Genomic DNA, 42,482 nt, shown 5'->3' on the forward strand with positions numbered 1-42,482 from the left:
CGTTGTGGCCGATGCTCTTGTTGCGGTCATTGCCCACCGAATGGCTTTCATCCACCTCGACCACAATGTCCTGGTTGCGCTCGGCATGGATGTACAACTGCTCGGCGCCCTTTTTGTCTTCCATGCGGATTTCGTTGAAATTCGCTGGCGTGCCGCCCTTGCTCGAACGGCTCTTCATGCCGCTCTGGGTTGCATTGGCGGGCAAGTCGTAGGGTACGGTCTGTTCGGCGTTGTAGACGCGACCGGTGATGATCGGGCGGTCGGGGTCGCCCTCCAGGAAGCTGACGATCACTTCCTGACCGATGCGCGGGATCTGCATCGAGCCCCAGTTTTTCCCGGCCCAGGCCTGCGACACGCGAATCCAGCACGAGCTGTTCTCGTTGGACTGGTCGTGACGGTCCCAATAAAAATGCACCTTCACCCGGCCATACTGATCGGTCCAGATTTCCTCGCCCTTGGGACCGACCACCAACGCGGTTTGCGGCCCTTTGACGACGGGGCGTTGGGTGATGGGCAGCGGGCGATAGCTTTGCTGGGCGTCGATGCAGGTCAGGCTGCTTTCGAACTGGGCCGAAGGAGCGCCGACACCGGTTTCGCCGCTTTCCTGGGAGAGGTAGTAGCGAGCGCCAACGATCAGGTATTCGCGATTCTGGTCCTGGCGGCTGAAGCCGGTCAGGCTGAACAGATGCCCCGACCCGAGGCCCCGGGCGTTGCCGGCCAGCTCGACCCGTTCATGCTGGGTCTGCAAGGCTTCGATACGGGTACGGGCGTAGTGCTCGCCGTCTGCGCTTTGCACGTAGGTGCCGGGATAGTCGTACAGCGGGTAGTCGCCGGCGGCGTGCGGGCGCGGCATGGCCGAGCGCACATCGATGCGGGCACTGGGGCGTTGGAAGTCATAGTCGTTGAGCTCCAGGGAGCCGGGCTGGACTTCCTGGGCCAGGTGCCAACCGTGAATGTGATCGCGTTCGCGATGCTGGTCATTCTTCGGGTAGTAGGGCACCGATTCGTAGCCGGGCGCCTTGGCGTGGGCGCCGTAGGCGTCCGCCAGCACCAGCACATGACGACCCTGTTCGTGGCGGAAAAAGTAATAGATCCCTTCCTGTTCCATCAGGCGGCTGACGAAATCGAAGCTGGTCTCGCGATACTGCACGCAGTATTCCCACTCGCGATAGGGACGGCTCAGGGCGTCCTCGAAATCCGAGAAGCCCAGGTCGCGGAACACCTGCTTGATGATCTGCGGAATGGTCAGGTTCTGGAAAATCCGGCAATCGGAGGTGCGAGTCAGCAGCCACAGCCAGGGCCGCAGAGTGGCCTGGTAGCTGGCGAACTGGCCCTGGTCGACGTTCTGGCTGAAGCGGGCCACGATACCGTGGAAATACCGCTCGCCACCGCCGTCCAGTTGCAGACTCACGCACATGGGCTTGCCGAGCACCTGGTTGAGGTCGATGGCATTGTCCAGCGAGTGCATCTGCAGCTCATAGTTGAACAGCCTTCCTAACTCTTCAGCGCCGCCCATGTCCTTGAGCAGCAGCACCTCGGGCCCCAGGGGGCTGGTGATTTTGGCCAGGCGTGTGGCTTGGTTGAATAACATCGAGTGTCTCGTGCTAGTTGTAGGAGCTGAAACTACACAATCCACTGTGGGAGCGGGCTTGCTCGCGAATGCAATCTGTCAGTGACATGGATGTTGACTGACATACCGCTTTCGCGAGCAAGCCCGCTCCCACAGGGTTATCGGTGTGCCTCAGGCCGCGTCGCTGAAGTTGTACTGCAATTCGTTGTCCACCGCGCGGATCCGTACCCCCGCCAGCGCCTTGCCTTCAAGCATGCGCGTCAGGAACTCGCGGCTCATGTCCGGCAGCAGGCTGTTGGTCAGGATGGCGTCGATCATGCGGCCGCCGCTTTCGGTCTCGGTGCAACGGGAGACGATCAGGTCGATCACCGCGTCGTCGTAGTCGAACGCCACTTTGTGGGTGTTCTCCACGCGCTTCTTGATGCGGTTGAGCTGCAGGCGGGTGATGGCCTTGAGCATCTCGTCGCTGAGCGGATAGTACGGAATCGTCACCAGGCGACCCAACAGCGCCGGCGGGAAAATTTCCAGCAGCGGCTGGCGCAGGGCCTTGGCGATTTCTTCCGGCTCAGGCACGTTTTGCGGGTCTTTGCAGACGTCGGCGATCAACTCGGTGCCGGCGTTGGTGGTCAGCAGGATCAAGGTGTTCTTGAAATCGATCACCCGACCTTCGCCGTCCTCCATCACGCCTTTGTCAAACACCTGGAAGAAGATTTCGTGCACGTCCGGGTGGGCTTTTTCCACTTCGTCCAGCAACACCACGCTATAGGGTTTGCGCCGCACCGCTTCGGTCAGCACGCCGCCTTCGCCGTAGCCAATGTAGCCCGGTGGCGCCCCCTTGAGGGTGGACACGGTGTGGGCTTCCTGGAATTCGCTCATGTTGATGGTGATGACGTTCTGCTCGCCGCCGTACATGGCTTCGGCCAGGGCCAGGGCGGTTTCGGTCTTGCCCACGCCGGAGGTACCGGCGAGCATGAACACGCCAATCGGCTTGCTCGGGTTGTCGAGGCCGGCGCGAGAGGTCTGGATGCGCTTGGCAATCATCTGCAAGGCATGGTCCTGGCCGATGATGCGTTTTTTCAGGTGCTGGTCGAGGTTGAGCACGGTCTCCAGTTCGTTGCGGGCCATGCGGCCCACCGGGATACCGGTCCAATCGGCGACCACCGAGGCCACGGCCTGGTAGTCCACGGTCGGCAGGATCAGCGGGTTCTCGCCTTGCAGGGCGGTCAGGCGCTGTTGCAGGTCCACCAGTTGCTCGCGCAGGGCATGGCTTTCGTTGTCGCGATCTTCGCTGGCGACTTCGGTGTCTACCACGCCGACGCGCTCGCGCAAGGTGGCGCGGGTGGCGAGCAGTTCGTCCACCAGGGCTTTCTCTTCGGCCCAGCGGCTTTCCAGTTCGGCCAGACGCTCGCGCTCAGCGCTGAGCAGGCTTTCAGTCTGGGTCTGGCGGGCGCCGATGACCACGCCGATGGCATGCTCGCGCGCGATGATCTGCAGTTCGGTTTCCAGCGCTTCGATGCGCCGACGGCTGTCATCCACTTCGGCCGGCACGGCGTGCAGGCTGATGGCGACGCGGGCGCAGGCGGTGTCCAGCAGGCTCACGGATTTGTCCGGCAACTGGCGCGCCGGAATGTAGCGATGGGACAGCTTGACCGAGGCTTCCAGGGCTTCGTCGAGGATCTGCACCTGGTGGTGCTGTTCCATGGTCGAGGCCACGCCGCGCATCATCAGCAGCGCCTTGTCTTCCGACGGCTCGGCGACTTGCACCACCTGGAAGCGGCGGGTCAGTGCCGGGTCTTTTTCGATGTGCTTCTTGTACTCGGCCCAGGTGGTCGCGGCCACGGTGCGCAGGGTGCCACGGGCCAGGGCCGGCTTGAGCAGGTTGGCCGCGTCACCGGTGCCGGCGGCGCCACCGGCACCCACCAGGGTGTGGGCTTCGTCGATAAACAGGATGATCGGTTTCGGCGAAGCCTGGACGTCTTCGATGACCTGGCGCAGGCGCTGTTCGAACTCGCCTTTCATGCTCGCGCCGGCCTGCAACAGGCCGACGTCGAGGCTGCGCAGTTCCACGTCCTTGAGGGACGGCGGCACGTCACCGGCGACGATGCGCAGGGCGAAGCCTTCGACCACGGCAGTCTTGCCCACGCCGGCTTCGCCGGTAAGGATCGGGTTGTTCTGCCGGCGGCGCATGAGGATGTCCACCAACTGGCGGATCTCTTCGTCACGGCCGACGATTGGGTCGAGCTTGCCGCTGCGGGCCTGTTCGGTCAGGTCGACGGTGAAGCGCTTGAGGGCTTCCTGCTTGCCCATGGCGCTGGGGGCCATGGCACCGCTGGCTTCGCCGGGCACACTGCCGGCGTTGAAACCGTCGCTGGCGGTCAGGGCGTTTTCCGGCGAGTCGCCGATGTACTCGTCGAAACGCTCGCTCAGAGTCTCGACCTTGACCTTGTCGAACTCCGACGACAGGCCCAGCAGCGCGTGGCGCAGGCTCGGGGTCTTGAGGATACCGATCACCAGGTAACCGGTGCGCACCTGGCTTTCACCGAACATCAGGCTGCCGTAGACCCAGCCGCGTTCCACGGCTTCTTCCACGTGGGACGACAGGTCGGTGATCGACGTCGAGCCGCGAGGCAGGCGGTCCAGGGCATCGGTCAGGTCGCGGGCCAGGCGTGCCGGCTCGAGGTTGAACTGGCGAATGATGCGGTGCAGGTCCGAGTCCTGCAGCTGCAGCAACTGGTGAAACCAATGGGCCAGTTCCACGTAGGGATTTCCGCGCAACTTGCAGAACACAGTGGCGGCTTCGATGGCTTTGTAGGCCACGCTGTTGAGTTTGCCGAACAACGCGGCGCGACTGATTTCACCCATGCTCATGGCTCCTTGAGGTCTGTGAGGTGTTGGCCTGTTCGGCGTAATGCCGGGCCAGTATTAAATCGTTGGCATCGGTTTCGGGCCGGCCCAGCCAGGTATTGAACCCCAGGCGGAAGCGACCGTTGAGTTGCAGCGCCGGGACCTCGGGCTGTTCCAGGACCAGGTTCAGGTCCCAGTCCAGTTCGTGCCCCAGGTATTCGGCGACCCAGGCCACCAGCTCGTTGAACGGCTGCTGGCCGGGGAGCATGCCCATGTAGTCGACGAGCTTGAGCGGCCCCAGGCGAATGCGGAATTTGTGCTGGCGATCCCACACGTAGCGGCCGAGGCAGAAGTCCGTGCCCAATTGGTTGGCGCTCACGCCCACGCGGCTGCGCTCGGGCAGTTCCAGCCATTGGCCGACGTATTCCTCGATCTCCACCGGCAGGCCGAAGTACTCGCTGAGAATGGCCTTCAAACCGTCCGGGTAGCGGGTCTGTGCCGACAGGTGGCCGCTGTAGTGCAGTTTTGCCGTGTCCGGAATCAGGCCTTGATTGAGCAGGCTCGGCATGCCGCGGCCACTGAGGGCGGCCAGGCGCGCCGACCAGTAATCATCATCCGGTCGGTCGTGGCTGACGGTCGGTCGCGCTTCGGCCCAGGCCCGGTAAAACAGGCTGAGCAGGCGATGATGGAACACGTCGAGAAAACGCTTGCTGGTGCTGTCGGCGTGGTTGCGCTGGCGTTCGCGCACGTATTCGGTGATGTGCAACGGCATCGGGCCGTTGGGGCCACCGAGGCCGAAGAAGAACTGCTCCAGGCGCGCCGACGTGCCGTCGGCCCCCGGTTGTACCGACGCGAGGGTGGCCGGGGCGAAGGTGCATTCGGGCTGCTGCCCCAGGCGCAGCGGGTCATCGGCCAGGCGTACGGAATGGCCCAGGCGCGGCAGCTCGGGAGATTCGCATTCGATACGCCGCAAGGCCTGGAAGAAGTCATATTCCCAGGGCTCCTGGCGCATGGCGTCCAGGGTACTCACAGGGTCGGACGACGTCCGGGCTTGGCTTTCCATCGCATGATCTCGCCGCGTTCGGTGGTACGGATCACCGTCTCGGTAAAACTGTTGATCGACACGTAGCGTGCCAGGAAGCGTTCGAACACGGCGCCGAGCAGGAACACGCCGGTGCCGCGAAACGCGTTTTCATCGAATTCCAGGGTGATCTCAAGGCCGCGACCGAACACGATCGGGCCGGGCATCGGCAGGCGTCGGGTGCAGGCCTTGCTGCTGACTTCCCGCAGACCTTCGATCTGCAACTGCAGCGCCGCGTCGTTGTTGTCGCCATACAGGCGCAGCAGTTCGCGCAGCGCCGCGGCGCCCTGGCCTTGCTCGCTCAGGGACAGGTAGTTCAAGGACAACTGACTGATCAGCCGCCAGGCCTTGGCATCGTGAGCGTGACTGGCCCGTGGGCGGCTCGGGCCGGCCACGCAGCGCACGGCCCCGACCGGCGCGCTGTCGGCCAGGGTGAAGTCGGTCTTGCCGTTGCCCACGCTCATGAACAGCGGCAGGTCGCGGTTGGTGCACAGCGCCGTCACGCCCAGTTGGCGCAGGTCGTGGCGGTAGGGAGCCTGGTGGCTGTCCACCAGGCTGACGAAGGTTTCGCTGCCGACGTAGGTCGAACGCGGACCGTTGCGTCGCTGATCGCTGGACAATACCCGCGGCTCTCGGCGCACGCTGTAATACGCCAGGTCGCGGCCATAACGGGACGGGTCGCGTACCGCGTAGAACGGCAGGAACGGTTGCTCCGGCCCGGTGCCGTGGCCGGTAACGGCGGTCAGCGAGTGCACCTCGAAATCCATCGGCCGGGTGCGGTCGGCGATCACGTGGTGTTCGTTGACCCGTTCCGACAGGTGGATACGATCCAGGCGCTTGGGAAACAGGTTGATGGCCGGGGTGCAGAACGGCAGGAACTGCGAAACGCCGACGCTGCCTTCCAGGCTCGGATCGTGGCGATCGAACAGCACGATCAATTCCAGCTCCTGACCGTCGCAGCGCTTGACCGCTCGGCTGAGCTGGGTGAAGTCGACAAACAGAAAGCGCTGGGGCAGGGCAAAGTACTCCTGCAGCAGGCGATAACCCTGGAAGGCCCGTGGCACCACCGGTAGCGCCGCATCCGCATCGTCGAAGCCGCGGGACCGCAACGCGTCCTGGGGCAGGCGCTCTACCCAGTTGCCGCCGGGTTGGCGGGCGAACACCGCGCAGGCGTTGCCCAGCAATTGTTCATACAGGCGGAAAGGCTGTTCGTCCGCACCGCTGAGGTACAGCGGCAGGTTGTCCAGGGCCAGGCTGTTGAACGGCAATTCGGCGCCGGTGCGCAGGGTCAGGCGCAGGCCGGCCTTGGCTTTCGGCTCGCTGGCGGCCAGGCGCCCGAGCACGGTGGACGGGTTGCCGAAATACTCGGCCTGGCTGACCTGCAACGGCCACAACGTCACCGCGTGGGCGGTGCGGTACTCGCAGCAGGTCTGGGTTTCCCTTCCCAGGGCCGCCCGCAGCACGCTGTCGCGAGGCAGCTCGAAGCCGCTGCTCAGCGAACCTTCATCCGGATCGGCCTGCATCTGCACCACGGTCATCGACGGCGTGGGCGCCAGATAGTGCGGGTAGGCGATTTCCAGCAAGTTGTGGGTAAAAGTCGGGTATTCGGCATCGAGCTTGAGCTGGACCCGCGCGGTCAGGTAGGCGAAGCCTTCCAGCAGGCGTTCGACGTAAGGGTCGGCGCAGTCCATGCCCGCCAGCGTCAGCCGACTGGCGATCTTGGGGTATTCCTTGGCGAACTCCGCCGCGCTTTCGCGCACGTGGTGCAGTTCCTGGTTGTACAGCTCCAGCAGGCGCGGATTCATGAGCGTCTCCGCTGGTCGGCGTTGACCACCCGCACATGGCCGGTTTCCAGGTCCAGGTCGGTTTGCAGCATCAGGCGCAGGGGCACCGGTTGGGCCCACAGGTCGCCTTCGATTTCGAAGCTCAGGGCGTTGTGGTTCATTTCCGCCGTCGCCCTGGCCCGCACCCGCAGGGTGTGACGCAGGATCCGCGGTTCGTACGTGGCGATGGCCTGGTGGATCAGCGCTTCGAGGGCCGGGACGTCAACGTTCGACGCGCTGTTGCCGGCCAGCGCCGGCAGACCGAAATTCACCACCGACGTCCCCGCCGGGGTATGCAACGTGGCGTCGTGGCCGAGCAAGCAGGTGGTGTTGAGCAGCCACGCCAGGTCACGCAGCACCGAGGCTTTCAGTTGGGTGAGCGACAGCACACGCTTGTCGGCACTTTCCTTGGGATTGGTCGGATCGTCGTCGGTCAGCCGGTCCAGCAGGGACGGTTGCAGGCGATCGCGGGTGGCGATTTCGGTTACCAAGTGAACAGGCCTGTGTAGTCCTTCTGGTCACCTGCGCCGCTCATGCAACTGGCGCTCCTGGCGATGATTGAAGGCTCAAGTTGCCCATTGATCAGGCGGATGGCGCGGTACGCGGAACGACATTCGCGGGTCTCGGCGTCTGCCATCATATGCATAACGATGACAATGGGAACTTCGCCGAAGGTCTCGACGTGCGGTTTTCCTTGTCGGTCAACCGTGAACTGGCAAGGCCATGACAAGTCGAGTGGCAGGGTTTGGTCCGATTTGCGTAACACGCAGCGCTGTTGATCATTCTCCAGCGTCACCTGTTGTCCGCTCATCAAGACGGCTTGTTGTCCCCCCGTTGCCGGTGGCATTGCCGACTGCTGAGCACAGGCAGTCAAGCTTGATAACAAGCCTGCTACCAATATTGCGAAGTGAGCCTTGATCATAAAAGCTCCCAGAACCAGATTGCCCTTGAGCGATAGGAAGGGTCGTCATATCGGCTAGCGGTAAGGCCACGGTTCCAAAGGTCTATATGATCGCCAGTGCGGCTATCTGATGACTCGCCCAGTTGTTGGAAACAATCCTTGAAGAAAATGAGCCCCCTTTTGTCCATCAGTTTGCGGCGCTCTTCTGCGCTGCCGCCGAGAATCATTGGGCGCCCCAAATGATGCTTCCACAACCAGTTCGCCAGCGATTCGGCGCCTCTGGCGTGTCCGTGTGCGCACTTGGGTTCGGTATACGTCGATTTGTTGACCTTGATGGTCAACTCGGTATTGAGCGTTATGCTCATGCGAATAGCGCATTGGTTTGGCCACGGCCCATCGCACGGTTTCGCGTCGGGGTAGGTCACCAGCAGATCGGAATACGCTTTCCACAAATTGATAAACGAAGGCTTGGCCATGACTCAGATACCGCGCTGTAGAGGATTGGATTCGAGCAAGTACCAAACACCCCCGGCGCGTCGCGCCGGGGGTGTCTTCGATTACACCTTGGTGTTGGTGCGGATGTTCCAGCCGAACTTGACCGGACCGCCTTCCTTGGTACCGTCGGCTTTCTGCGGCTGGTAGTCCACCAGCACCTTGGCGAAGTTCAGGGTGACGTTTTCGGTCAGGCGATCATCGCTGCCCGAACCGCCGGTGCTCATGGAGGTGATGATCACTTCTTCCAGGTTGATGATCATGTACTCGACCTGGCTTTCACCGCCGGCCTTGCGCACGGTCAGCTTGACCTTGTCGATGTGCTTGCCGCTGGCGCAGTGCATCATCAGGTTCGGGGTGGACTTGTCGACCCACTTGGTCAGCGACAGGTCCTGGATATTCACCTTGCCCGCGCCACCGCCGGTGCCGGAGTGCATGTTGCCGGACTGGGACATGCCCCAGCTCCAGTTCAGGACGTCGATCTCGTCCTTGTGGGCCTTGTCCATGGACTCGCCCTTGATGTCGCCGATCTTGATGAAAATATCAACAGCCATGTTTTCTCCCTGTGTGGTTTCTAACCACATTGTTTGGTTGACGCTGACCTTGCGAATTCTGTAGAGCAGGGGATCTGCAACTCGATGAAGATCCCCTGTGGGAGCGAGCCTGCTCGCGATGACGGCGTATCAGACACACCGACGGCTCGCTCCCACATGGTTACCGCGTATCGCTCAGGCGGGTTTACGCACCCTTGGCCGAAGGCAGTTTCGATACCAGGCGCAGCGAAACGGTCAGCCCCTCGAGCTGGTAGTGCGGGCGCAGATAGAACTTGGAGTTGTAGTACCCCGGGTTGCCTTCGACTTCTTCGACGATCACTTCCGCCGCTGCCAATGGGTGCTGGGCCTTGGTGGTTTCGGTGGAGTGCGCCGGATCACCATCGACGTAGTTGAGGATCCAGTCCTGCAGCCAGCGCTGCATCTCGTCCTTCTCTTTGAAGGAGCCGATCTTGTCGCGCACGATGCACTTCAAGTAGTGAGCGAAGCGGCAAGTGGCGAACAGGTACGGCAGACGCGCGGCCAGGTTGGCGTTGGCGGTGGCGTCCGGATCGTCGTATTCGGCCGGTTTCTGCAGCGACTGGGCGCCGATGAACGCGGCGAAGTCGGTGTTCTTTTTGTGCAGCAGCGGCATGAAGCCGTTCTTCGCCAGTTCCGCTTCACGGCGGTCCGAAATGGCGATCTCGGTCGGGCACTTCATGTCCACGCCACCGTCATCGGTAGGGAACGTGTGGGCCGGCAGGTTCTCCACTTCGCCACCCGATTCCACGCCACGGATGCGCGAGCACCAGCCGTAGTGCTTGAAGGAACGGTTAATGTTCACGGCCATCGCGTAGGCGGCGTTGGCCCAGGTGTATTTCGAGCTGTCGGCGCCGTCGGTGTTTTCTTCGAAGGCGAAGGCTTCCACCGGGTCGGTCTTGGCGCCGTATGGCAGGCGCGCCAGGAAGCGCGGCATGGTCAGGCCGATGTAGCGCGAGTCTTCCGATTCACGCAGCGAACGCCAGCCGGCGTACTCCGGCGTGGTGAAGATCTTGGTCAGGTCGCGCGGGTTCGACAGTTCCTGCCACGAGCCCATGCCCATCACGGTCGGCGATGCCGCGGAGATGAACGGAGCGTGCATGGCGGCGCAGACTTTCGACAGCTCGCCCAGCAGTTCCACGTCCGGTGGCGACTGGTCGAAGTAGTAGTCGCCCACCAGGCAGCCATAAGGTTCGCCGCCGAACTGGCCGTATTCTTCTTCGTACATCTTCTTGAAGATCGGGCTCTGGTCCCACGCGGTGCCCTTGAACTTCTTCAGGGTCTTGTGCAGGTCGGTCTTGGAGATGTTGAGCACGCGGATCTTGAGCTGCTCATCGGTCTCGGTGTTGTTGACCAGGTAATGCAGGCCACGCCAGGCGCTTTCCAATTGCTGAAAGTCCGGGTGGTGGATGATCTGGTTGACCTGGGCGGTGAGCTTGGCGTCGATGGCCGCGATGATCGATTCGATCGACTTGATGGCGTCGTTGGACACCAGGTCGGTCTGCGCCAGGGCCTGTTCGGCCAGGGTGCGCACGGCGGTTTCCACCGCTTCGCGGGCGCGCTCGGTCTTGGGCTTGAATTCTTGCAGCAGCAGGGACGCGAACTCGCTGGTCTCTTGTGTCGCGCCCAGGTTCTGGGCGCCTTCGCGGGCTGTATTGTCAGTCATGTCATTGATCCTGTGCTGGCTTCGGCGCGCTCGCCAGGGCCTGCAACAGCGCTGGGTCCTTGATCGCCTTCATGATGATTTCTTCGGCACCGGTCTTGCCGTCCATGTAGGTCAGCAGGTTGGCCAGTTGGGTGCGCGCTTCGAGCAATTTGTTCAGCGAGTCGACCTTGCGGGCCACGGCCGCCGGGCTGAAGTCGTCCATGCTTTCGAAAGTCAGGTCCAGGCTCAGGTTGCCTTCGCCGGTCAATTCGTTGGGTACATGGAAGGCTACGCGCGGTTGCATGGCCTTGAGGCGCGAGTCGAAATTGTCGACATCGATCTCGAGGAACTTGCGATCGGCCACGGGTGCCAGAGGCTCGGCGGGCTTGCCGGCGAGGTCAGCCATAACCCCCATGACGAAGGGCAACTGGACCTTTTTCTCGGCGCCGTAGAGCTCGACGTCGTACTCGATCTGCACTCGAGGCGCGCGGTTGCGCGCGATGAACTTCTGAGAACTTTGCTTCGCCACGTTGCTGCTCCTGGTCGCTTGAGCGACGGTGTTGGCGTCATCCGGCGATACCGGTGACGTGACTGCGTGATCCGCTCGCTTTTATTCGCTGTCTGGGCCGCGCAGGTTTTCAAATTGACTCATGCCGTCGGGAATCAGGTTACGCACGATGGTCGCGAAGTCGGCGTTAACCAGAAGCTTGGCCCGCTTCAACAGCACCGGCAGGGGGCTGGAGGGCTCATGACGGGTGTAGTAAGCGAGTATCCGGTCCAGGCTGCGCAACACGTCGTCGCGGTTGTTGATTTCACCGCTGACAGTGCTTGTGCCGGTGTTGCGCGGCGCGCTCGGCACATCGGCGTGTTGGGTCGACGGGGAGCTGTCGCTGGAGACAGCATCGGAAAGGGCGCTGTCGCCGCTCTGCTGGCCGGCCTGACCGAGAATCTGCAAGGCCATCTTCAGCGGTTGTTTCAGCGGGCCAAGGTCCACGCCCTGGGCGGAACCGACCTGATCGCTGACCTGCTGCTCGATGGCTTCGGCGGCGCTGCGGGCCTCCTGCAGGGCCGCTCGGGTGTTTTCCAGTTGCTCGGGATCGCTGTCGAGCAGCGCTCCGGCGAGTTGTTCGGAGCCGAGGCTTTCGTCGGCGAAACTCTGCAGGCCGCTGGCGTTGGCGGCGGCGCGCAGGGTAATCGTACCGAAGGCGCGCGAACGGACGAGGATACTCTCGCGCAACAGTCGGATAGTGACGTCGGACGTCAGGCCGGCCAGGGCATTGATGCGCACCGTGGGGTCATTGTCGTCATCGGCGTCCAGGCGCGGATGCAGATCGGCCCAGTATTGCTTGAGCAGTTCGCTGATCAGCACCAGTACGCGCGCCAGCCCCGGAATGCCTTCCAGGGCCAGGGAACTCTGTAACAGGAAATGGGTGATGCGCAGGTCTTTGCTGCGCTGCAACAAGTCCAGGCTCTGCTGCTGGATGCTGCGCCATTCTGGGGGCTCGGCAGGGAGGATCGAGTCGCCCATGCTGCGTTCGGGCTGACCCCGGGATTCACGCTCCAGGCGCAAAAAGTCCGCGTCATATTCCAGGTCTTCACCGCAAGGTGAGGTCGCGGAAACGGCGGCGAGCAACAAAGGCACATCCACTTGGATCGATCTCCCTATCGCCCGCTGAATGACAGTCGGGCCGTGCATACGCAAGTTCCGGGTGGAGTCGCGCATCAAACTTTGCATATTCCTGAGGGTAATGGCCGTTTAGATGTTGGATGATCTTAAAGTGCCATCACTCATATTCAAGAAGTTGTGCATTTTTGGTGTAGTACTTATCGCTTGTCAAGGTAAGCTATTTCCGGTCTGTTACAGTTGTGAGGCGCTTAACAACCCGTACGACTGGCGGGTCGAGAAGGGTGCCGGAACAGGCTTTTTGTCATGCAGGCCGGTTAATATCAGCCATCATGCTGGCAAAACGCCGTTTCATGGCTGTTTCCCAGGGTTTGGACGGCGATCGTCGGGACGAAGTGCCCTCGATTCGCCCGAGCGCGACGACGTATAAAGAAGTGTTCAGCAAGGAGGCGAGATGCCGCTGTGTTTGACTATCACTAGTTATCACAAGATTACCCCCGGTCAGTGTTCTGAGAAGACACTGCATCAAGGGGTGATGGCAATTGGCCGCAATTCCGACAATGACTGGGTATTACCAGACCCTGAGCGCCTGGTGTCCGGTAAACATTGCGTCATTCAATACAGAGACGGGCGATATTACTTAACCGATAACAGCACTAATGGCGTGGAATTGGTCAAGGCCGGTGTTCGCCTGCGTAAAGGCAACAGCGAGCTGCTGCAGGATGGCGAAATTATCCGTATCGGTGATTACGAGATCCAGGCGCGCGTCGATTTCAACCTGCCGGTCACTGACAGCAACCCCTTTGCAGAAGCACCGAGCAGCTTCGAAGCGTTGATGGGGCGCCAGAGTGCCGCCGTGAATACGCCCCAGTCGATCCCCGCCGTATCGCCAGCGCAATTCCAGGGCGTGTCGGCCATGGACACGATGCCCGACCTGTTCGACTTCCTCACGCCGCCGAGTGTTCCTCCGGCCACTCAGCCTGATCACGTACCGGCTCAACAGCACGATTTCCGCCCGCCGACGCCGATGCCGCGTCCCAGCCCACCGCCCGTGGCCGAACCTGTGGCGATGACGGCTGCCCCGGTGATTCCGGAAGATTGGGACCTGTTCAGTGACAAGCCGGCGCCCGTCGCACCGCCTCCTGTCACGTCAATGCCCGTGGTCGAGCCCGTCTCGATCCCGGTACCGTCAATACCGGTCGCTGAAATCCCCGTACCCGAAATCGCGGTGCCTGATTTCAATGCACATGAGATCAGAGTGCTGGAACCCAGCCTGCCGGTTGAACCCGCGCCGCCTCGTGAGCGGCCGGTCTCCCGGGTCGAGCCGCCCGTCGCGCCTGCCCGGCCGGTCGATGCCAGCCAGCCCGACCTGCTGCAAGCTTTCCTGCGCGGCGCCGGGCTGGATCAGTTGCGCCTGGACACGGCCCAGGCCGAGGCGCAGATGGAAAGCATCGGCCGCAGTTACCGGCTGATGGTCGAGGGCCTGATCGATGTCCTGCGCGCCCGCAGCAGCCTCAAGGGTGAGTTCCGCATTCAGCAAACGATGATCCAGCCAGTGGAAAACAATCCGCTGAAATTCGCCCCCAACGTCGACGAAGCGCTGTTGTTGCTGTTGCGTCATGGCAATCAGGCGTTCATGGCGCCGGACGCCGCCGTGCGCGACAGCTTCGACGACCTGCGCGCCCACCAACTGGCCGTCATGGCCGGCGTGGAGGCGGCAATCAAACATCTGCTGGCGCGCTTCGAACCGACGCAACTGGAAGAGCGCATGGGCAAGCCCGGCGGGTTGTCGACTCTATTCAGCGGTTCGCGTCAGGCCCAGTACTGGCAACAGTTCACCGAGCTCTACAGCAATATTTCCCGGGAAGCCCAGGAGGATTTCCAGGACCTGTTCGGTCGAGAATTCAGCCGTGCCTACGAAGAGCACAGCACACGACAGCGGCGTCGCTGAACGTCGCCCATAAACCCATCAATCAAACAACGGATAGCTCAAACGTCATTGAGGACGCAGGATGATTCCCAGGTTTTTCTTCGCAGTCGCCACCGCGCTTCTGTTGACCGCGTGCGCCAAGGACACGGCCCAAACCCAGCCCGAAGAGGCTGAGGCCGATACCGCCGCCGTCGAGTTGCATTTTCATTCCATTGCCGGCCTCAACCCCGGCGCCACCGGCCAGCCGGCTCCGGTCCGGGTGCGTATTTTCGAACTGAAGAACGCCGCCACCTTCGGCCGTGCCGATTACTTCGCCCTGGCCGAACGGGCCCAGGCGACCTTGGGCGCCGACCTGATCGACCAGGACGAAGTGCTGGTCCACCCCGATCAGCAACTGAGCCTGCAACGCGATCTCGACCCATCGACCCGGTTCATCGGCATCCTGGTGGGCTATCGCGAGCTGGACCGGTCGCAGTGGCGTACGCTGTTGAATGTCCCGGCGCGCCAATACACCGAATACCAGATCAGCCTCGACGTGCGCGCCGTGCGCAGCGACGTCGTCGTTCCCCCATCCAGCCCTGCCCAATAAGCAATCGGAGCCCCCATGTCCTGGAACAATCGTGTGGTCTGGTCGGAAGGCATGTTCATTGGAACGCAGCACTTCCAGCAGCATGACCGTTACCTGGAAAACCTCATCGACGCCCGCAGCCGCCCTTTGTCGGCCGGCGCCTGGGGTTTCTCCGAATTGCTGATCGACCAGGGCCTGCTGGCCCAAGGCAAACTGGCGATCATTTCGGCGCGGGGCCTGTTGCCGGACGGCACGCCCTTCAACATTCCCCAGGACGACGTGGCGCCGACGCCGTTGAACGTCGACGACGACCTGCGCGATGGCCTGGTGTACCTGGCGCTGCCGCTCAAGCGCGCCGGTGCCCGTGACACCGTCGATGAAGGCGAGGAACTCGGCGCGGCCCGCTACGTGAGCCAGGTGTGCGAAGTGCGCGACGACAACGCACCCTTCGAGAACCGGGCGCCGGTGGCCTTGGGGTCAAGAGCCTTGCGCCTGCTGACGGCCCAGGATGGCATCGGCGACTACGCTGCCGTCGGTGTGGTGCGTATCAAGGAAAAACGCGCCGACCGCGCCCTGGTGCTCGACGACAGCTACATCCCGCCCGTGCTGGATGTGGCCGCTTCCAAACCGCTGGCCGCGTTCCGCAGTGAACTGCTGGGCCTGCTGCACCAGCGCGGCGAAGCCCTCGCAGGACGCGTAGTGGCTTCCGGTGCCGGCGGTGCTTCGGAAATCGCCGACTTCATGCTGCTGCAACTGGTCAACCGCGCCCAGCCGCTGGTCCAGCACCTGAGCCAGTTGAGCCCGCTGCACCCCGAGCGGTTCTACAGCGAGCTGGTGGCGCTGGCCGGGGAATTCTCCACCTTCACGGCGTCCGGACGACGACCGCAGGAATACCCGCAGTACCAGCACGATGACCTGGTCCTGAGCTTCACGCCGGTGATGCAGGCCTTGCGTGAAGCCCTGTCGATGCTGATCGACAGCAAGGCGACGCCGATCCCGATTGTCGAGAAAGCCTACGGCATCCACGTGGCGATGCTGGCCGACAAGACCCTGCTCGACAGCGCCAGCTTCATCCTCGTGGTGCGCGCCGATGTGCCTGCCGAAACCCTGCGCGGCCGCTTCGGTCAGCAGAGCAAGGTCGGTTCGGTGGAGCACATCCGGGATTTGGTCAATCTGCAGTTGCCGGGCATCGGTCTGCTGCCGTTGCCGGTGGCGCCACGGCAGTTGCCGTACCACGCCGGCTCCACCTACTACGAACTCGACCGGGGCAGCGATCACTGGAAACAGCTGAGCAACTCCGGCGGTTTTGCGTTCCACATCGCCGGCCAGTTCCCTGGGCTGAACCTGGCCTTTTGGGCGATCCGAGGATAATTCGCCATGAGCAACGATGATCGTACCCAGTTCATGCCGACGCCCGGTGGCCGTGGCGCCGATCCCTTCCGTCCGGATGCCGGGCGTCCGGCGCCTGCGCCGGCGTCCGCGCCGCTGTCGATGCCGGCCGCGCCGGTCCTGACCGGCAAGGCCCAAGGGCTAAATCCACTGGAGAGCGCCGCCGGCCCGTTGCTGGCGTTGCTGACGCGCCTGCGCAACACCATCGCCCACCCGGCGCCGGCCAGCCTGCGGGCGCAATTGCTGGCTTACCTGCGCCAGTTCGAAGAGCGCGCCGAAGCCGCCGGTGTGGTACGCAATGACGTACTGCTGGCCCGCTACGCCTTGTGCACCGCCCTGGACGAAGCGGTGTTGAGCACCCCGTGGGGCGGCACCAGCGATTGGGGCAAGCAGAGCCTGTTGATCACCGTGCACAACGAAGCCTGGGGCGGCGAGAAGGTTTTCCAGCTGCTGGAGCATTGCCTGCAAAGCCCGCGGGAACGCCTGTACCTGCTGGAACTGCTGTACCTGTGCATGTGCCTGGGCTTCGAAGGGCGCTACCGAGTGATGAACGACGGTCGCAGCCAACTGGAAGCCTTGCGCGAGCGCACCAGTGCGGTGATCCGCAGCGCCCGTGGCGACTACGAGCGCGAGCTGTCGCCCCATTGGCGTGGCGTCACCGTGGCCCGTGACCGGCTGGCGCAATTCATGCCGCCCTGGATCGCCGTGGCCATCGGCGCCGCGCTGCTGTTGGCGCTGTTGTTCGGCCTGCGCATGAAGCTGGCCTCCGATGCGGAGCCGGTGTTCAAGAACATCCATGCCCTGGGGGAAATCCCGGTGCAGGCCATCGACCGCCCCGTGGTGCAGCCGAAAGTGATCGAGCGGCCGCGACTGGCCGGTTTCCTGGCCGATGAAATCAGGGCCGGGCGGATCGCGGTGGAAGATGCCGTCGACCGTTCCGTGGTGACCATCCGTGGCGATGAACTGTTCGCCTCCGGCAGCGCCAGCATCAAGGACGATTTCCAGCCGCTGATGCTGCGCATCGCCGATGCGGTGCGCAAGGTCAAGGGCCAGGTGCTGGTCACCGGCCACAGCGACAACCGTCCGATCGCCACGCTGCGGTTCCCGTCCAACTGGGCGCTGTCCGAGGCGCGAGCCCAGTCGGTGTTGCAGATTCTGGCGGCCAAGACCGGCCAGCCCGAGCGCTTCAGCGCCGAAGGCCGCAGCGACACCGAACCACTGGCTTCCAATGCCACCACGGAAGGCCGCGCGCGCAATCGCCGGGTTGAAATCACAGTATTGGCGGAGGGGGTCGAGTGAAAGCGTTTTTCAGTTTTATGATCCGCTGGGTCATCCCGTTGCTGGGGCTGATCGCCCTGAGCCTGATCATCTGGTTCGTTGGCCCGCTGTTGGACTGGCTGGTGCCGGAAGGCCGGCGCTGGGCGTTGATCATCCTGGTGTTCGCGGTGTGGATCGCCTACCGGGTGTTCCGCATCATCCAGGCCCGCCGGCAAGCCGCCGAGGTCATGCGCAGCCTGGCCGAGCAAACCCCGCCGGACCCCTCCAGCATTGCCACCGCCGAAGAGTTGGAAACCCTGCGCCAGCGCATGGACGAAGCCCTGGCGCTGCTCAAGAAAGCCAAGCTCGGGGGTGACGAGCGGCGCAACCTCTACGAACTGCCGTGGTACGTGATCATCGGCCCGCCAGGCTCGGGCAAGACCACTGCGCTGGTCAACTCCGGGCTGCACTTTCCGCTGGCAGCCCAGTTGGGCGCCGGTGCGGTGCGTGGCGTGGGGGGGACGCGCAACTGCGACTGGTGGTTTACCGATCAGGCCGTGTTGCTCGACACCGCTGGCCGCTACACCACCCAGGACAGCGACGCGACCGTCGACAAGGCGGCGTGGCTGGGCTTCCTGGGGCTGTTGAAGAAACAGCGCGCCCGGCGCCCCATCGACGGTGCGTTCATCGCCATCAGCCTGTCCGACCTGCTGCTGGGCAGCGACGCCGAGCGCGCCGCCCATGCCGCCGCGATCCGGCTGCGGATCCAGGAGCTGTACACCCAACTGGGCGTGCGCTTCCCGGTTTACCTGATGCTCACCAAGCTCGACCTGGTGCCGGGGTTCATGGAGTTTTTCGACACTCTGAGCAAGGAAGAGCGCGCCCAAGTCTGGGGCATGACCTTCGCCCTCGACGACGGCAAGAGCAACGACAGCCCGCTGGCGCACCTGCAAAGCGAATTCGCCGGCCTGGAACAGCGTCTCAACGACCGTCTGGTGGAGCGCCTGCAACAGGAACGCGACCCGGCGCGGCGCGACTTGATTTATGGCTTCCCACAGCAGTTCGGTGCCTTGAAGGACTGCCTGCAAAGCTTCCTCGAAGGCGTGTTCAAACCCAACGCCTTCGAAGAGCGCGTGTTGCTGCGTGGCGTGTATTTCACCAGCGGCACCCAGGAGGGCAGCCCGATCGACCGCTTGATCGGCGCCATGGCCCAGAGCATGAACCTGGACCGCCAGCACCTGGCGCGCCAGACCGGCACCGGGCGCAGCTACTTCATCGAAAAACTGTTCACCGCCGTGGCATTTGCCGAACGCGGGCTGGTAGGCGTCGACCCCAAGGTCGAGCGTCGGCGCAAGTGGATCGCCCGGGGCGTGTTGGCCTCCACCGTGGTCCTGGTGCTGGTGGTTGGCTCGTTGTGGTGGGTCAGTTACCGCGCCAATCAGGCGTACATCGCTCAGGTCGACCAGAAGGTCGCGCCGCTGGGCCAGACCGTACAGAACCTCAGCCCGGCACAGCGCGACGTGCTCGCGGTGTTGCCACTGCTCAACGCCGTGAAACACCTGGCCGACGATGCGCCGAGTTGGGCAGAAGGCCTGGGTCTGTACCAGGGCGACATGCTCGAAGCCGAGTCCGGCAGCGTCTATCGCAAGCTGCTGATCGCCGTGTTCGCTCCCCGTCTGCTGACGCGCATCGAAGAGCAACTGCACAGCGGCGGCAATTCGGACTTCCTCTACGAAGGCTTGAAGGCCTACCTGATGCTCGCCGACACCGAGCATTACGACGCCGACTTCATCAAGGCCTGGATTGCCCTGGACTGGGACCGCAGCCTGCCCCGTGATCTGCCGGCCGAACAGCGTCTGGCCCTGACCGAGCACCTGCAATCACTGTTCGAGCGTCGTCCGCCCACCGCACGGCTGGACCCTCGGCTGATCGAAGACCTGCGCCGACAACTGCAACAACTGCCCGTGGCCCAGCGTGTCTATGACCGCATCAAGCGTCAGAAACTGCCCGAAGGCATCCCGGACTTCCGCATCAACGAAGCCGCCGGGCGAGACGCGGCGCTGGTGTTCAGCCGCAAGAGTGGCAAGCCGCTGGGCGAGCCGTTGAGCGGGTTCTTCACCGTCAAGGGTTACCGCCAGGGCTTTCTGCTCGCCAGCCTGAGCCAGACCGGCACCCTGGCCGAGGAGCAATGGGTGCTGGGCCATGAACAGGCCGACCAGCAGAACGTCGCCAGCCTGGCCGCCGATGTGCGCCGCCTGTACTTCCAGGACTACCAGCGCCAATGGGACGCCTTGCTCGCCGACATCGACTTCGTGCCCATCACCAGCGTGGCCCAGGCCGCCGATGTGCTGCGGGTGATTTCCGGGCCGACCTCGCCGTTGAAAAAACTGCTGGTGGCGGTGGCGAAGGAGACCGACCTGCAACAGGACGAACGCCTGCTGGCCGCCCAAGGCGCGCCGGCAGAAGGCGGGGTGGATAAGCTCAAGGAGCGCCTGGGCAGCCTGCTCGGCCAGGAACAGGCGACGCAAAACGCGCCTGCCCAGAGCGACGATCCGATCACCGCGCACTTCGCCGAGCTCAACAGCATCGTCAACAAGAACGAAGGCGAACCGGCGGCCATCGATGGCCTGTTGGCCGACATGAACGCGCTGTACGTGCAGGTCAGCGCCATGGTCGGCGCCAGTGGCGATGCCTTGCTCGGCGAGGCCAAGAACCAGGCGGCCGCCGCTGCCACCCGGGTCAGCCTCAACGCCGAGCGTCAGCCGCCGTTGGTTCAGGGGCTGGTCAAGTCGGTGGTCAACTCCACCACCAACACCATGATGGGCGGGGTGCGCAATCAACTGAACGCCGCCTGGACCAGCGAGGTGGTGAACATTTATCGCCAGTCCCTGGCCGGGCGTTATCCGATGTCGCCGGGCAGTGCACGGGATGCGACCCTCGATGACTTCGGCCAGTTCTTCGGTGTCGGCGGGGTGATGGACAACTACTTCCGCAAATATCTGCAACCCTACGTCGATACCTCGACGCCAACCTGGCGTTGGCAGCCGGGCGCTGCGCAGAAGCTGGGCATTTCTCCCGGCGTGCTGCAAACCTTCCAGCGCGCCGCCGCCATTCGCGATGCGTTCTTCCGTTCCGGCGGCACCCAGCCGATGGTGCGCTTCGAGCTCAAACCGGTGGCCATGGACTCGACCATCACCCAGTTCCTGCTCGATCTGGACGGCCAGCAACTGAGCTACGACCACGGCCCGAGTCGCCCGACCGCCATGCAGTGGCCCAACCCCGGCAGCATCGGCGTGGTGCGTATCTCGATCATGCCGCCGTCGTCCAGTGGCCGTTCCGGCATCACCCTGGATGGCCCGTGGGCCTGGTTCCGGCTGCTGGAGCAATCGGACCTGACCGCCGGCAACTCGCCGGACCGCTTCAACCTGCGGCTGCGGGTCGATAACGCCAGTGCCTCGTACGAACTGCGGGCTAACAGCGCCTTCAACCCGTTCAAGAGCCGGGTACTCAGTGGCTTCAGCCTGCCGGAGCGGCTATGAGTACAGCGGGCTTCTATGGAAAGTTGGCCAGCCGCGGGGACTTCGTCAGCCGTGGCTTGCCCCAGAGCTTTATCGCGCCGTGGGATTCCTGGCTGGCGGCGGGTCTGCTCGCCAGCCAGACCAGCCTTGGCGAGCGTTGGCTGGATGCGTATCTGGTCAGCCCGCTGTGGCGCTTTTTGGTCGCCCCCGGTGTCTGTGGTCCGGACGCCGCCGTGGGCGTGGTAATGCCGAGCATCGACCGGGTCGGCCGCTATTTCCCGCTGACGGTGGCGGTGCTGCTGGAGCCCGACGCGGACCCCGCATCCGTGGTGGGCGGCGCGGACGAGTGGTTCGAGCGGGTGGAGAACCTGCTCCTGAGTACCCTGAACGTGGAGGCCAGTTTCGAGGCCTTCGGCGCGGAACTGGAAAATCTGGGTAGCCCGTTGTATCGGTCGCGCACCCCCAGCAGCCGCTTCGCCAGCCTGCATCGCTTCGACGCCACTGACCCGCAGACGCGCATGAGCGCGCTCGCCGAGTCGTCCTGCGAAGGGGCGAGCCTGTGGTGGGGCCAGGGATCGGAGCGCATCGCGCCCGGTTTGATGCGGTGCCAGGGTTTGCCGGCTGCCGCTGATTTTGCGCAATTTTTGCTCGGCCAAGAAGGTGTTGTGTAGATGCGTCCAAGTGCTGGGAAAGCATTCAAGTCTGCAAGCAAGAGCCATGTCGGCATGGTCCGCCAGGTCAACGAAGACGCTTGCCTGGACCTGCCGGAAAACGGTTTATGGGTGGTCGCCGATGGCATGGGCGGGCACGCGGCGGGCGACTACGTCAGCAGCCTGATCGTCGATAGCTTGCGCGGCATTGCCTTGGGTCGCTCGCTGGACGAATACGTCGCGGCGCTGCAAACCGACCTGCTGCGGGTCAACGCCGCCGTGCGCGAGGAAACCGCCAACCGTGGCGTGACCATGATGGGCAGCACCGTCGTGGTGCTCGCCACCCGCGATCTGCGCGGCATGTGCCTGTGGGCCGGCGACAGTCGTTTGTACCGGCTGCGCGACGGGGTGTTGGACAGCATCTCCCGCGACCACAGCTACGTTCAGGACCTGCAGGACAGTGGTCTGCTCAGCGAAGCCGAGGCTCGGGTGCATCCACGGGCCAATATCGTCACCCGGGCCATTGGGGTCGAGGCGCAGTTGAAGCTGGCGATGGTCGAGTTGTTGCTGGTGCCCGGCGACAGCTACCTGTTGTGCAGCGACGGGCTGACCAAGACCGTCGAAGACGATGAAATCCGCGAAGTGCTCAACCACGACGAACCCGGCGAAATCGCCAGCAGCCTGGTATCCCTGGGCCTGATGCGCGGCGCGCCGGACAACATCACCGTAGTGGTCGTGAAGGTGCCGGCATGAACTCTGTCATGAACATCCAGATCCCCGGCTACGACATCGAAGGGGAGATCGGCGAAGGCGCGATGGCGAGCGTCTACCTGGCGACCCAGCGGTCCCTGGAGCGCAAGGTCGCGCTGAAAGTCATGGCCGCCGCGCTGGCCGCCGACCCGACGTTCTGCGAGCGCTTCCTGCGCGAGGGCAAGACCCTGGCGCGCCTGTCGCATCCGCACACGGTCACCATCCATGACATCGGCAACGTCGGTGAGCTGTATTACATGGCGATGGAGTACCTGCCCAACGGTACGCTCAAGGAGCGCATCGCCGCCGGCCTGTCGCCGGAGCAGGGCCTGATCTACATCCGCCAGATCGCTTCGGCCCTGGGTTACGCCCATGGCCTGGGCCTGGTGCACCGCGACGTGAAACCGGCCAACATCCTGTTCCGCGCCGATGGCACGGCGGTGCTCTCGGACTTCGGCATCGCCAAGTCCCTGGACGACCGCACCCAGTTCACCCAGGCCGGTTTTGCCGTCGGCACCCCCAGTTACATGAGCCCTGAACAAGCACGCGGCCAGGACATCGACGGTCGCGCCGACCTGTATGCCCTGGGTGTGGTGCTCTACGAAATCCTCGTCGGCAAACTGCCCTATACCGGCAACGACGCACTGTCCACGGCCCTGGCCCACCTGACCGAACCACTGCCGGAGTTGCCGGTGCACCACGGCCGCTACCAGGACGTGCTGCGCAAGTTGCTGGCGAAGGACCCGGCGGAGCGCTTCCCGGATGCGGCGGCGTTGTTGCGGGCGCTGGATAACCTGCCCCAGGACTCCGAAGCGACGCTGATCCGGCCCATGCCGCTTCCCGTCCCGCCCATTGCGAAGGCCGATGACCTGGCGGGCCTGACGCCGATGTCCATCGACATCCCGAGCGGTCCGGCGCAGCCGCAATCGCAACCCCGGCCAACCCCGCCACCGGTGAACCCACCTCCGCGGCCGGTCGTTGCGCCATCGCGCAAGCCCCCGGTATTCGCCCTCGCCGCCGTTGCGGTGGCCGTGGCGCTGGCGTTGGGTGGGGCGGGTTATTGGTGGCTGTCCGGCGACTCCGGCAAAAAGGACACGAAGACGCCGATAGCATCGACCTCATCGACCAAGCCACCGGTGAAGACACCTGACGCGCCGCCGGTGAAAACCCCCGACACCACGCCGGCCCAGCCGCCCGTGGCGCCGCCGGTGAATCCGCCCGTGGCGACCCAGGCCGATGGCGGCCAGCGTCCGCTGTTGATGGCCGGCAAGAAAACCCTGTTCCAGCGGGTGCTCAGCAAACCGGGGGCGACGCTCGTCGACGAACCGGGTGCCGCGCCCGGCAAGGCCCTGCCGGCGTTTTCCGTGCTCTACGTGTACCAACGCAAAGACGTCAACGGCAGCCCGTGGGTACGCGTCGGCGCCGCCACCGACGGGCGCAGCGACGGCTGGTTGCCGGCCGCTCAGGTCAGCGACTGGAAGCAGAGCCTGGTGCTCAAGTTCACCGAACGCTCGGGCCGGGCGCCGGTGATGTTCCTGCGCCAGCCCGGTGAAGTGGAAAAGCTGCTGGTTAATCCTTCCAACGCCAAAAACGTGCTGCTCAAGGCCCAGCAGAACCCGACGGACAACCAGCAGGTGCTGGCCCTGGAACCGGCGGCCAGCGCCGTGCCGCAGAACCAGTTCTACCTGTTGCCGATCTTCGATTCGCGCGAGAGCTTCGACGAGAACGGCCAGCCGGTGCAGTTGTTGAACGTGGCCTCCATCGACCCCGGCAGCCCGCCTCGGACCGCGTCCAACAACACGCCGATCCTGACCGCCAACGCCGATGCGTTCCGTACCGCCGTGGTGCTGGTGGTGGACACCACCGTGTCCATGCAGCCCTACATCGATCAGGTGCGCGACGTGGTCCACGAACTGCAGACCCGCATCGCCGAGCGTGGCGAACTGGACAGCGTCAGCTTCGGCCTGGTGGGTTTCCGCAGCAGCGTCAAGAAAACCCCGGGCCTGGAATACGTCGCCAAGACCCTGATCACCCTGGAACAGGGGCGCGACCCGCAACGCTTCCTGGACCTCGCACGGCAGGTCAAGGCCTCCACCGTGTCGAGCCATTCGTTCAACGAGGACGCGTTTGCCGGCGTGATGGAAGCGGTGGAGGGCATGGACTGGTCCGGCTATGGCGGGCGCCTGATCCTGCTGATCACCGACGCCGGCGCCCTGCGCAAGAATGACCCGTTTGCCGCGACACAGATGAACGAAGCGGAAGTGCGTCAAGCGGCCCTGGGCAAGCAGATCAAGATCTACGCCTTGCATCTGCTCAGCGACGCCGGCAAGAAAACCCACGCTGGCGCCCAAAGCCAATACCGCACCCTGACCGCCGACGCCAACCCACAGATCGGTGACCTGTACATTCCAGTGCCGGGCGCCGATGTGCGCAAGCTCGGCGAGCGGGTGGACGAGATCGGCTCGGTGTTCGCGGATCTGGTGCATCAGGTGCGCAGCAATAAGCCGCAAAGCGTTCCGGCGCTGGGAGCCGCGCCGAGCCTGGCCGACAAGTCGGCGGCCGTGGGCTACGCGATGCACATGGATTTCCTCGGTCGCAAGACCGCCAGCCAGGCGCCGCAACTGGTCAGCGCCTGGACTGCCGACCGCGACCTGACCAACCCGGCGCTGCCGGCGTTCCAGGTGTGCGTGATGCTGACCAAGCTGCAACTCAACGACCTGCAGCAATCGTTGAAGCTGATCGTCGACGCGGCCCGCAAGACCCAAAGCTCGCCCAAGGATTTCTTCCAGGAAATCGCCAGCGCCAGTGCCTACATGAGCCGCGACCCATCGGCCCTGCGCAAGGGCGGCAACCTCGCCGATGGCGGGATCCTCGGCGAATACCTGGAAGGGCTGCCGTACCGCAGCAAGTCGCTGAACATGACTCAGGACCTGTGGCTGTCCTTGAGCGTGGCCGAGCAGGAAGACTTCATCGATGAGCTGGAGTCGAAAATCCGCCTCTATGAAACCTTCCACAACGACCTCGCCAACTGGGTGCGCTTCGGCGACGCCGAGCCGGGCGATGCCCTGTACCGCGTTCCACTGTCGACGTTGCCATGATGCTGACGATGAACGCGGTGCACAAAAGCCGGGGCGCCGGCAGCCAGCGCTACAGCCTGGTGGTTCCACGGCTGCACCTGCGTGCCGGTGAACAACTGGCGCTGGTCGGTCCCAGCGGCTGCGGCAAGAGCACGCTGCTGGACATGCTGGCGCTGGTGTTGGCGCCGGATCAGGCCGGGCAGTTCGACTTTGCGCCGGGCAACACGTCGCTGGACATCGCCAAATTGTGGCGTGGGTCGCAACAGGACACCTTGGCCGAGCTGCGCAGCCGCCACCTGGGGTATGTTCTGCAAACCGGGGGGCTGCTGGGCTTCCTGGACGTACGCGGCAACATCGAGTTGTCGCGCAAACTGCTGGGCTTGAAGGATGACGGCAGCGTGATGCGCCTGGCCGGACAATTGGACATTGCCGATCAACTGGACAAGAAACCGGCGGACCTCTCTGTGGGCCAGCGCCAACGGGTCAGTTGCGCCCGCGCCCTGGCCCATGGCCCGCGTCTGCTGCTGGCCGATGAACCGACCGCTGCCCTCGATCCGCTAAACGCCGAGCGGGTCATGCACTTGCTGGTGGCCCAGGCCCGCGACAGCGGCGTGTGCTGCGTCGTCGCCACCCACGATGAAGCCTTGGCCCGGGCCAGTGGTTTGCAAGTGCGGCGCATCAGTTGCCGCCGCGACGCCGACGGCGGCGTCACCGCGACCCTCGGGGAGGCTTGCTGATGCGCGGCGCGCTGGTGGCTTCCCTGGCCTGGCAGGATTACCGCAACGATGCGTGGCTGTCGGCTTGCTCGGTGTTGGCGCTGGTGGCCGTGGTGGCGCCCTTGCTGGTGTTGTTCGGGCTGAAATTCGGCCTGGTCACCAGCCTGACCGAACGCCTGCAGAACGACCCGGCCACTCGGGAAATCATCCCCCTGGGCGGTGGTCGGTTCAACGCGCAATTCATCGAGCAACTGGCCCGGCGCGGCGACGTGGCTTTCGCCTTGCCGCGCACTCGGCAGATCGCCGCGACGGCGGACTTGAGCAACGCCGCGTCGGCGCTCACCGTCGAGATGATCCCGACGGCCGCCGGCGATCCCCTGCTTGAACGCCTGCCATTGCCCCAAGGGCTGGATCAGGTGGTGATCAGCCAGACCGCCGCCGAGAAGCTTGGCGTCAAGGCGGGCGATTGGTTGCAGGCCAGTTTCGGCCGGCAGGTGGCCGGTCGCAGCGAGGCCCAGCGCACGCGGGTCCAGGTGCTGCACGTACTGCCGCTGGAAGCCTTTGCCCGGGACGGTCTGTTCGCGCCGCTGGCTTTGCTGGAGGCCGCCGAGGATTACCGCGACGGTCGCGCCGTGCCGGCGTTCGGCTGGCCCGGCGATGGGGTGGGCGTGGCTGGGCAACGGGTCTATCCAGCGTTTCGTTTGTATGCGCGCAGCCTCGGTGATGTAGAGCCGTTGCGGCAGTATTTCGCGGGGCAAAATCTGCTGGTATCCACCCAGGCCCAGACCATCGCACAGGTGCAATCGCTGAGCCGCAATCTGTCGATCGTGTTCTGGATCATCGCCGGGTTGGCCCTGGCCGGTGCTTTCGCGGCGATCTTTGCCGGCGCGCTGGCGGCGGTCGAGCGCAAGCGCCGGGAACTGTCGGTGTTGCGCCTGTTGGGGGTATCCACCGCCGCGCTGTTGCTGTTCGTGGTATTGCAGGCACTCTACAGCGCCACGCTGGCGGCCGTGCTCAGTGCCGGCCTGTATGGCCTGGCGCAGTCGGGTCTCAATTATTTATTTGCGCAGATGCCAGGCGAATACGCCAGCCATCTGCTGGTGCGTCACTACACCCTGGCCCTGGTGGCCGTGCTCGGCGTCAGCGCCCTGGCAGCGGCTTGTGGCGGCTGGCGGGTGGCGCGTATCCAGGCGTCTGAAGGAATTCGCGATGTATAAGTTATTGGGCGCCGCCGTGGCGCTGAGCCTGGCCAGCCTTGTGTATGCCGATGAAGGCACCGACAAGCTGGACAACCCCAAGCCGTTGCCGGACGACGTCAGCCTGCCGCTGCCCTGTGAGGGGCAAATGGTGTTTCGTTACGTCTACATCCTTGCCCAGGGTACCCTGGACGACCGCGAGATCAGCCTCGGCTATCCGTTCAGCGAAGGTGAGGCCGGCTACCAGCAGTCATTCATTTCCGGTTACCGGCGCGACTTCATCAACGGCCAGTTCACCCTCAAGGATCTGCCCAAGGATTGGAGCAAGACCATCACCCCGTTGATGCCCAAGACCGACGCCCAGACGCCGCTCAAGCCGATGCTGTACTTCATCGGCAAGTACGAAGTCACCGCCCGCCAGTATGCCCAGGTCATGGCCCAGGCGCAGTCCCTCGCCAGCGGCGAACCGGCACCGGCCTGCGAAGCCCTGCTGGCCGAGTTGCCCCAGGGCATGGCCGGGCGTCTGCCCAAGGTGAAACTGTCCAAGTTCGAGGCGGAGCGTTTCTCGGCGGTGTACAGCGCCTGGCTGATGAAGTACCACAAGGACCTGCTGCCGGTGAGTGGTCGCGGCACCTCTGCCGAAGACGGCGGCCTGGGCTTCGTGCGCCTGCCTACCGAAGTGGAGTGGGAGTTCGCCGCCCGTGGCGGACAGGCCGTCAGCCGCCAGGACCTGGAAGGGCGGCTGTTTCCCCGGCGCGTCGAAGGCAGCGAAAGCGACGGGCCGCTGGGTGATTGGGCCGTCTTCAACCAAGTGGCCGGCGGCACCGGCCAGGCAGCGCGGCTGATGCCCATTGGCACCAAGTTGCCGAACCCCATCGGCCTGTTCGACGTGATCGGCAACGCCGCCGAAATGGTCCAGGAGTCGTTCCAGTTGGTGCATTCCGGACGCCGCCAGGGCGCCTACGGCGGCTTCGTGGTCAAGGGCGGCAATTACCTGGAAGGCGAGGGCACGCTGTTCACCGGCATGCGCCGCGAGTACCCGCTGTTCGCGGCTGACGGTACCGAGCAAAGCAATGAAACCACCGGGTTCCGCGTGGCGGTCGGTGCGCTGTCGGCGCCGCGCTCGCGCTACAAGGAACTGTTCGCCCAGTGGCAGAAAGAAGGTCGCCTCGCATCCCTGACCGACGCCATCGACGACGCCCAGGACCCCACCAAACGCCTGGACAGCATCATCGCCGCCAGCGTCGATCCGCGCCTGCAAGCCGAACTGGGACTGGTCAACGAAGAGCTCAAGCGCAACGTCTCGCTCATCGCCCAGCAGCGCGAGGAAGCGGCGGGCAACCTGATCCAGTCGGCGGCCCTGGTGGCCGAGACCGTCAACAACTACAACATCCGCCTGACCAATTTGCAGCGCAGCCATCAGGCGGCGGTGGATGCCAAGGACGACGCCAGCGCCCAGCTGTTCGCCACGGCCATCGACAACGGCCGCAGTGCGCTGGACGGCGCGGTAGCGATTTATATCGACAACCTGGCAACCGGCACGCGCTACACCGATGCCGTGATTCAGGCGCAGTTTCAACGCATCAAGGAGGAGATGGAACGCAAGCCGGTACTGGGCAAGAGCCTGGTGGCACGCGCCACGTTATTCGTTCGCCATGTCGGGGATTATCGTCAGCAAAAACGAGCCGACCCGGCGGCGATATTGAAGGAATTGCTTGCAACGAGCGCCCAGCGGTCTTGAGCGTTCATTGCCGGCAAGCTTGGAGGGAACTCAGGCGGCGTCGGGCCGTACTGAGCTGGTCAAAACTTAAAAGAGAACACAACTATGCTTTTCTCCCGTAAACCTTTTGCTTCGGTTTCCAAGCGTCACTTGCTGCTGGTCGCGGTCGGCTTCAGCACCGTCCTGACCGGTTGCGCCACGTCGCCGACTTCCAAGGTCGCGTCGAGCACCAAGGTCGAGTACTACCCCAACTGCTACGAGCCGGTGCAGCACCTGCGTGCCACTGAGGGGAACATGACCAAGTCGGTCATCACCGGTGCCGCTGTCGGTGCCGTCGGTGGTGCGCTGCTGGGCGCACTGACCGCCGACAAGGAAGACCGTGGCCGCAACGCCGCCATCGGAGCTGCGGGCGGTGCCCTGGCGGGCGGCGCCGCCGGTTACTACACCGAGCGTCAGAAGCAGATTGCTGATGACAACCAGCGCATCGCGTCCTACGCCGCCGACGTCAACAAAAGTGTTTCCGACATCGACCGCAGCACCGCGTACGCCAAGGCTTCGCAGCAGTGCTATCAGAGCGCGTTCACCAAACTGGTTGCCGACCGCAAGGCCAAGACCGTCAACGACACCGAAGGCCGCAAGCGCCTGGCGGAAATCGTCGCCGGCCTGAAAGAGTCCAACGACCTGATCGTCGCGGTGAACGGCAAAGCGTCCGAAGACCTGAACAACTACACCCAGGCGTACGAGAAAGACCTGCAACAAGTGGGCGTGCAGCGCACCGACGTGGTGACCGTGGCGACCGCCGACACCACCCCGGTCGTGGCACCGACCACCAAGACCAAGAAGCCTGTGAAGCCTGCGAAAAAGCCGGTGCTGCCAACCGTGCCGAAAGAAGCGGTGACCACCGAGAAAACCCTGCAGACCGCCAAGGCCAAGCAGGATGAAAGCAAACAAGTCGCCAGCGCCGGTACCAGCCAGGTCAACAGCATGTGCAAAAACCCGGACCTGGGCGACTGGGCACCGGTTCCTTGCCCGAATGTTTGATTGAGTGGTTGTGAGTGATCACGTCTTTTTCCTGCGTGATCACTGCATGAAAAATCTGTGGGAGCGGGCTTGCTCGCGAACGCGTCGGTTCAGTTGGCATCTGTGTTGCCTGACCCACCGCTTTCGCGAGCAAGCCCGCTCCCACAGTTGTTTTGTGCTGGTCGCAGTATCCGCGTTATCCCCGATTCCCTTGTGGGAGCGGGCTTGCTCGCGATGGCTGCCTTGCGGTTGGCCGGGGCTTTTGGTCGAGTACATATCCATTGCTGCGGTAACGGCCACTTAGGGTTTCGCCCTTACGGCGACTCACTTTTTTTCAGACGCCAAAAAAAGTAAGCAAAAAAGGCTTCGCCCCACCACTGGGCACCTCGCTTACGCTCGGTGTTCCCTCACTCCGGCATTGCTCCGTGGGCCCGCCGCGAAGGGCCATCCATGGCCCAGCGCGGCTATCCCGGCATCCATGCCGGGATGCCCACTCCACAATGCCTGCGTTCGGCCCTTGTGGTTAATGGGGCGCCTAAGATCAAAAGCCAAAGCCAAAGCCAAAGCCAAAGCCAAAGCCAAAGCCAAAGCCAAAGCCAAAGCCAAAGCCAAAGCCAAAGCCAAAGCCAAAGCCAAAGCCAAAGCCAAAGCCAAAGCCACAGCCAAAGCGAGGCAACCTGCAAGCTGATCTGTTTCTTTCAGCCGTACCCGGATTATCTGTGCAAGCAAATTTTGCGCGTCAGGCGGCCTGACAGCCGGCCTATTTCTCTTGGGCATACCCTGATCCAATTGTGGGAGCGAGCCTGCTCGCGATGGCGTCGCCTTGGTTTGCCTCCAGATAGAGAAAACGTGACTTGGCAGTCATCATGCAGGAAATACTGTTCATCTTCCGCTAAAGCGTTCCGATGATGGCGTTCCGCCAAAGAATCGCTAAACTGCCCCGGCCATTCATCTTTCTTACGAGGCCGTGCCGATGAAATTTCGTTTCCTGCTGTGGATGCTGGGCTTGCTGATGGGCAGGGCCAGCCGGACCAACCCGGCGTTCCAGCAGCAACTGGGCGACAAGGACCTGGTGTTCCAGCTGCAAACCCTGGACGCAAAAGTCGCCCGGCACTTCATCGTGAAAGACCAGCGCATCACCAGCCAGTCCGGCACCCACCCAACCCCGGCCTTCGCCATCGCTTTCAAGGACGCCGCCTACGGCTTCGCCACGATGCAGGCCAAGAACAAGCAACTGGCGTTCATGAGCGGCATCCAGGACAAGTCGATCCAGATCAAGGGCAACCCGGCGCTGGTGATCTGGTTTCAGGGGTTGACCAAATATCTGAAGCCCAAGAAACCAAAAGCCTAGCGCTTACTCTGTGGCGAGGGGATTTATCCCCGTTGGACTGCGTAGCAGGCCAAAAAGGCTGACAGGTGTTGGACCGATATGAGCGGGGAAGCAGGTTTTAGGGCTGCTTTGCAGCCCAGCGGGGATGAATCCCCTCGCCACAGGAGCTTCATCCACCTGCAATGGCCTATTCAGCCATGGAACTGCGAAGCCAGTTCCCGCAGCAGCACCTCGGCTTCCAGTACCTTGTGCACCACATCGTTGGCTTTCTCCCGCGTCAGCCCCACGCGTTCGAGCAGCGCATCCGGGATTTCTTCGTCGGGACCGGAGCCGATGCCCCGGGCGCGCAGCAGGCGCACGGCCAGGCACACCAGGTTCGGGTAGGCGGCATATTCGCCGTCGTAGTGCGGGTCGTGCTGGAAGCGCAGTGCGGTGGCCAACTCATCGGGCATGTCCCAATAGCGCATCAGCCATGAGCCGATCTGCTCGCGGCTGATGCCCAGCAGGTGTTGTTCCACGTAGCTGTGGCACAGGTGCGGGTTGACTTCCAGGTGGCGGCACATCAGCGAGAAATGCGGCGGGAAGACGTGGGCCAGCAGCAGGTAGCCGAAGTTGTGCAGCAGGCCGGACAGGTACGTCAGGCCGCCTTCCGGGCGCTGGGCACGGGGCATGGCGCGGGTCAGGCCTTCGATGACGGCGGCGGTGTAGATCGACTGTTGCCAGTACGGCGTGGTGTGTTGCGGATGGTCTTTGGGCAGGCTCAGGGTCTTGCCCAGGGCCAGGCCCAGCGCCAGGTTGATCACCAGGTCGAAACCCAGGACACGGACAATGGCATCTTCCACCGAACGGATCTTGCCCGGCGAGGCGTAGTAGGGCGAGGCGGCCCAGCTCACCACTTGCGCGGCCAGGGCCGGATCGGTTTCGACGACGCCGGTGATGTCGTCGATGGTGGCGTCCGGATCGACCCGCAGTTTGATGATTTTTTGAGCCGTTTCGGCCAGCGGCGGAATTTCAATGGTTTCTTCCAGCCGTTGCTGGATGCGCCGCGCCGTGAAGGCTTGCACCGCCTGGGTGATTTCCGCGCGGTCGTCGTGCGGGCGGTCCAGGTTGGGCGTGATGTTAGTCAGGGCTTCGCCGAAGGTGGCGGCGCTGGCCTTGGTGAGCATGGTCTTGAAGGCTTCGCTGGTGACTTCCAGCAGCACCCCTGATTCGCCCGAATTGATCAGCAGCTTGGGCTCGCGCAGCAGGCTTTCTTCATACAGGCATGGGGAGCTGGTGAGTGCGGGCAGGCCTGGCAGCATGGTCAGGCTGTGTTTGCCAAGCATGCGTTCCAGCTTCTCGGTCGACACCGCCGTGAGCTTGCGGCCGGTAAGTTCGGCCAGGCGGTTGAGGTCCAGCAGCTGGTTTTGCGGAAACAGCACCATGAGCGCACCGACGGCATCGTGCACCAGAACGGCCTGCACCTTGCGGGCTGGGTTCAGGCCCGGTCGGTCGAGCACTTCGTCAAAGGCGATGCCGGATTTCTCGAGCAACTGCCGAATAACAGACGGAGCGTGCGGGATTTCGGGGGCGAGGGCAGCTTCAGTCATGGTCTGTATCCGTTTTCCTACAAGTTGAGCAGTATAACCAGCTTGCCGGACGGGTGGGCCCTGAAACTGAGAGAGTGCTCACACTTGGCCGTATTGCTGCCCATGGCGCAGCCAGCGATCCAGTAACGGGCTGACGTGGTCGGGCCAGCGTTCCAGCAGAGCCTGGGCAGCGTCGCGTACCGCAGGCAGCAGATCAGCGTCGCGCATCAGGTCGGCTACCTTGAATTGAAGCAGACCGGTCTGGCGCGTGCCGAGCATTTCGCCGGGGCCGCGCAATTCGAGGTCTTTCTCGGCGATGACGAAGCCGTCGTTGGTTTCGCGCATGATGCCCAGGCGCTGACGACCGATCTGCGACAGTGGCGGGTGATACAACAGCACGCAATGGCTGGCCGCGCTGCCCCGACCGACCCGGCCGCGCAGCTGATGCAGCTGCGCCAGGCCCAGGCGCTCGGGGTTCTCGATGATCATCAAGCTGGCGTTGGGCACGTCGACACCGACCTCAATCACCGTGGTGGCAACCAGCAACTGCAGGACCCCGGCCTTGAACTCGGCCATGACGGCGGCTTTCTCGGCGGGTTTCATGCGGCCGTGGATCAGCCCGACCTTCAACTCACCGAGGGCAGCGCTGAGGTCTTCATAGGTGGTCTGCGCCGCCTGGCAGGTCAATTCTTCCGATTCTTCGATCAGCGTGCACACCCAATAGGCCTGTCGCCCCTCGGCGCAGGCGCTGCGCACCCGTTCGATCACTTCCATCCGGCGGGTGTCGGTGACCAGCACGGTATTGACCGGCGTACGGCCGGGGGGCAGTTCGTCGAGGATCGAGGTGTCGAGGTCGGCGTAGGCGCTCATCGCCAGGGTCCGTGGGATCGGCGTGGCGGTCATGATCAACTGGTGCGGGCACATCCGCCCGCCCACGCCTTTTTGCCGCAGGGCCAGGCGTTGTTGCACGCCGAAGCGGTGCTGTTCGTCGATGATCACCAGCGCCAGGTTCTTGAACTGCACTTCATCCTGGAACAGCGCATGGGTGCCCACCACCATCGGCGCACCTTCGGCGATCTGCGTCAGGGCGGCGGTGCGGTTCTTGCCCTTGAGCTTGCCGGCCAGCCAGGCGACCTCGATGCCCAGTGGTTCGAGCCAGCGCTGGAAGGTGATGAAATGCTGTTCGGCCAGAATCTCGGTCGGGGCCATCAACGCCACCTGATAACCCGCTTCCAGCGCCTGGAGCGCGGCGAGGGCGGCGACCACGGTCTTGCCGGCCCCCACGTCACCCTGAATCAGCCGCAGCATCGGCTCGGGCTGGCTCAGGTCGTAGGCGATTTCGTTGCCCACCCGTTGTTGAGCCCCCGTTGGCTTGAAGCCCAGGTTCGCCAGGTAGCGGACGGGCAGGTCCCGGGCCTTGGGCATGGCCGGGGCGCGCAGTGAGCGCAGGCTTTCGCGCAGGCGTTGCTGGGACAGTTGATGGGTCAGCAGTTCTTCGAAGGCCAACCGGTGCTGGGCCCAGTGATGACCCAGAGCCAGTTCTTCGACATCGGCATCGGCAGGCGGATGGTGCAGATAGCGGATCGCATCGGCCAGCGGGGCCAATTGGTAGTCCCGCGCCAGTTCGGTGGGTAGCCAGTCAGGCAGGCTGCTGGGGCCCAGCAGGGTCAGAGCTTGTTGGCAGAGCTGGCGCAGGCGCTGCTGGGTCAAGCCTTCGGTAAGGGGGTAGACCGGGGTCAGGGTTTCGTCCACCGGCGGCGGTTCGTCACCCGTGATGGCGCGGTATTCCGGGTGATAGATCTCCAACCCCGACGCACCGGGCCGCGCCTCGCCATAGCAACGCACACGGGTGCCGCGCTTGAGGCCTTCCTTCTGGGCATTGCTGAAATGATAGAAACGCAGGCTGAGCCCACCCGTGCCGTCCTGCAGGCGCACCACCAGGCTGCGGCGGCGGCCCATGACCACATCGGCGCCGCTGACGGTGCCTTCGATCACCGCGTCCTGCCCCGGGCGCAAATGGCCGATGGGCACCACGCGGGTGCGGTCCTGGTAGCGCAGGGGCAGGTGGAACAGCACGTCCTGGAGGTTTTCCAGGCCGACCCTGGCCAGTTTCTCGGCCATGGCCTCGCCCACGCCCTTGAGCGTCGTGACCGGTACCTTGGACAGCTCCGTCATGGCAGCGGCTTACTTGGTGGCGGGCGGCTTGGCCACGGAGCACAGGCGGATCGAGTCAGCGAGGATCTCGATGGCCTTGGGTCGCGGGAAGCTGGCGCGCCAGGCAATGGCGACGGTGCGGAACGGCACGGGGGCCGACATCGGGCGGACTTCGATCACGCCAGGGGCATAGTGGTGGCTGTCCACCGCCGACAACGGCAGGATCGAAATGCCCAGGCCCGAGGCGACCATATGGCGGATGGTTTCCAGGGAACTGGATTCCACCGTGGTGTGCTTGGCGCCTTCGCCGCCCTTGGTCAGGGTCGGGCAGGCTTCGAGCACCTGGTCGCGGAAGCAGTGGCCTTCGCCCAGCAGCAACAGGCTCTTGTCGTTGAGCAGGCCCGCGTCGATGGATTTCTTCTGGGTCCAAGGGTGCTGGGCCGGCATCAATACGTAGAACGGCTCGTCGTAAAGCGGCAGCGTCAGCACATCGGCTTCGTTGAAGGGCAGGGCGATGATGATCGCGTCCAACTCGCCGTTGCGCAGCTTGTCGCGCAGCACGTGGGTAAAGTTTTCTTCGATGTACAACGGCATTTGCGGGGCGACCCGGTGCAGTTGCGGAATCAGGTGGGGAAACAGGTACGGGCCGACGGTGTAGATGGCACCGACCTTGAGCGGGGCAGTCAGCTGGTTCTTGCCAGCCTGGGCCAGTTCGCGGATGCCCTGAGCCTGCTCCAGCACCTTCTGCGCCTGGGCCACGATGCCTTCACCCACCGGGGTCAGGCGCACAGCGCTCTTGCTGCGTTCGAAAATCAGCACACCGAGTTCGTCTTCGAGCTTTTTCACACCCACCGACAACGTCGGCTGGCTGACATGGCAACGCTCGGCCGCATGGCCGAAGTGCTGCTCTTGGGCGAGGGTGACGATGTAGCGTAATTCTGTGAGAGTCATGGCGAGCGTCCGTGAAGTTGCGAGCCAAGCATACCGGCTGCAATCGATAGACGCACGTTATCAGACTGCGGGGGCGGTGGGACACCGTGCAATATGGGACGGTGGCGAAAGAAACAACCTGTGGCGAGGGGATTTATCCCCGCTGGGGCGCACAGCGGCCCCAAAATCAGCTGACACATCTCCCCCAGACTGCCGAAATCATGGGGCCGCTACGCACCCCAGCGGGGATAAATCCCCTCGCCACAAAGTCACAAGCCCCTGTTACAGGGGCTTGCAATATCAGCGGCTGCGCTTATCGATGGAATACACAAACGGCGCAACAATTTCGATGGAGCCGTTGGTCAGCATGTCGGCCGGTGGCTTGGGCAGTGGTTGGGCCTTGCGGATCATCTCCAACGTGGCCCGATCCAGATCGGCATTGCCGGACTTGCCCACCAGCTCGAACGACAACACATTGCCTTCGGCGTCCACCACGAACCGCAGGCGGTTCAAGCCTTCCTTACCCCGCGCTCGGGCACTGGCCGGGTAATTCTTGTACTTGCCCAGGTGCGCCAGCAGCGTGCCTTGCCAACTGGCCTTGGCGGCCAACTGCGCAGGCGATGGGCCAGGGGCCGGCTGCGCGGATTTTTCCGTCGGGGCCTGGGTCGGCTGGCTGTCGCTCGGCTTTTGCTCCGAAGGCTGTTCCTTTGGCGGCTCCGGCTTCTTCTCTTCCACCGGCTTGGGCTTGGGCGGTTGAGGCTTGGGCTTGGGCTTGACCGGCTTGGGTATGGCAATTTCCGGCTTGGGCGCTTCGGCGAGTTTGGGCAGAGGCAGCTCTTCGACCGGCTCCGGTGGTTTCGGCGGCGTGACGACTTTCGGCGGCGCCGGCGGTGGCGGGGCGGGAACCGGTGCCAGTTCGACCATCATCGCCTGCGGTGGCAGTTCGATGGGCGGCCGTGTCGTCCAGTTCAGCGCCAGCGCAATGGCGAGCGCATGCACGCCCAGCACCACGGCCAGGCTACCGCTGTAACGCGTCAGCTTTTGGCGCGTCGTGATCATTTCTTCGGCGCCGTCTCGAGTCCGACCAGACCGACCTTCAGGTAGCCGGCGCTGCGCAGAGCATCCATCACGCTCATCAGGTCGCCATAGTCCACGCCCTTGTCGGCCTGGAAGAAGATCGTCGTGTCCTTCTTGCCCTGGGTCTTGGCGTCTAAGGCCGCGCCGAGGCTTTCGGCCTTGACCTCTTCTTCGCCCAGGAACAGGCGCTGGTCGGCCTTGACGCTAAGGAACATCGGTTTCTCCGGCCGGGGCGAAGGCTTGGCCGTCGACGCCGGGAGGTCAACCTTGATGTCCACGGTGGCGAGCGGGGCGGCCACCATGAAGATGATCAACAGCACCAGCATCACGTCGATGAACGGCGTGACGTTGATCTCGTGGTTCTCGGCCAGATCGTCGTCTGCGCCTTCTTTCAAATGCAGGCCCATGGCCGATTACCCCACTTTCACCATGTGCGGTTGCGAGCCACGCTCGGACGGCAGGTGGTCGAGGTCGCGGCTGACCAGCAGCAGGACTTCGGCCGAGGCGTCGGACACCTGGGCCTTGTAGCCGGCAATGGAGCGGGCGAACACGTTGTAGATGACCACCGCCGGGATCGCGGCGACCAGGCCCAGCGCGGTCGCCAACAAGGCTTCGGCGATGCCGGGGGCGACGACGGCGAGGTTGGTGGTCTGGGTCTTGGCGATGCCGATGAAGCTGTTCATGATGCCCCACACGGTGCCGAACAGGCCCACGAACGGCGCGGTGGAACCGATGGTGGCGAGCACGCCGGTGCCGCTGCTCATGTTGCGACCGCAGGCCGCTACCAGGCGTTCGAGGCGGAAGCTCACACGTTCCTTGATGCCTTCCTTCTCACGGCTGTTGGCCGACAGGCGCATTTCTTCGAGCGCGTCGTGCACCAGCAGGTTGGCGAGGGTGCCTTCCTTCGCCGCGGAGGCACTGGCTTCCTTGAGAGTGGCGGCTTTTTTCAGGGCGGCGATTTCACCGCGCAGGCGACGCTTGGCCCCCAGCAGCTCAAAGCCCTTGGCGATCCAGATGGTCCAGGTGATGATCGAGGCGATGGCCAGGCCGATCATCACGGCTTTGACGATGACATCGGCGTTCTGGTACATGCCCCACGGGGACAGGTCGTGGGCCATGCCCAACGTGTTGTCGGCCTCGAGCACCTGCGGAGCGTCGGCGGCAGTGGCTTCGACAGCCTGGGCCGGGTCGGCGGCGACCGGCGTTGCAACCGGGGCGGTCGCTTCGGCAGGCGACTGGGTGGCCGCCGGCGCGGTGGCCGGGGTGGTGGCAGGCGTCTGTGCATCGGCGAACACGGCGACAGGTGCCAGCAGCAGGCTGAACAACAGCGCTGCCACGGCGCTCCAGGCGCGAGGTCGGTTGGTTGGCGAAGCGGAGGATAGAGAGTGTTTCATGCTGGCCGGACCTGAGAGGAAAAGACGGTTGATGTTCTTCCAGGCCTCGTGGGGCCGAGAACAAAAGTGGCGTGCATTATTGCAAGTAATTCTTGTTAACAGAAGTAATAGAGTATCTTTTTTTCCAGCATTGCTAGCCGCTCGTCCCCAACGAGGGCTAGTCTGCGGCTTTACCCGAGGAGTTTTCGATGTCCGCGCCTTCTGTTTTGATCGCCGGTTGCGGTGATATCGGCGGCCGACTGGCCAGCCAGTTGGTGGCAGAGCAATGGCAGGTGTATGGCTTGCGCCGTACGGTTTCCAGCCTGCCGGCCGGTGTCGTGGGGGTTGCGGGTGACCTGTTCAGCGAGCAATGCCCGGCCGATTGGCCCACCGGGCCGCTGGATTATCTGGTGTACAGCGCCGCCGCCACCGAACACGACGAAGCGGGTTACCGCGCGGCTTATGTAGAAGGGTTACAACATGTGTTGGGCTGGCTGAAGCAGCACGGTCAGCAGCCCAAGCGGTTACTGTTTGTCTCCAGCAGCAGCGTCTATGGGCAAAAGGCGGGGGAGTGGGTCGACGAAACCTCGCCCACCGTGGCCGGCGGCTACTCCGGCCGGCTGATGCTCGAAGCCGAGCAAGTGGCCCTCGACAGCGGCATCCCGGCCAGCCGTGTGCGCCTGACCGGCATCTACGGCCCCGGCCGCGAATGGCTGCTCAGCCAAGTGCGCCAAGGCTACAGCGTCGTGGAAGACCCGCCCCTGTATGCCAACCGCATCCACGCCGACGACGCCGCCGGCCTGCTGGCGCACCTGCTCAAGGCCGATCGACAGGGCAAGTCCCTGGACGACTGCTACATCGGCGTCGACGACGCCCCCGCCGCCCTTGCCGACGTGGTGGCCTGGCTGCGCGAATACATGGGCGTCACCCAATGGGCCGAAAACGCCAGCGTACGCCGCGCCGGCAGCAAACGCTGCAGCAACGCTCGCGCCAAGGCCCTGGGCTGGTCGCCGCGTTATCCGAGTTTTCGCGAGGGGTATGCGGCGATTCTGCAAGGGCGCTGCTGACCTGTGGGAGCGGGCTTGCTCGCGAAGAACGCCCTTCAAAAAACCGACGGCGGCAGAAAACGTCCCCACGCCGAAATGCGTTCCGCCGTCACGGCGCCCATCATGATCAGCGAGAGAAACCCCAGGCAGAGCACCACGAGGGGAAGCTTGGTAAACGCGAACCGGATGCCGCCCAAGGGGCCGGGGTATTGTTTCAAATAGGCTTTCGCGACCCGCCGGTAGCTATCCCCCGACAGATAACCCCACAGGAAAAACAGCGCGGTGACGATCATCGCGAAGGGCCGCGGATCGGGGAATTGCAGACAGGTAAAGCCAGCGCTGATGCCAAACAAGGCGCCAATGTCCTGGGAGGAGCGGAAGTAGCGCTCGGCGATCAGTTCGTCGTCGGTTTTGAACAGCATGGTTTCTCTTCCTGAGGGAGGTGTCGGGGCGCGCCGCTGCCAGGCGGGCGACGTCATCCGATAAACATAAAACAAAGTGCTGTCGTGATGCAGCGCATACGAGGCGATTCGGGGTTCGCCATATCCTTACCGCCACGCCTCCACACAGCCACGTCTCCTTGCGCCTTTGCCTACAACTACGCCAGAATCCGCCGGCTTGTGCGCCTTGTCCCTGGATTCTATTGTCTTCCTGCCACTGCTTATCAGTGGTCGGGTTTAGTAGCCCGGAGAGTTACCAACGGTTGCATGAGTCTTCCAGTCAGGCATACGCCTGCACGTGATGGTGGCTGTGTGCATGGCGTCTTCGGGCGCGCCGGGTTTGGTGACTTCTCCGGTCTACTAACTTGCACACAGCTGCCTCCATTTCGTTTAGTAGCGAGACGGTTGCGGCCCTACTAGAGGAAGTCCCAATGTTCAAAATAACTCCGAACCCGCCGAAAGCCGATCCGTCTTCCCCTTACGCCGACGGCATCAACGCCAAGAAGCTCGACGACGCCGCCAAGCGTGCCCTGGATTTCTATCTGGCACCCAAAGAGAAGAAGAAAGCTGGAGGCGACCCATCGGGCAAGCTGTTCACCGTCGTGGAAGATGTCGATAACGAGTGCCTACTCGCCAACCTCAGCGAAACCCTGGCTTCGGCGGATGCCATGGTCAGTGATTTGGCTTTCGAACTGGATGGCTCCCGGCGCCATGTTGCGCTTGGGATTCAGCAGTTGATTGAGCTGGGTACGTTGCTGGCGAATCGGGCGTTGGATAATGTCGAGGCGCGGTAGCTGACAAGTAATGCTCAATAGAAAACCCGATGTGTTGCATCGGGTTTTTCATGTCCGTCCAAATAGCCTACGTGCACGGCTTCACAGCTAATTTTGTCGAATCGCATAGTGCCTCGTGGACGGTACATTAATGACTGGAGGCTCCGTCATGCTTAAAAATCTGACCCTCAAAGGTATTAATCCAGCAGACAGCCTCTGCATCGATTTCAAACCGCGCCTGAATTTCCTGACCGGTGATAATGGCCTGGGTAAAAGCTTCGTATTGGACATCGCCTGGTGGTCGCTGACACGTACTTGGCCCAGAGATGGCATTGCCACTCCGCGTAAAGACGCCAAGCAATCGAGTATTGCTTATTGCTATGAAGGTAGCTCGGGCGACTTTTCATACAGAAGCAACTTCGATCATGAGTCTCAGCAATGGTCGGTAAAGCAGAGCCGCCCGGCGATTCCAAGCGTGGTGATCTACGCAGGTGTTGATGGCAGCTTCTCCGTTTGGGACCCGGCTCGTAATTACTGGAAGGGCGACAAGGGGGAGGCCGCAGCACCGAACCGTCCACGTAGCTTCGACTTTTCACCTGATGCGGTCTGTAATGGCCTGGTTTCCAGCGATGGCAAAACCCAGCTGTGCAACGGCCTGATGAATGACTGGGTCTTGTGGCAGGAGGGTGGTAAGCCGGCATTCGACGATCTCGTCAAAGTACTGGACGCTCTGTCACCTTCTGGAGTCGAAAAGATGAAGCCAGGGGAACCTATGCGCGTGGGTGATAGTGTCAGGGATATTCCCTCTCTGCGCATGCCTTACGGGCAAGATGTGCCGCTGACCCAAGCTTCCGCAGGCATGCGCCGAATAGCAGCATTAGCCTACCTGCTTGTATGGACTTGGCGAGAGCATCAGCTGGCTTATGAGCGTTACCGGGTCCCACCGGCCAGGGAGATCATCTTTCTCATTGATGAAATCGAGTGCCATCTGCATCCGCAATGGCAACGCCGTATCGTTCCAGCTTTGCTCAATGTCATGAATGCACTGACCGGTAGTCGTGAGGTACCCGTACAGTTACTGGCAGCAACTCATTCGCCGCTGGTACTGGCTTCGGTCGAGCCTGATTTTGATAGTTCATGTGACTGCATTTGGGATTTTGATCTGATTGGTAGTGAAGTGCGGGCATCGCTCTATCCCTATTCGCGGAAGGGGGATGTGAATGCCTGGCTCTCTTCCGAGGTTTTCAATCTGAAGGAGCCCAGCTCTGTGGCTGCTGAAGAGGCGCTGGGGCGTGCCCGAGCATTCTTGCGACAAGTCAGCTTGCAGAAGGCTCCTTTGAGATCGTGTCCCGGGAAGTGGTGTAACTCATCATGGCTCTGGCCACTGAGTTTGCCGTTTAGTTGATCACGGCCGACAGCTTGGCCTGTGGATTATCGCTGACTGCTTCAAA

The 42,482-nt window shown here is 63.4% G+C and carries 35 protein-coding genes (1 of these 35 cut by a window edge); 16 read left to right on the forward strand and 19 right to left on the reverse strand.

The genetic code is table 11. The features are described from left to right. From EGM97_RS10275 to tssA, 11 genes are all read right to left on the reverse strand, one after another. On the reverse strand, nucleotides 1-1,591 hold the 5' portion of the coding sequence (locus tag EGM97_RS10275; protein WP_238964829.1) for a type VI secretion system Vgr family protein. Its footprint begins 347 nt before the window's first position; 1,591 of the gene's 1,938 nt are visible here — the first part of the coding sequence; it begins with the start codon at nucleotides 1,589-1,591; the stop codon falls past the left edge of the window. A 150-nt stretch (nucleotides 1,592-1,741) separates the two neighbouring features. Beyond that, on the reverse strand, nucleotides 1,742-4,432 hold the full coding sequence (gene tssH / locus EGM97_RS10280) for a type VI secretion system ATPase TssH (protein ID WP_238964828.1): 2,691 nt from the start codon (nucleotides 4,430-4,432) through the stop codon (nucleotides 1,742-1,744). Next, a complete protein-coding gene (gene tssG / locus EGM97_RS10285) occupies nucleotides 4,425-5,477 on the reverse strand; it encodes a type VI secretion system baseplate subunit TssG (protein ID WP_238964827.1) in 1,053 nt (350 codons plus the stop codon). Before tssG ends, tssH begins: the two co-directional genes overlap by 8 nt. Then, a complete protein-coding gene (gene tssF / locus EGM97_RS10290; protein WP_238964826.1) occupies nucleotides 5,441-7,300 on the reverse strand; it encodes a type VI secretion system baseplate subunit TssF in 1,860 nt (619 codons plus the stop codon). Before tssF ends, tssG begins: the two co-directional genes overlap by 37 nt. Further along, the gene (gene tssE / locus EGM97_RS10295; protein ID WP_053148829.1) at nucleotides 7,297-7,809 is read right to left on the reverse strand and encodes a type VI secretion system baseplate subunit TssE; all 513 of its coding nucleotides are present in this window, start codon (nucleotides 7,807-7,809) and stop codon (nucleotides 7,297-7,299) included. Before tssE ends, tssF begins: the two co-directional genes overlap by 4 nt. Further along, the gene (locus tag EGM97_RS10300) at nucleotides 7,803-8,240 is read right to left on the reverse strand and encodes a hypothetical protein (protein WP_238964825.1); all 438 of its coding nucleotides are present in this window, start codon (nucleotides 8,238-8,240) and stop codon (nucleotides 7,803-7,805) included. Before EGM97_RS10300 ends, tssE begins: the two co-directional genes overlap by 7 nt. Then, the gene (locus EGM97_RS10305; protein WP_238964824.1) at nucleotides 8,237-8,695 is read right to left on the reverse strand and encodes a T6SS effector amidase Tae4 family protein; all 459 of its coding nucleotides are present in this window, start codon (nucleotides 8,693-8,695) and stop codon (nucleotides 8,237-8,239) included. Before EGM97_RS10305 ends, EGM97_RS10300 begins: the two co-directional genes overlap by 4 nt. A gap of 81 nt (nucleotides 8,696-8,776) precedes the next feature. Next, nucleotides 8,777-9,265 (reverse strand): Hcp family type VI secretion system effector, encoded by a 489-nt coding sequence (locus tag EGM97_RS10310; protein WP_238964823.1) that lies wholly within the window; start codon nucleotides 9,263-9,265, stop codon nucleotides 8,777-8,779. A 184-nt stretch (nucleotides 9,266-9,449) separates the two neighbouring features. After that, nucleotides 9,450-10,946 (reverse strand): type VI secretion system contractile sheath large subunit, encoded by a 1,497-nt coding sequence (gene tssC / locus EGM97_RS10315; RefSeq protein ID WP_238964822.1) that lies wholly within the window; start codon nucleotides 10,944-10,946, stop codon nucleotides 9,450-9,452. Between the two features lies 1 nt (nucleotide 10,947). Next, entirely contained in the window at nucleotides 10,948-11,454 is a 507-nt protein-coding gene (gene tssB / locus EGM97_RS10320) for a type VI secretion system contractile sheath small subunit (RefSeq protein ID WP_003177230.1), read from the reverse strand. Nucleotides 11,455-11,535: 81 nt separating this feature from the next. Continuing rightward, nucleotides 11,536-12,573, reverse strand: coding sequence for a type VI secretion system protein TssA (gene tssA, locus EGM97_RS10325; RefSeq protein ID WP_238964821.1), 1,038 nt, complete (start codon nucleotides 12,571-12,573; stop codon nucleotides 11,536-11,538). A 430-nt stretch (nucleotides 12,574-13,003) separates the two neighbouring features. Here tssA and tagH point away from each other — a divergent pair, with 430 nt between their 5' ends. The 12 genes from tagH (at nucleotide 13,004) to tagQ (ending at nucleotide 30,361) form a co-directional block, all read left to right on the forward strand. Next, a complete protein-coding gene (tagH, locus tag EGM97_RS10330; protein ID WP_238964820.1) occupies nucleotides 13,004-14,500 on the forward strand; it encodes a type VI secretion system-associated FHA domain protein TagH in 1,497 nt (498 codons plus the stop codon). Between the two features lie 61 nt (nucleotides 14,501-14,561). Beyond that, nucleotides 14,562-15,068 (forward strand): type VI secretion system lipoprotein TssJ, encoded by a 507-nt coding sequence (gene tssJ, locus EGM97_RS10335; RefSeq protein ID WP_238964819.1) that lies wholly within the window; start codon nucleotides 14,562-14,564, stop codon nucleotides 15,066-15,068. 15 nt (nucleotides 15,069-15,083) lie between these two features. Continuing rightward, a complete protein-coding gene (tssK, locus tag EGM97_RS10340; protein WP_238964818.1) occupies nucleotides 15,084-16,418 on the forward strand; it encodes a type VI secretion system baseplate subunit TssK in 1,335 nt (444 codons plus the stop codon). Nucleotides 16,419-16,424: 6 nt separating this feature from the next. Next, on the forward strand, nucleotides 16,425-17,735 hold the full coding sequence (locus EGM97_RS10345; RefSeq protein ID WP_053148797.1) for a DotU family type VI secretion system protein: 1,311 nt from the start codon (nucleotides 16,425-16,427) through the stop codon (nucleotides 17,733-17,735). Then, nucleotides 17,732-21,232: a type VI secretion system membrane subunit TssM gene (tssM, locus tag EGM97_RS10350; protein ID WP_238964817.1), complete on the forward strand. Its 3,501-nt coding sequence runs from the start codon at nucleotides 17,732-17,734 to the stop codon at nucleotides 21,230-21,232. The genes EGM97_RS10345 and tssM overlap by 4 nt, the downstream gene beginning before the upstream one ends. Next, complete coding sequence (gene tagF, locus EGM97_RS10355; protein WP_238964816.1) at nucleotides 21,229-21,882, forward strand: type VI secretion system-associated protein TagF; 654 nt, start codon at nucleotides 21,229-21,231, stop codon at nucleotides 21,880-21,882. The genes tssM and tagF overlap by 4 nt, the downstream gene beginning before the upstream one ends. Beyond that, a complete protein-coding gene (locus EGM97_RS10360; protein ID WP_238964815.1) occupies nucleotides 21,883-22,614 on the forward strand; it encodes a PP2C family protein-serine/threonine phosphatase in 732 nt (243 codons plus the stop codon). It begins immediately after the preceding gene. Next, nucleotides 22,611-25,709 (forward strand): serine/threonine-protein kinase, encoded by a 3,099-nt coding sequence (locus EGM97_RS10365; protein WP_275300751.1) that lies wholly within the window; start codon nucleotides 22,611-22,613, stop codon nucleotides 25,707-25,709. Before EGM97_RS10360 ends, EGM97_RS10365 begins: the two co-directional genes overlap by 4 nt. Continuing rightward, entirely contained in the window at nucleotides 25,709-26,425 is a 717-nt protein-coding gene (locus tag EGM97_RS10370; RefSeq protein WP_275300762.1) for an ABC transporter ATP-binding protein, read from the forward strand. Before EGM97_RS10365 ends, EGM97_RS10370 begins: the two co-directional genes overlap by 1 nt. Then, the gene (locus tag EGM97_RS10375; protein WP_238964813.1) at nucleotides 26,425-27,621 is read left to right on the forward strand and encodes an ABC transporter permease; all 1,197 of its coding nucleotides are present in this window, start codon (nucleotides 26,425-26,427) and stop codon (nucleotides 27,619-27,621) included. Before EGM97_RS10370 ends, EGM97_RS10375 begins: the two co-directional genes overlap by 1 nt. Next, on the forward strand, nucleotides 27,614-29,341 hold the full coding sequence (locus tag EGM97_RS10380) for a formylglycine-generating enzyme family protein (protein WP_477788797.1): 1,728 nt from the start codon (nucleotides 27,614-27,616) through the stop codon (nucleotides 29,339-29,341). Before EGM97_RS10375 ends, EGM97_RS10380 begins: the two co-directional genes overlap by 8 nt. Before the next feature lie 84 nt (nucleotides 29,342-29,425). Continuing rightward, nucleotides 29,426-30,361 carry a type VI secretion system-associated lipoprotein TagQ gene (gene tagQ, locus EGM97_RS10385; protein ID WP_238964812.1) on the forward strand — a complete coding sequence of 312 codons (936 nt, stop codon included), beginning with the start codon at nucleotides 29,426-29,428 and terminating at the stop codon, nucleotides 30,359-30,361. A gap of 369 nt (nucleotides 30,362-30,730) precedes the next feature. Here the strand turns inward: tagQ and EGM97_RS10390 are convergent, their stop codons facing one another. Continuing rightward, complete coding sequence (locus EGM97_RS10390) at nucleotides 30,731-31,117, reverse strand: hypothetical protein (RefSeq protein ID WP_477788799.1); 387 nt, start codon at nucleotides 31,115-31,117, stop codon at nucleotides 30,731-30,733. Nucleotides 31,118-31,313: 196 nt separating this feature from the next. On the opposite strand from EGM97_RS10390, the gene EGM97_RS10395 reads away from it, so the two are divergent. Then, nucleotides 31,314-31,691: a helicase gene (locus tag EGM97_RS10395; protein ID WP_238964958.1), complete on the forward strand. Its 378-nt coding sequence runs from the start codon at nucleotides 31,314-31,316 to the stop codon at nucleotides 31,689-31,691. A 170-nt stretch (nucleotides 31,692-31,861) separates the two neighbouring features. Here the strand turns inward: EGM97_RS10395 and EGM97_RS10400 are convergent, their stop codons facing one another. The 6 genes from EGM97_RS10400 to exbB all read right to left on the reverse strand — a co-directional run bounded on the left by EGM97_RS10400 (nucleotide 31,862) and on the right by exbB (nucleotide 38,793). Then, the gene (locus EGM97_RS10400; protein WP_238964959.1) at nucleotides 31,862-33,259 is read right to left on the reverse strand and encodes an aminoacyl-tRNA deacylase and HDOD domain-containing protein; all 1,398 of its coding nucleotides are present in this window, start codon (nucleotides 33,257-33,259) and stop codon (nucleotides 31,862-31,864) included. Between the two features lie 78 nt (nucleotides 33,260-33,337). Next, the gene (gene recG, locus EGM97_RS10405; RefSeq protein ID WP_238964960.1) at nucleotides 33,338-35,413 is read right to left on the reverse strand and encodes an ATP-dependent DNA helicase RecG; all 2,076 of its coding nucleotides are present in this window, start codon (nucleotides 35,411-35,413) and stop codon (nucleotides 33,338-33,340) included. A 9-nt stretch (nucleotides 35,414-35,422) separates the two neighbouring features. Next, a complete protein-coding gene (locus tag EGM97_RS10410) occupies nucleotides 35,423-36,343 on the reverse strand; it encodes a hydrogen peroxide-inducible genes activator (protein ID WP_238964961.1) in 921 nt (306 codons plus the stop codon). Nucleotides 36,344-36,622: 279 nt separating this feature from the next. After that, complete coding sequence (locus tag EGM97_RS10415; RefSeq protein WP_238964962.1) at nucleotides 36,623-37,381, reverse strand: energy transducer TonB family protein; 759 nt, start codon at nucleotides 37,379-37,381, stop codon at nucleotides 36,623-36,625. After that, nucleotides 37,378-37,806: a TonB system transport protein ExbD gene (exbD, locus tag EGM97_RS10420; RefSeq protein ID WP_053148751.1), complete on the reverse strand. Its 429-nt coding sequence runs from the start codon at nucleotides 37,804-37,806 to the stop codon at nucleotides 37,378-37,380. The genes EGM97_RS10415 and exbD overlap by 4 nt, the downstream gene beginning before the upstream one ends. A 6-nt stretch (nucleotides 37,807-37,812) precedes the next feature. Next, a complete protein-coding gene (exbB, locus tag EGM97_RS10425; RefSeq protein WP_238964963.1) occupies nucleotides 37,813-38,793 on the reverse strand; it encodes a tonB-system energizer ExbB in 981 nt (326 codons plus the stop codon). 188 nt (nucleotides 38,794-38,981) lie between these two features. Here exbB and EGM97_RS10430 point away from each other — a divergent pair, with 188 nt between their 5' ends. Next, nucleotides 38,982-39,839: an NAD-dependent epimerase/dehydratase family protein gene (locus EGM97_RS10430; RefSeq protein WP_238964964.1), complete on the forward strand. Its 858-nt coding sequence runs from the start codon at nucleotides 38,982-38,984 to the stop codon at nucleotides 39,837-39,839. Nucleotides 39,840-39,874: 35 nt separating this feature from the next. Here the strand turns inward: EGM97_RS10430 and EGM97_RS10435 are convergent, their stop codons facing one another. Then, nucleotides 39,875-40,240 (reverse strand): hypothetical protein, encoded by a 366-nt coding sequence (locus tag EGM97_RS10435; protein WP_238964965.1) that lies wholly within the window; start codon nucleotides 40,238-40,240, stop codon nucleotides 39,875-39,877. A gap of 449 nt (nucleotides 40,241-40,689) precedes the next feature. Between EGM97_RS10435 and EGM97_RS10440 the strand changes: the two genes are divergently transcribed. Both EGM97_RS10440 and EGM97_RS10445 read left to right on the forward strand, forming a co-directional pair. After that, nucleotides 40,690-41,052: a DUF6124 family protein gene (locus EGM97_RS10440; RefSeq protein WP_238964966.1), complete on the forward strand. Its 363-nt coding sequence runs from the start codon at nucleotides 40,690-40,692 to the stop codon at nucleotides 41,050-41,052. 148 nt (nucleotides 41,053-41,200) lie between these two features. Continuing rightward, nucleotides 41,201-42,436 carry an AAA family ATPase gene (locus EGM97_RS10445; RefSeq protein ID WP_238964967.1) on the forward strand — a complete coding sequence of 412 codons (1,236 nt, stop codon included), beginning with the start codon at nucleotides 41,201-41,203 and terminating at the stop codon, nucleotides 42,434-42,436. The last annotated feature ends 46 nt before the right edge of the window (nucleotides 42,437-42,482 follow it).

It is taken from the genome of Pseudomonas sp. AF32 (assembly GCF_022342325.2).
Lineage (GTDB): Bacteria > Pseudomonadota > Gammaproteobacteria > Pseudomonadales > Pseudomonadaceae > Aquipseudomonas > Aquipseudomonas uvaldensis.

What these genes read in the sequence shown, in the direction of transcription:
- tssH (WP_238964828.1), bottom strand. Translation starts at nt 4,432, where the DNA reads ATGGGTGAAATCAGTCGCGCCGCGTTGTTCGGCAAACTCAACAGCGTG.
- tssG (WP_238964827.1), bottom strand. Translation starts at nt 5,477, where the DNA reads ATGGAAAGCCAAGCCCGGACGTCGTCCGACCCTGTGAGTACCCTGGAC.
- tssF (WP_238964826.1), bottom strand. Translation starts at nt 7,300, where the DNA reads ATGAATCCGCGCCTGCTGGAGCTGTACAACCAGGAACTGCACCACGTG.
- EGM97_RS10300 (WP_238964825.1), bottom strand. Translation starts at nt 8,240, where the DNA reads ATGATCAAGGCTCACTTCGCAATATTGGTAGCAGGCTTGTTATCAAGC.
- EGM97_RS10305 (WP_238964824.1), bottom strand. Translation starts at nt 8,695, where the DNA reads ATGGCCAAGCCTTCGTTTATCAATTTGTGGAAAGCGTATTCCGATCTG.
- EGM97_RS10310 (WP_238964823.1), bottom strand. Translation starts at nt 9,265, where the DNA reads ATGGCTGTTGATATTTTCATCAAGATCGGCGACATCAAGGGCGAGTCC.
- tssC (WP_238964822.1), bottom strand. Translation starts at nt 10,946, where the DNA reads ATGACTGACAATACAGCCCGCGAAGGCGCCCAGAACCTGGGCGCGACA.
- tagH (WP_238964820.1), top strand. Translation starts at nt 13,004, where the DNA reads ATGCCGCTGTGTTTGACTATCACTAGTTATCACAAGATTACCCCCGGT.
- tssJ (WP_238964819.1), top strand. Translation starts at nt 14,562, where the DNA reads ATGATTCCCAGGTTTTTCTTCGCAGTCGCCACCGCGCTTCTGTTGACC.
- tssK (WP_238964818.1), top strand. Translation starts at nt 15,084, where the DNA reads ATGTCCTGGAACAATCGTGTGGTCTGGTCGGAAGGCATGTTCATTGGA.
- EGM97_RS10345 (WP_053148797.1), top strand. Translation starts at nt 16,425, where the DNA reads ATGAGCAACGATGATCGTACCCAGTTCATGCCGACGCCCGGTGGCCGT.
- tagF (WP_238964816.1), top strand. Translation starts at nt 21,229, where the DNA reads ATGAGTACAGCGGGCTTCTATGGAAAGTTGGCCAGCCGCGGGGACTTC.
- EGM97_RS10360 (WP_238964815.1), top strand. Translation starts at nt 21,883, where the DNA reads ATGCGTCCAAGTGCTGGGAAAGCATTCAAGTCTGCAAGCAAGAGCCAT.
- EGM97_RS10365 (WP_275300751.1), top strand. Translation starts at nt 22,611, where the DNA reads ATGAACTCTGTCATGAACATCCAGATCCCCGGCTACGACATCGAAGGG.
- EGM97_RS10370 (WP_275300762.1), top strand. Translation starts at nt 25,709, where the DNA reads ATGCTGACGATGAACGCGGTGCACAAAAGCCGGGGCGCCGGCAGCCAG.
- EGM97_RS10375 (WP_238964813.1), top strand. Translation starts at nt 26,425, where the DNA reads ATGCGCGGCGCGCTGGTGGCTTCCCTGGCCTGGCAGGATTACCGCAAC.
- EGM97_RS10380 (WP_477788797.1), top strand. Translation starts at nt 27,614, where the DNA reads ATGTATAAGTTATTGGGCGCCGCCGTGGCGCTGAGCCTGGCCAGCCTT.
- tagQ (WP_238964812.1), top strand. Translation starts at nt 29,426, where the DNA reads ATGCTTTTCTCCCGTAAACCTTTTGCTTCGGTTTCCAAGCGTCACTTG.
- EGM97_RS10390 (WP_477788799.1), bottom strand. Translation starts at nt 31,117, where the DNA reads ATGCCCAAGAGAAATAGGCCGGCTGTCAGGCCGCCTGACGCGCAAAAT.
- EGM97_RS10395 (WP_238964958.1), top strand. Translation starts at nt 31,314, where the DNA reads ATGAAATTTCGTTTCCTGCTGTGGATGCTGGGCTTGCTGATGGGCAGG.
- EGM97_RS10400 (WP_238964959.1), bottom strand. Translation starts at nt 33,259, where the DNA reads ATGACTGAAGCTGCCCTCGCCCCCGAAATCCCGCACGCTCCGTCTGTT.
- recG (WP_238964960.1), bottom strand. Translation starts at nt 35,413, where the DNA reads ATGACGGAGCTGTCCAAGGTACCGGTCACGACGCTCAAGGGCGTGGGC.
- EGM97_RS10410 (WP_238964961.1), bottom strand. Translation starts at nt 36,343, where the DNA reads ATGACTCTCACAGAATTACGCTACATCGTCACCCTCGCCCAAGAGCAG.
- EGM97_RS10415 (WP_238964962.1), bottom strand. Translation starts at nt 37,381, where the DNA reads ATGATCACGACGCGCCAAAAGCTGACGCGTTACAGCGGTAGCCTGGCC.
- exbD (WP_053148751.1), bottom strand. Translation starts at nt 37,806, where the DNA reads ATGGGCCTGCATTTGAAAGAAGGCGCAGACGACGATCTGGCCGAGAAC.
- exbB (WP_238964963.1), bottom strand. Translation starts at nt 38,793, where the DNA reads ATGAAACACTCTCTATCCTCCGCTTCGCCAACCAACCGACCTCGCGCC.
- EGM97_RS10430 (WP_238964964.1), top strand. Translation starts at nt 38,982, where the DNA reads ATGTCCGCGCCTTCTGTTTTGATCGCCGGTTGCGGTGATATCGGCGGC.
- EGM97_RS10435 (WP_238964965.1), bottom strand. Translation starts at nt 40,240, where the DNA reads ATGCTGTTCAAAACCGACGACGAACTGATCGCCGAGCGCTACTTCCGC.
- EGM97_RS10440 (WP_238964966.1), top strand. Translation starts at nt 40,690, where the DNA reads ATGTTCAAAATAACTCCGAACCCGCCGAAAGCCGATCCGTCTTCCCCT.
- EGM97_RS10445 (WP_238964967.1), top strand. Translation starts at nt 41,201, where the DNA reads ATGCTTAAAAATCTGACCCTCAAAGGTATTAATCCAGCAGACAGCCTC.